Here is a 55,401-nt window from a genome sequence, read left to right as displayed (position 1 = left end):
TGACCATATTGGGGGTGATGCGCCACTTCGCGCAGATCCGCGTCAGCACCAGCGCCCATTCGGGCCAGAGGTACTTTGTGAGGACGTCGGTCACGCCCTTGTAGGCGCCGAAATAGCTGGCCCTCTCGATCGCCCGCACCGATTGCGGCGTCAGCGTCATCAGGAAGGGCGTCTCGCGCTTGCGCAGTTGCTTGTTCTCGATGGTCGGCCCGTTCTCGTAGGCGACGACCGTCAGCCCGGCCTCATCCGACAACGGCGTGCCGGCGGCCATGGCCTCGGCGATTCGTGCGGTCTGTGCCGCGTCGGCAGCATGGGCGAGTGCGGGCACGCCGCCGAGCGTCAGCACCATGCCCGGCTGGGTGATGATGTGGCGAAACCATGCCGGATCCCAGGCGTGGGCGGCATTCGAAAGGATCGCCGGTCCGGCAGGCGCTTCGGCGACAGGCGAAAGCTTGGAGGCGCGCGCGATGCGGCCCACCCGTTCGCCCATCGTCAGGCCCCAGAGCTTGACGGAGTTCATGCCGATGGTGACGACCGACAGGGCAGAAGGCGTGCTGTTCATGCGCGGCCCCGTAGTCCAGCCCGCACGCACTGGCAATTCGGAACGCACCAGCGTGGCAGCCATGCAACAAGCGCCACAGAACTGTAACTTTAATGTGTCATGCGATGTTTCTTGATGATTTTGCCCTCGGGTGTCCCTACATACGCGCCCGTGCACGGAACCATTTACGAATTCGAAACCCTGCCGTTATTCGGTAAGACGTCCCGGCCGGACCAGACCGGCCCGATGCGCAGCGCCCGCCGTGGGCGCGCCGTCCCGCTCGTCGGCATTGTTCGCAATCCGCGCAGCCACCGCAACAAGGGCGTGGCCGCCGAAATGGCGGATTGCTCCAACATTCTCACTGAAACGCCCCGCACCCGCGAGGAACTGTTTCACACGCTGGGCGAGTTCGCACGCCGCGGCATCGACTATCTCGTGGTCGACGGCGGCGACGGCACGGTGCGCGACGTCCTGTCCTGCGGCGCCGAAGTCTTCGGCGACGACTGGCCCTCGCTGATCGTTCTGCCCAAGGGCAAGACCAATGCCCTCACCGTGGACCTGGGCCTGCCCAACCACTGGTCGCTGGCCGAAGCGCTGGCCGCCGCGCACGAAGGCTACACCGTCACACGCCGCCCGCTGCGCATCAGTTCGCTGGAAAACCCCGGTGAAGGGCGTTGCATTCAGGGCTTCATTCTCGGCACCGGGGCGTTCTCGATCGCCACCGAAGCCGGGCAGGAAGCGCACCGCCGCGGGGCCTTCAACAGCTTCGCCGTGGGTCTGACCGTGCTGTGGGGTATTCTGCAGACGCTGTTCGGCCGCTCGGGCAACCCGTGGCGCAAGTGCACCCCCACGCGCATCATCGACCGCCACACCGGCCGCTCGCTGCCGCATCCCGGTCCTGGCCGGGCCGACGAACGCTTTCTGACCGTGGCCACCACGTTCGAGAAGTTCCCGCTGGGCGCCCGGCCCTTTGGCCGCAACCCTGCACCGGGCCTCAAGATGGCCGTGATCGACTGGCCGGTGCGCTGGGTCATCGCGCTGCTTCCAGCCGTGCTGTTCGGGCTTTATGGCCGCTTCCTGACGCGCAAGGGCGCACAGCGCTTCTATGCCAGCGAGCTGGAACTCGACATCGGCGGTCCGTTCATTCTCGACGGGGAAGCTTTCCCGGCCGGACGTTACGTTCTCGACGAAGGCCCGCAGCTGACTTTCGTCGTCCCCTGATTTCGACCGGGAGCGCTTGATTTCCCGGCGCCCCTGCGGGAGCATGGTGGCATGAGCGAAGACCGCGACGTTTCCGAAACGCTCGAAACGCGGATAATAGCGGCGCTGAACCGCCCCGTGGAAGCGGAAGTGCGCGCTTTCGCCGAAATGCTGGCACCGGTCGATGCCCTCGGGGTGCTGTTCTACGGATCCAACCTGCGCACCGGATCGCTTGAAGGCGTGCTCGACTTCTATGTGCTGACGCAAGGGCCTCAGGACGAGAAGATCTGGCCGCGCGTGAGCTATCACGAGCGGCCAATCGGAGGCGCGACGTTGCGCGCCAAGGTCGCGACAATGTCGCTCGAGACGTTCCGCACGGCAGCGGCAGGGCAACTGCTCGACACCACCATCTGGGCCCGCTTCGTCCAGCCGAGCGCCCTCGCCTGGGAACGCGACGCAGAGGCAGGGACAAAGATTGCCGAAGCCGTGGCGCAGGCGGCGGAAACCGCGGCGCGCCTTGCCGTCGCGCTCGGCCCGGCTGCCGGAACACCTGAAGATTACTGGCGCGCCCTGTTCCGCGCGACTTATGCCGCGGAATTCCGTGTCGAAAAGGCCGGCCGCGAGGACTCGATCCTTTCCGCCAACCGCGAGCATTTCGACGGACTGCTCCCGCTGGCGCTGATGGCGCAGGGGATCGGTTTCGCACGCGGGGCGGGCAGCACGATCCGTCCGGAAATGGCGCCGGCGCAACGGGCCGGACTGCTGGCATGGTGGAAACGGCGCCAGCGGCTGGGCAAGCCCTACAATGTCCTGCGCCTGCTCAAGGCCTCGACCACGTTCGACGGCGCCGCGCGTTATGCAGCGTGGAAGATCGAGCGCCACACCGGCGTACCCGTCGCTGTCACGCCCTGGCGCGAACGCCATCCGGTTCTCGCCGCACCGGGCGTGCTCTGGCATGTCTGGCGCCAGCGCAAGGCGGGAGACCGCGCGGCGTGAAGCCGGCCGCTCTCGTTCTGGCCGGATCGCGCCCCGGCCCTCCCGATCCGGTCGCAGCCTCCGAAGGGGTCTGGCACAAGGCGCTCGTCGAGATCGAGGGGCAGACCATGCTGGCACGCGTCGTCGATGCCCTGCGCACAGCCGGGATAGACCGTATCGCGGTCCTCGCATCGGACCCGAAGGTGATGGACCACGCCCGCGAACTCGGGTGCGAGGTCCTGCTCGCTGCCGCCGGTCCCAGCGCCAGCGTCGCCATCGGTCTGGAAAAACTGGGCGCGCCGCTGCTCGTGACGACCAGCGACCATGCCTTGCTGCGCCCCGAATGGGTGCGCGATTTCATCGCCGACACACCGCCGGAAACCGACGTCGCCGTCCTGCTCGCGCGCCGCGAGGCCATCGAGACGGCGATGCCGGACAGCAAGCGCACATACCTGCGCTTCGCCGACGGGCAGTGGTCGGGCTGCAACCTGTTCCTGCTCGCCAGCGAACAGGCGGGCAAGGCGATCGATACGTGGAAAATGGTCGAAGCCGACCGCAAGCGCCCCTGGCGCATCGCGGCCCGTCTGGGCCTCGGCATGCTGGTGAGTTATGCGATTGGCCGCCTGACGCTGGCCGAGGCCATTGCGGGGCTGGGGCGCAGGATCGGCGTGAACGCGAGCCTGGTTGCCGCACGCGACGGCCTCGCTGCCGTCGATGTCGACAAACCGAAGGACCTGGCCGACGCCCGGGCCATCATCGCGGCGCGGGCACCGGCACAGGCGCCGGTTACATGTACTTCATCTCCACCCGGATCGACTTGACGCTCTTGCCTACCGGCACACCCACCTTGCTGTAGCTGGGTTTGCCGAGGTTGAAGATGTTGATCGACGGGTTGTTCGACATCGCACCGCCATCGGACATGATGTCGGTATCGCCGTTGCCGTTGAGATCGTGGCGCACCGCAACGCCGTACGTCCCCGGAGCCGGAACCGGCAGGCAGAACGTCATTGTCCCGGCCTTGGCAGGCACATCGATACGTGAGAGCCACTTTCCCTTCTTGAGCCATTCGCCCGACGTGGCGCGATAGGTCTGGATGCGCAGATTGCCCTGCGACGCCTTGATCCCCTCGACCGTGACCATGACCGCCGGGCCCGACCCGGACGAGCACCGGCTCATGTCGTTGCGGATCTCGTTACGGTATTGCGCGATGGCCGGGGCGGACACGGAAAACCCCATTGCGCCGGCGATAGCCAGACCGGCGAGAATGGCCTTCCTGGAACCGACCCCGGTCCTGGTGAGAAACTTCGTCTTGATCATCTACTTTCCGTAAGTCCGTAAAAGCTGTTTGGAGCGTCCCCCCTTATGGTTACAGGAACACCCTTTTCTTGGTTTGCGACAATGCCCTGCCAGCCGTGAATGACGACTGAATTTCGCGTTGCCCATGATGCATGGACCGGGTTCTGGCACCGACATGCATCGATCCGGGACGATTTAGGCCCTCTTCTTGCACTTTTGACCATATCGCGTGTGGAAAACGGCCATTCGACCGCTTGTCGGCACAAGAGCCCCTGCCCTATTCTTTCGCGTCAAGGAGTTTCGTTTTCCACCCATGACTGTTCCCCTGATTTCACCGTCGATCCTGTCTGCCGATTTCGCACGTCTGGGCGAAGAAGTGCGCGCCGTGGACGAGGCGGGTGCCGACTGGATCCACGTGGATGTAATGGACGGTCATTTCGTCCCCAACATCACTATCGGCCCGGCTGTCGTGAAGGCCCTGCGGCCCCACTCGTCGAAGCCGTTCGACGTGCACCTGATGATCTCGCCGGTGGACAGCTATCTCGAAGCCTTCGCCGAAGCGGGCGCAGACATCATCACTGTCCACCCCGAGGCCGGGCCGCACGTCCACCGCACGGTGCAGACGATCAAGAACCTGGGAAAGAAAGCGGGCATCTCGCTCAACCCGGCCACCCCGGCCAAGATGCTCGACTACCTGGTCGACGAGATCGATCTGGTGCTGGTGATGAGCGTCAATCCGGGTTTCGGCGGGCAGAGCTTCATCTCCAGCCAGCTTCGCAAGATCGAGGCGGTGCGCAAGATGATCGAGAAGTCCGGCCGCGACATTCGGCTCGAAGTCGACGGCGGGGTGGATGCCAAGACGGCGCCGCTCTGCGTTTCCGCCGGTGCCGATGTGCTCGTTGCCGGATCGGCGACGTTCCGTGGCGGCCCCGGTCGCTATGCCGAAAACATCAAGACGCTGAAGGGCCTGGGGTAAGCAGTGGCCGTAAAAACCCGCCAGCGGCCGACGACCAGGAACCCGGAAGACATCCGGGCGATTCCCTTGTCGACGGCGGTCGAGGAGGGTCTATTGGAAGACAGCGCAAACGAACCTGAAGCGGAGCGCGAAACGGAAGCTCCGGCAGCAATCAACGGCGCGCCTGCCGACCGTATCGAAACCGGTCGCGAACTGGCGCTGGCGGACTTCTCTCCGCCCGCTCTCGGCATGGGCGAACGTCTGATCCGCATGGCCTATCGCATGGGCGTGCCGGGCTCGGTACTGAGCTCGCCGATGGGCAAAAAGGCCCGGACCCGGCTGCTGGCCACCGTCAACAATACTATCCCGGGCAATCGCGTGGCCGGTACCGCCATTCGCGCCGGGCACTTCCTTGTTCACGGGGCCAAGACGCCGATTGCGCAGGTGGACTATGCCGGTGCGGCCCGCGTCACGCCGCCGCTCGAAAAGGTCGTGCACTCCTTTTCCTGGTTAACCGACCTGGAAGCATGCGGTCCGCGCGAACAGGGCGCGCCGGTGGCCGAACGCATTCTGTCGTCGTGGCTTCAGGCCAATCCAAATCCACCGGCCAAGCCCGGAAAGGGCCCTGCCTGGAATGTTGGCAATACCGGTATGCGCCTGATGAACTGGCTGGTGCACGCGCCGCTGATCCTGTCCGGCGAAAAGGCGTTCCGCTTGCGCACGCTGGCGCACATCGCCGAGACCGCGCGTTGGCTGGACCGTCAGGTCATCCGCGCCGAGGACGGACTTGCCGAAGTCGCGGGCTGGTGCGGCATCGTTGCCGCCGGCCTGCTCCTTCCCGACGGAAGGCCGCGCCGGCTCTATGGCGAGGCTGGCTTGATCAAGGCGCTGGGCGAGCTTATCGGTGATGACGGCGGCGTGCTCTCACGCAGTCCGCTTGCGCAGATGGAAGCCCTCGCCATGCTGGTGCGACTGCGCAATTGCTACCACGCCACGCGTCGCGATGCGTCGAGCGCCATGGAGCGCGTCGTGGAAATGCTGGTGCCGCCACTGCTGGCGCTGACCCACGGCGACGGTTCGCTCGGCTCGTGGCAGGGCGGCTGGGCCGTCGATGGCGAGGAGGTCGGCGATCTCGTTCGGGCCAGCGGCGTGCGCACCCGCCCGCTACGCGATGTGCGCCAGTGGGGCTACCAGCGCATCGTCGCTAACAAGAGCGTGCTCCAGTTCGACACTGCACCGCCGCCGATGGTGCAACATGCCTGCTTCGGCTGCGCCTCCACGCTCGCTTTCGAAATGTCGCACGCCGGCCAGCGCCTGATCGTCAATTGCGGCGGCGCAGCCAGTGGCGGCGGGCTCGTCCCCGTCCGGCTGGAGCAGGGCCTGCGGGCTACCGCTGCCCATTCCACGCTCACGCTCGACGATGCCAATTCCACCGCCATCCTCATCAACGGCGGCATCGGTTCGGGCGTCACCCAGGTCGATGTCGACCGCAAGACGCTGCCGCAGGACAACGGCACCACGGCGACACGGCTGGAAGCCAGCCACAACGGCTATGCCGCTCGCTACGCCCTTACCCACCAACGCATTCTGATCCTGCGCGACGACGGGACGGAACTGCGCGGGGAAGACCTGCTCCTGCCCTCGGGTCGCAAAGGCAAGCGCGGGAAAGTGGGCTTCGCCATCCGTTTCCACCTCGGTCCCGACGTTGAAGTCTCGCTCACGCCCGACGGACAGGGCGCGGGGCTGGCCTTGCCGGACGGGTCCTACTGGCAGTTCCGCAGCGGTGCAGGCACCGTGGAGCTGGAAGACTCGCTTTGGGTCGATGGTCAGGGCCGCCCGCAGGCGACGCAGCAGCTGGTCATTCAGGGTCTTGTGTCGCGTGGCGGCGGTAACTTCGGCTGGCTCATCAAGAAAATGAGCTGATCGCTCCCTCGCGTTATCCCCGCCAGCACCTTGCCCCCGCCTCCCACCGGGCTTAAGGGCGCGGCAAAAGATAGCTCGCGAAGGAAGTTCTCATGACCGATTCCGTCCAGATCCGCCGTGCCCTGCTCTCGGTGTCCGACAAGACTGGTCTGGCGGAACTCGGCAAGGCGCTCGCCGACCGCGGCGTGGAGCTGGTTTCGACCGGCGGCACAGCCAAGGCTCTCCGCGACGCCGGCCTCACGGTGAAGGACATCTCCGACCTGACCGGCTTCCCCGAAATGATGGACGGGCGCGTGAAGACGCTGCACCCCAAGGTCCACGGCGGCCTGCTGGCGGTGCGCGACAACCCCGAACACGCCAAGGCCATGGCCGACCACGAAATCGGCGCGATCGACCTCGTCGTGGTCAATCTCTATCCCTTCGAGGCGACCGTCGCCAAGGGCGCGGATCGCGACACCATCATCGAGAACATCGACATCGGCGGCCCCTCGATGGTCCGCTCGGCGGCCAAGAACCACGCCTATGTCACCATCGTTACCGACCCGGCCGATTACGAGGGCCTGCTGGTCGAGCTGGAAGCGACCGACGGCTCCACCACACTGGGCTTCCGCAAGCTGATGGCCGCGCGGGCCTTCGCCCAGACCGCTGCCTACGATTCGATGATCTCGCAGTGGTTCGCCTTCGCCGATCAGGGCCAGCAGTTCCCCGAGATGCTCGCCGTCAACGGCCGGCTCGTCAACGAACTGCGCTATGGCGAGAACCCGCACCAGAAGGCCGCGGTCTACACGCCCGTCGGCCCCTACACCAAGGGACTGGCGCAGGCCGAGCAGGTGCAGGGCAAGGAACTGTCCTACAACAACTACAACGATGCCGACGCAGCCTTCGAACTCGCGGCGGAATTCCGCGGACAGAAGCCCGCCGTCGTCATCGTCAAGCACGCCAATCCCTGCGGCGTCGCGCAGGGCGACAGCCTGCTCGAAGCCTGGCAGGGCGCGCTCGCCTGTGACGATGTCTCGGCCTTCGGCGGCATCGTTGCCGTCAACCAGACGCTCGACGGCCCCACGGCCGAAGCGATCTGCAAGATCTTCACCGAAGTGGTCGTCGCCCCCGACGCCGACGAAGCGGCACGCGAATTCTTCGCCAGGAAGAAGAACCTGCGTCTGCTGCTGACGGGCGGCCTGCCCGACCCGCGCCGCCCCGGTCTGACCGTGAAGCCGATCACCGGCGGTCTGCTGGTTCAGGGCCGCGACAACGGCGCCATCGGCTTCGACGATCTCAAGGTCGTGACCAAGCGCGCGCCGACCGATCGCGAACTGCAGGACTGCCTTTTCGCATGGACCGTAGCCCGCCATGTGAAGTCCAATGCCATCGTCTATGCCAAGGACGGCGTCACCGCGGGCATCGGCGCCGGCCAGATGAACCGCCGCGATTCCTCGCGCATTGCCGCGATGAAGGCTGCCGAGGCCGCCGAGAAGTTCGGTTGGGACAAGGCCCGCACGGTCGGCAGCGCCGTCGCATCGGACGCCTTCTTCCCCTTTGCCGACGGACTTCTCGCCGCAGCAGAAGCCGGTGCCACGGCCGTTATCCAGCCCGGCGGTTCGATCCGCGACGAGGAAGTGATCGCCGCAGCCGACGAAGCGGGCCTCGCCATGGTCTTCACCGGGATGCGTCACTTCCGCCACTGATTCGTTCCGTCGCCTGAATGCGGCTTGTCGCACTCGCCCCACTGTTCATCGCACAATGGGGCGAAGTGCCCGCACATTCACTCGACCGAAAGGACATTTCCGGAAAGTGGACCTTACGCAATAAGGCGATAACTCGATTTTCCGGACTGAATCCATGGGACTTTTCAAGGCTGACTTCTACCGCTTCTTCGCTCTCGGCTTCGCCGGTGGAGCTTTGCTGGTAATGGCTACGCTGGGTCTTGGCGGCAGCGGCACGCTGACCGACAACATCGTCCCACCGGCTCAGGCAGAGACCGCGCACTGATCCGCCGCTGATTGCACCCGGCGCCCGCAAGCGCCATATGGGTGCCATGTCCGGCCATCATGTCCATCACGAACACAGCGGTGACAGCCTCGTAAAAGCTGCGCATTCGGCCCTCGTCAACGCCGGCGAGCAGTGGACCGAAATGCGCGCAGACGTCTTTGCCGCCCTTGCCGAGCGCGAATGCCCGGCCTCCGCCTACGACCTTGCAGAGAGCGTTTCCGCCCTGCGCGGCAAGCGGGTCGCGCCCAACAGCGTCTATCGCATCCTCGATCTCTTCGTGCGCACCAATCTTGCGCGCCGGGTCGAAAGCGCCAATGCCTATCTGGCCAACAGCCATCCCGGCTGCCGGCACGACTGCATCTTCCTGATCTGCGACAGTTGCGGGAAGGCCGTGCACATCGACGACGACCGGCTGACCGGAGCGCTGATCGGCGCCGCGCGGGATGCCGGTTTCGCGGATGTCCGCCCGGTTGTCGAACTGCGCGGCACCTGTGCCGATTGCACCTGAAAACCCGCGCAAAATCCGCCAGACATGACATCTGCTGTCAATCGACATGACCGTCACAAGTGTGTAAGGCCGATGGGATGAATGCCACCCCGGCCACACCTTTGCTCGACACGGTTTCCCTTCCCAAGGACCTTCGCAAGCTGAAACCCGGCGATATGCGCCAAGTCGCTGACGAATTGCGCGCGGAAATGATTTCCGCCGTGGGCCAGACCGGCGGCCATCTCGGCTCGGGCCTCGGCGTGGTCGAACTGACCGTGGCGATCCACTACGTCTTCAACACGCCCGACGACCGTCTGGTCTGGGACGTGGGCCACCAGGCCTATCCGCACAAGATCCTGACCGGCCGGCGCGACCGCATCCGCACCCTGCGTCAGGGCGGCGGCCTCTCCGGCTTCACCAAGCGCAGCGAGAGCGAATACGATCCGTTCGGCGCGGCACATAGCTCCACCTCGATTTCCGCCGCGCTGGGCTTTGCCATCGCCAACAAGCTGAAGAACCAGCCGGGCCGTGGCATCGCCGTAATCGGCGACGGCGCGATGAGCGCGGGCATGGCCTACGAGGCGATGAACAACGCGCGCGAGGCGGGCAATCGTCTCGTGGTGATCCTCAACGACAACGACATGTCGATCGCGCCGCCCGTTGGCGGGCTGTCGGCCTATCTCGCACAGCTGGTCTCGTCGCGACCCTTCCTGTCGCTGCGCGATATCGCCAAGCGGATTTCGCGCCGCCTGCCCGATGCCCTGCACAAGGCGGCCAAGAAGACCGACGAATATGCCCGCGGCATGGCCATGGGCGGCACGCTGTTCGAGGAACTGGGCTTCTATTACGTCGGCCCTGTCGACGGTCACAACCTCGACCAGCTGATCCCGGTCCTTGAAAACGTGCGTGATGCCGCCGAGGGGCCATGCCTGATCCATGTCGTCACGCAAAAGGGCAAGGGCTACGCGCCCGCCGAAAACGCTGCCGACAAGTATCACGGCGTGCAGAAGTTCAACGTCGTCACCGGCGAGCAGGTCAAGGCACCCGCAGGCGGCCCGCCGAGCTACACCTCGGTCTTCGCCAAGGCGCTGATCGCCGAAGCCGAGCAGGACGACCGCGTCTGCGCGATCACTGCGGCCATGCCCTCGGGCACCGGGCTCGACAAGTTCGCGTCGAGCTTCCCGAACCGCGCCTTCGACGTCGGCATTGCCGAGCAGCACGCGGTGACCTTCGCCGCCGGCCTTGCCGCACAGGGCATGCGCCCGTTCTGCGCGATCTATTCCACTTTCCTGCAGCGCGCTTTCGATCAGGTCGTCCACGACGTGGCGATCCAGAATCTGCCGGTCCGCTTCGCCATCGACCGCGCCGGGCTGGTCGGTGCCGACGGCGCGACGCACGCTGGCTCGTTCGACATCACTTATCTGGCGACGCTGCCCAACATGGTCGTCATGGCCGCCGCCGACGAGGCGGAACTGGTGCACATGACGCACACCGCCACGCATTACGACGCGGGCCCCATCGCCTTCCGCTATCCGCGCGGCAACGGCACCGGCGTACCGCTGCCCGAAAAGCCCGAGCTGCTCGAAATCGGCAAGGGCAGGATCGTGCGCGAAGGCAGCAAGGTGGCGATCCTCTCGCTTGGCACCCGCCTCGCCGAAGCCCTCAAGGCTGCCGACACGCTCGATGCCAAGGGCCTTTCGGCCACGGTCGCCGACCTGCGCTTCGCCAAGCCGCTCGACAGCGCCCTGATCCGCAAGCTGATGCTCAGCCATGATGTCGTGGTGACGGTCGAGGAAGGCTCCATCGGCGGTCTCGGCGCCCACGTCCTGACCATGGCGAGCGACGAGGGCCTGACCGATGCGGGCCTCAAGATCCGCACGCTGCGCCTCCCGGACGTGTTCCAGGATCAGGACAAGCCCGATGCGCAATACGACGAGGCCGGGCTCAACGCCCCGCAGATTGTCGACACCGTGTTGAAGGCCCTGCGCCACAACAGCACCGGCGTGGAAGAAGCGCGGGCCTGAGCCCCCTCCGCGTGCGCACGCTGATCTATGCAACCTTGTGCGTTGGTGCCCTGTACTTGTGCGGGGTAGGCCTGCTTTTCCTGTTCCAACGCACGCTGATCTACCCTGCGCCGCAGGGGCCGCAGCCCGTGCCTGCCGGTTTCGAAGGCGTTTTACTGACGACTGCAGACAAGTTGACTATAAAGGCGGCTTGGCGGCCAGCTGCGCCGGAAAAGCCGACAATCGTCTTCTTTCACGGCAATGGAGACAGTCTGCCAGGTGCTGCAGAGGCGACAAAATGGCTCGCCAAAGCTGGATACGGCATACTGCTGGCCGACTATCGCGGCTATGGCGAAAACCCCGGCGAGCCGACCGAAGCCGGGTTGATGCGCGATGGCCGCGCCGCCCTCGCTTTCGTTCGGCAGCAGGGCATCGAACCGGAGCGGCTTGTCTTTATGGGGGCTTCGCTGGGCACCGGCATCGCAACCCAGCTGGCTACCGAACAGAGCCCCGCTGCGCTGGTCCTTGTCTCCCCCTACACGCGCTTACCCGACGTGGCCGCAGCCGTCTTCCCTTGGGCACCAACCAACCGGCTGATGCTCGATTGCTTCGACAGCATCGACAAGATAGACGAAATCCGTGCGCCGGTGCTCGTCCTGCATGCGCGCAACGACAAGGTCATTCCCTATAAGCAGGGTGTGGCACTGGCCGAAGCTTCCCCCGAAAGCACGCTGCTCAGTTTCGACGAAGAAGGGCACCAATTGCAGTTCACGGCCCCTGCACAAACAGCCACAATCGCCTGGCTCGAAGCCAGAGGACTGTAGCCATCCGTCACCGGCTCACCGAGCCGATAGTGCCTACCAGTCGTAAGCCTTGGGCAGATAAGTCCGGTCCAGATCCTTGTAGCGGTCGCGCAGGCGGGTCTGGTGGTTTTCGAGCGGCTGCTTGACGCCGTCGATCCACACGTCTTGCGGCACCGAGGAGAGTTCAAGCGGATCGCCGTCCCACAGCACCACGTCGCCCACCGCGCCCGGCGCCAGCACACCGGCCTTGCCCGCAAAGCCGCTGATCTCGGCCGGGACCGAGCTGATCGCGGCGAAGGCCTCACCCCAGGTCAGGCCTGCAGCGCCCGGCAGCCTGGTGAGCGCCACGAGATTGCCGGCCTGCTGCGCGGCATAGCGCGGCTGGTTGCCGCCGGTGAACATGCCGATGGCGACCTTCACGCCCGCCTTCTTCATGCGCCCGACATTGGACTGCGTGGCCGCGAGCATTTCGAACTCGGCCGGCAGATCGCGCAGCGGCATGGTTATGACCGGAACGTGCGCCGCGGCGATTTCCGGCGCGACCAGCCAGCCTTCCGCTGCCCCGACGAGCACGAGGTTCAGCTTGGGAAACTCGCTCTTGAGCGCGAGCACAGCGCGGATGTCCGCAGCACGCTCGACCCCGACGTAGAGCGGCTCGCTGCCATCGAGGACCTTGACGAGAGCCATGGCGTCGGGCCGAGTGAGCATGGCGTCGCTCTGGCGCGCGGACCCGGCGGGGAGCGCCGCCAGCTCCTTCGCCTCGCGTAGAGCATTACGCAGCACGACATGCGCGGCAACGCGGCTGCCACCCGCGAGCCTTGCCCCCGCCTCGCCCAGCTCGACGAACTGGAAGGCGCGCGGCTTCATCACCAGTGCGGCATCATCGGCGAGATCGATCACCGCACCTTGCCCGGCAAAGATCGAGTTGCCGTTGAAAGCGGCCACGCTTGCGCGGGTCACACCGCCTGCACGGCTGATGGCGATGTGCTGGCTTGCCGGATTGAGCGCCGGCGTCACATCCAGCGCAGCATTGAACGGCGAACCGTCGGCTTCGGTGTCGTTGCTTTCCGACACCGCTTCCACGTCCCACAGGCCGAGATCGGTGACCGCCGAGAACAGGCCCGGCGTCACCCACTTGCCGGTCCCGTCGACAGTCGGAACACCGGCCGGTAGCGAAACACCTGCACCCGCGGCAACGACCTTGCCGCCCTGCACGAGGACAGTGGCATTCTCGATAGGCGCGCTGCCGTCGCCGGTCGCGACAGTGGCGTTGGTAATGGCGAGGTCCTGCGCCTGTGCAGCAAAGGGCAGGGCGAGGGCCGCCAGCGCGGCGGCGAATTGGGCGCGGCGGCTCATTTCACGTCTCCTTCGCCGGGCTGGCCAAGTTCGAAGTCGCTCACCGGGCGCAGCTTGGGATTGTCGGCATCGAACAGCATGGCACCGTCGATCCAGACCTTTTCGGGGCGGGTGTAGACCGAGAGCGGATCGCCGTTCCACAGCACCACGTCGGCCATCTTGCCCTTCTCCAGGCTGCCGGTTTCATCGGCGATGCCCATGGCCTTGGCGGGGTTGTAGGTGATCCAGCCGATCACCTGCGCATCGGAAATGTCGATGCCGATGCGCTTGCCGGCAGCCTGCGCCTTGGCCGCTTCCTGATTGAGCCGCTGGATGCCGTTCTCGTCGTCCGAATGGATGATGACGCAGGCCCCTGCCTTGGCGATCAGCGCGGCATTCTCGGGAATGCCGTCGTAGGCTTCCATCTTGAAACCGTACCAGTCCGCCCAGACCGCCGAACAGATGTCGTTCTGGCGCAGCAGATCGCCGATCTTGTAGCTTTCGACCGCGTGGTGGAAGGCGGAGACTTTATAGCCCATCTCCTTGGCCATATCGATCACCAGCGCCATCTCGTCGGCACGGTAGCAGTGGTTCTGGATCAGGATCTCGCCGTCGAGCACGCCAACGAGCGTTTCCTTGCCGAGATCGCGATCCGCGTCGGCATCGTCCTTGTAGGCCTTGGCATCGAGCCAGGTCTGGCGGTTGACCGCGAAGTTGCCCATGCGGGTGGAGGGCTTCTGCCCCCGGCTGCCATAGACGCGCTTGGGGTTCTCGCCGCAGGCCATCTTCAGCGAATAGGGCGCGTTCGGAAACTTCATGCCCTGCACCGTGAGACTGGGCACGTTCTTGAGCGTGACCGAGCGGCCGCCCATGAGGTTCGCCGAACCGGGCAGGATCATCAGGCTGGTAATGCCGCCATTGGCCAGCGCGCGGGTGAAGCCCGGGTCCTGCGGCCAGACCGAATGCTCGGCCCAGACATCGGGGGTGGTCGGGCTTGTCGCCTCGTTGCCGTCCGAGTGAGCCCCGACGCTGGGAGTGGGATAGTCGCCGAGGTGCGAGTGGGCGTCGATCACGCCGGGCGTGACGAACTTGCCGCGCGCGTCGATCCGGTCGTAGCCCTCGGGCACGGCCATGTCGGCCCCGCCGATGCCCACCAGCCTGCCATCTGCGAACAGCACCGTGCCGTTGTCGATTCGACCACCGCGCCCGTCATAGACGGTAGCGCCGACAAGCGCCGTGGGGCGCCCGGGATAAGGCTTGTAGGTGGACGGATAAGGCCGCTCGGCGGTCTCCTCGTCCTTCTTGTCCTTGCTCTTCGCATCGGCGGTTTGCGCGCTCAGCGACAGCGCCAGCCCCGCTACGAGGCTTGCAGACCACCGCCGTATCCCTGGCAGTACCCTCATCACGATTTCCCCTGCTGGCCGCCGGCCCAACCCGGCGGCGCTTGCCCAGTCCTGTGTAATCAGCTCGATTTCAGCGTCGGATGCATGCCCGCTTCCTGCGCTTCCAGGCCCACTTCGCCCTCGCCTTCGAGATCGCGATCCTCGAGCGTGTCGAGGTGCATCCAGCGCTTGACGATGGGCGAGAGCAGCAGGACGACGACCGCGATGCCGATCGTGACCCAGCCGATCTTGGTATAGATCTGCAGCGTCAGGTCCTTGCTCATCTCGCCGCCTTCGCCGCCGGTCGCTTCACCGATCTTGCCGGCCACGAAGTTGCCGACCGCGGTCATGTAGAACCAGGCGCCCATGATGAAGCTGCCGAGATGCAGCGGCGCAAGGCGGGTCATGGCCGAGAGGCCGACGGGCGAGAGGCACAGCTCACCGGTGGTGTGCAGCAGGTAGATCAGGAAGACGAAGACGACCGAGGTCATCACTGCCGGATCGCCGGTGCCCGCACCCCATACGAAGACGAGGAAGCCGAGGCCGACCTGGACCAGCGCGAAGCCGAACTTGGCGGGAGCCGACGGCTCCCAGCCGCGCTTGCCAAGGAACTGCCACAGGCCCGCGAAAACCGGGCCGAACAGCACGATGTAGATCGGGTTGATCGACTGGAACAGGCTGGTGGGCACACCGCCGCGGTCCACGAACTTGTCGGTATAGAGGCTGAGCGAGCCGCCCGCCTGTTCGAACAGGCCCCAGAACACCGGGTTCAGCGCGATCAGGAAGAGGATCGCGAAGATGCGCTCACGCGGCTCCTTGGGCAGCTTGAAGGCCTCGTAGAGGGTGTAGGCCAGCATGGCGATACCGGTGACGATCAGCAGCGACTGGATCACGTCGACATACTGGATCAGGAACCAGATGACCGCGACCGAACCGGCACCGACGGCATAGAGTGCCGTCTCGCTCTTCTTCGCCAGCGGCACCGGCGGCTCGCCGTTTCCGCGCAGCGCGGGTTTGCCCGCAACGAAAATGAGCAGGCCGAGCACCATGCCGATCCCGGCGAGGCCGAAGCCCCAGGACCAGCCGATCGTCTCGCCCAGATAGCCCACGAGGATCGTACCGAGCGCGGCGCCCGTGTTCACGCCCATGTAGAAGATCGTGTAGGCCGCATCGCGCCGGTTATCGCGCATCGAATAGAGCTGGCCGACGATCACCGAAATGTTCGCCTTCAGGAAGCCGGAGCCGACGATGATCAGCGCCAGCGCGAACCAGAACACGTTGATCGCCGGGTCGGCCTGCTTGACGGCGGGATCGGTGACGTTCTGCAGGCCTTCGTAGGCCATGAACAGGTGGCCGAGCGCGAGGACGAGGCCGCCGAACAGCACCGCTTTGCGCTGCCCCAGCCAGCGATCGGCCAGATAGCCGCCCAGCACCGGGGTAATGTACACCAGACTGGTATAGGCGCCGTAGATCAGGCTCGAATCGCTGTCACTGAACAGCCAGAATTTGGTGAGATAGAGGATCAGCAGCGCCCGCATGCCGTAGTAGGAGAAGCGCTCCCACATCTCGGCATAGAACAGAACGAAGAGCCCCCGTGGGTGACCGACGAATTCCTCGCTCTTGCGGGTGGCGATCAAGCCACCGATTGCGAGTACGATAAACAGGGCCACGGCGGCGATTGCCGCGATCCAGTCACCCTCTGTCCAGCTTGCGATGTCCTTCATGCGACGTCTTGTTGTCCTTTGTCATCCCGTAGGAAGGTCCTGAAGGGTGGGCAGGTTAGCAACCAAAACCGGCCTGTAAATGGGGTGCTGTGTATCGCACGCCCCCGCAGCGGGGCGTATTCTGGCCGATTCGCGCTATATTCCCATGAGGCATTGCGCGAATGGGGGCAGAATGGCATTTTCATGACCATTCACAGGCGCGACTTGCGTAATTTTATGATTCGCTAGGGTTTTGCCGATTTTTTCGCGGGGGATTGCAGAATGATCAGGTCCGAGCTGCTGCAGGCACTGGGCAAGGATAATCCCGAGTTGCGTGCCGAGGATGTCGAGCGCGCGGTCGATACCTTCTTCGAGGAAATCACCCAGCGTCTGGCGGACGGCGGCCGTGTCGAGCTGCGCGGCTTCGGCGCCTTCTCCACCCGCCACCGCGAAGGCCGCAAGGGCCGCAACCCGCGCACCGGCGAAGCGGTCGACGTTCCCGAAAAGCGCGTGCCCTATTTCAAGCCGGGCAAGGAAATGCGCGCCCGGCTCAACACCGACTGAATCCCTTCAGCAATTTAAGCATGGCAGCCCATTGCCGGGCCTCGCGTGATCTGCCAGACCGCGCCGGCCTTGCCGTGCGGGCGTGGCGGAATGGTAGACGCCGGGGACTTAAAATCCCCTGAGCTTTGCTCGTGCGGGTTCGAGTCCCGCCGCCCGCACCATCTCTACTGTAATTGAAAAAGCTCACGTTCGTGTCGAACGGACTGAAGGGTTCCAGATCAGGCCGGCCGGAACTTCATCGCCGCGCCGTTCATGCAGTAGCGCTTGCCGGTCGGAGGCGGTCCGTCATCGAAAACATGGCCGAGATGGCCGCCGCAGCGCGCGCAGCGCACTTCGGTGCGCGGGTAGCCGAGCTTGTAGTCGGTCGAGGTGCCGATCGCGCCGGGCAGCGGTTTCCAGAAACTCGGCCAGCCGGTGCCGCTCTTGTATTTGGTTTTAGACGAATAGAGCGGATGGCCGTCGGCCGCGCACACGAAAGTGCCGGCCCGCTTCTCGTCGTTGAGTGGCGAGGAAAAGGGGCGCTCGGTGCCCGCTTCGCGCAGGATGCGGAACTGCCGCGGGGTGAGCCGCTTGCGCCATTCCTCCTTGGTGAAGTGCACCGGATAAGTCTTCGCCTCGGCATCACCGCTGCCGCAGGCTGACAGGACCGGCAGGGCCGCACCGGCTCCCAGCCAGACCAGCATCTGACGGCGCGTGGCGGCATGGGGCATATTGGCTCTCCTTGATCTTCCCTCGGGACTATACCCTAACGTCCCCCGCCTCGGGGAGATCCCGTCAGAAACAATTCGGACGAACAGCCGAAAAGGTTACACGCCCGCTGCAGACTGTCCGGCGACATCGGCGGAACGCACCTTGCGGCGGCCGCGCAACCCCTTCCTTTTCGGGCGTGCCGGGCCCGATTTCATCACCCGCTTGCGGAACAGGGCCGAGCCCGCGCGCACCAGCACGGCAACGCACAGCACCTGCCAAGCGAGCGCTGCCGCATGGGGCCACAAGGCCGGATCCTGCGCCGCCCTAGCCAGCATGGCGAAGGGCGAGGAGAACGGGAAGACGACCGAGAACAGCTCGATCGCGCTGCCCGGCTGGGTCATCGCGAAGGTCGCCAGGAAGAAGACCATGAGCTGCATCATCGTCACCGGCATCGAAAGCGTCTGCACTTCGCGCACGGTCGTCGCCATCGAGCCGATCGAAAGGAATACCGCGCCGAGCAGCAGGTAGGCCATCGCGAAGTAAGTCACGCCCAGCCCGATCAGCAGGGGCCAGCCGACGGCGGGCGTCGGCAGCTGCGGGATAGCCGATCCGGCGCCGAGATAGATCAGTGCACCGACGCCGCCCCAAACCGAGATGCCGACAAGCGACACCGCAAGCATCGCGAAGAGCTTGCCGTAGAACACCGAGTCCATCGGCACCGCCGCCGCGAGTACCTCGATGATCTTGTTGCCCTTCTCTTCCACGAGGTTGGAAAGAACCATGCCGGCGAGCATCATCGTCAGCAGGAACAGCAGCATTTGCGCGGCCTGCGCCGTCTTGAGGCGCCCGGCCCGCTGGCTGGCATTGCTCGTCGCCGTGGCGTGGAAGCTCACTTCCGGCCAGGGCTGCAATTCGCCCGCCCGGGCCTGCGCGGCGACCATTGCCACAGCACCGCTCCATCCGTGGATCTGCCCGCCCGGCCCGGTGAGCACCGGTGCGGAGGGCGTGCCCGAAAGGACCGCGGCAATGTTGGCCTGACGCCCCGCGAAGGCATCGGCGGGATCGTAGGCTTCGCCCGGCTCGAGACGGCGCACCACCGTGAATTTGGGCAGGCCATTGCCCAGCCGGTCCGCGAGGGCATCGCGGGCCTGCAGCATGGCATCTGCATCGGCGCTTTCCATGACAATGCCGACTTCGGGCTGCGCCGCCGTCTGGTCGACGCGATTGCCGATGCTGCCGGCCAGTCCGCCGACGATCACCGGGAACAGCGGACCGAGCAGGAAGAAGAAGAACGTGCGCGAAAACAGGATCGCCACGAAGTCGCGCCGGGCAATCACCCAGGCAGCGGCGAGAACGGAAAGGCGGCCCTGGTTCATGGCTTGGATGCTCCGGCGTTGTCCGCAGGTGCTTCGACCAGCTCAGCACGATCGGAGAAGCGTGCGGGCATATCCTTGTCCCACTCATCCTGAGCTTGTCGAAGGATCGGCCTCGGGTCACAGGTCATCGGCGCATCTCCTCGGGCGATTCCTCTTCCAGCGCGCGCGCCGCGGCCTCGCCGGCAATGGCGACGAACGCATCGTGGAGCCCCGCGCGTTCGATGGAGAGTGAGAGAATCCCGGCCTCGCCTTCGATCAGCGCGCGCAGCAGCGGCTCGATGCCGGTTTCGGGGAGCGGGAAGTACCAGAACGCGCCGCCGTCGCTCTTGCCGTCGCGGCGCAGATCGGCGGGCAGCGCGGCGCGCCACGGGCCGTCGCCGCTACGGGTTTCGAGCCGGACCTGCGCCGGAATGCGGTCGCGCGCGACATCGACCGGCCCCGCGAACGGGACCTTGCCGCCCGCAATGATCGCCACATCGTCGCACAGCCGCTCGGCATGGGCGATGACGTGGGTGGAGAAAATCACGGTGGTGCCGTCCTCTGCGAGCCCGCGCATCATGCGTTCGAGCTTGCCCTGGTTGATGGCATCGAGACCCGAAAAGGGCTCGTCGAACACGACCAGGCGCGGCTTGTGCACCAGCGTGCCGAGGATCTGCACCTGCTGCGCCATGCCCTTGGAAAGCTGGCGGATCTGGCGGTCGGCGGCATAGCCGAGACCGTGCTGCTCCAGCAGTTCGCGCCCGCGGCGGCGGCCTTCCTTGAGCGGGAGCCCGCGCAGCGCACCGACGAAAGCAATGGCATCGACGGCCTTCATCGCCGGATAGAGCCCGCGCTCCTCGGGCAGATAGCCGATGGTATGCGCCACGTCGTGCGGGCGATCCGCGCCGAGCACGCGGCGATAGCCCTCGTCGGGATCGATAATGCCCAGCAGCATGCGCAGTGTCGTCGTCTTGCCCGCGCCGTTGGGGCCGAGAATGCCGTAAACCGCGCCTTCGGGGACGGAGAGGTCGACGCCGTCGACCGCGGTGAAGCCGTCGAACCGCTTGATAAGCCCGCGTGCCTCGATCGCCAGGGGGCGGGGAGAGGCTGATCCGTTGCCGTGCATCGGCCAATCTCCTACTTCTGCCTTCATGACGTCCCCCAGTCCTATCTCGCGCGGCACTAGTGGCGCAGGTCCGGTTAAGACCACGCTAAACGCCTTCGCACAGGATATCGAGGCCCGCGCGCGCGAACTCGGCTTCTGCGCGTTCGGCGTGGCTTCGGCCGAAGGGGATGCGGAGCGCGAGGCCCGGCTGGACAGCTGGCTGCAGGACGGCATGCACGGGACGATGGGCTGGATGGAAGAGCGCGCCCATCATCGCCGCTCGCCGCAAGGGCTTTGGAGTGAAGCGCGCAGCGTGATTGCGCTGGGCATGAGCTACGCACCGTCGCACGATCCTCTGAACCTTGCCGACGTGCCCGATCACGGACGCATTTCCATCTACGCGCAAGGAGCGGACTATCACGACACCGTGAAGAAGGCGCTCAAGCACCTCGCGCGCTGGATCGTCGCCGAGGCGGAGAAGCGCGGGCTTGGCGAGGCCGGGGTCAAGGTCTTTACCGATACCGCCCCGGTCATGGAAAAGCCGCTGGGCGCCGCGGCCGGGCTCGGCTGGCAGGGCAAGCACACCAACATGGTAAGCCGCGATCACGGCTCATGGCTGTTTCTGGGCGAAATCTACACAACGCTCGATCTGCCGGTTTCTGATATGGGCCGCGACCGCTGCGGATCATGCCGCGCCTGTCAGGACGTCTGCCCGACTGATGCCTTTCCCGAACCCTACAAGCTCGATGCCCGCCGCTGCGTGAGCTACCTCACCATCGAGCACAAGGGCCCGGTGCCCGAGGACCTGCGCGAGGGACTGGGCAACCGCATCTACGGCTGCGACGACTGTCTCGCGGTGTGCCCGTGGAACAAGTTCGCCGAAACCGCGCATACCATGAAAGCTTTCCTGCCCCGCGCCGAGCTGACCGCCCCGCCCCTGGCAGACCTGCTCACGCTCGACGATGCGGGCTTTCGCAAGCTGTTCTCAGGCAGCCCGATCAAGCGCATCGGCCGCAACCGCTTCGTGCGCAACTGCCTCTATGCGGCGGGCAATAGCGGACTACGCGCTCTGCTGGAGCAAGTCGATCCGTTGCTGGAGGATGCAGACCCGGTCGTGGCGGAAGCTGCCGCATGGGCTACAGCCAAACTAGTGGACTGACTGTTCCCCACCGTTCGTGTCGAGCGAACGGAAAGCCGGAAAGCCTCCCTGTAGGCCCTGCCAACAGGGAGAATGGTAAAGCCTTAGAGCAGCTCTTTCAGCGGCACGTCCTTGTCCGCCAGCTTCCCGAGGTCGGGCGAAGCGCCCGCTTCGACCAGCTTGCGGCCCTGAACGTAGTCCTTCACGGCATTCACGCAGTCGAGCGCAACGACCTTGCCCTGCTTCAGATAGACCACCGAGAAAGCACGCTCGTCCGGGTTGCCGCGAATCACGGTCTTGTCGAAGCCCATGTTGATGCCGGCCGTCTGCAGCCGCAGGTCGTACTGGTTGGACCAGAACCACGGGAAGGCATGGTAGGGCTTCTCGTCGCCGCACAGCGCCTTGGCGACGCATGTCGCCATGTCGTTGGCGTTCTGCACCGATTCGACGCGCATCACGTTGCCGCCGGCATATTCGCAGGCGAAGGCCGCGCAGTCGCCGATGGCGTAGATATCCGGCAGCGAGGTGCGGCAGTATTCATCCACGTCTACACCGTTGGCGCCCGATGCGCCTGCCGAGATCAGCGGACCCACGGCGGGCACGATGCCGATACCGACGATTACTGCCTCGGCCGGGATCACTTCCCCGCCCGCCAGCTTCACGCCGGTGACCTTGTGTCCGTCGCCCTCGAGGCATTCGACCATGACTTCGGTGCGCAGATCGACGCCGTGGTCGCGGTGTTCCTTCTGGTAGAACTCGGAAAGCTCTTCGCCCGCGACACGGGCCAGCACGCGCGGCAGCGCTTCGAGCAGGGTGACGTTGAGACCCATCTTCGACAGCACCGCTGCTGCCTCGAGGCCGATGTAGCCACCGCCGACAACGACGATGTTCTTCGTGCCGTCGTCGACTTCCGCCATGAGCGTGTCGCAATCCTCGCGGGTACGCACGGCATGGACACCGGCCAGATCCGCGCCCGAGCACGACAGGCGGCGGGGATCGCCGCCGGTGGCCCAGATCAGCTTGCCGTAGCCGAAGGTCTCGCCATCTGAGAGCGTGAGTTCATGCGCCTTGGGATCGACCTTGGTGACTTCGGTGCCGAGCTTGAACTCGACTTCCTTCTCGGCCCAGAACGTCGGCGGGCGGATGTACAACCGGTCGAACGTCTTCCCGCGCGCGAAATACTCCTTGGAGAGCGGCGGGCGCTCATACGGATATTCCGGCTCGCGGCCGATGACAGTGATGGTTCCTTCGAAGCCGTTCTGGCGAAGCGCGATGGCGCACTGCGCCCCGCCATGCCCTGCTCCCACGATGACGACGTCTGCTTTGCTCATGGCCGCTCCCGATCGAGTAATTTTCGCTTGCGGTCAATGCCCCCGGCACAATTGTCTTTCCCTGATCAGGATCAAACTGTCAGGCCAATGCGTCCATGGTCAATTCCAGCGAGCGCTGCTGGGCGGCCGGGTCAAAAGTGGCAACGCTGACGACGAGTTCGTCCGCCTGCGTGCGCTCGACGAAGGCTTCGATTTCCGTGCGCACGGTCTGCGACGTGCCGATCGCGCTGACCGAACGGACCTGCCCGAGCATGTCGCGCGCGGCCTGCGGAAGCGTCTCGCGATAACCGCGCACCGGGGGCTTCAACTTGCCGGGCGTGCCGCGGCGCAGGGCGACAAAGCTCTGGTCGGTGGAGGAGGCCTGATACCACGCCTCTTCGTCGGTATCGGCGGCCAGGACGTTGATCGCGGCCATGAAGTGCGGCCGGTCGAGGACTTCGGAAGGCTTGAACTTCTCGCGATAGATCGCGGCCGCCTGATCGAGCAGCGCGGGCGCGAAGTGCGAGGCGAAGGCGTAAGGCAGGCCGAGCATCGCGGCGAGCTGCGCGCCGAACAGGCTCGATCCGAGAATCCACATGTCGACGTCCGCGCCCGAAGCCTGCGGCGAGGCGACGCCGCCCACCGCCTGCCCGGCAAAGCGCGCCTGCAGTTCGACCACGTCCTGCGGAAAGTGGTCTGCAGCGCCGACAATGTCCTTGCGCAGGGCATTGGCGAGCCGCCCGTCCGCGCCGGCGGCCCGGCCCAGCCCGAGATCGACGCGACCGGGAAACAGCGCGGCCAGCGTGCCGAACTGCTCGGCGATCACGTAAGGATTGTGGTTGGGCAGCATGATTCCGCCCGAGCCGATGCGGATCGTGCTGGTCGCATTGCCCAAATGGGCCAGCACGACCGAGGTCGCGCCGCCGGCAATGCCGTCCATGCCGTGGTGTTCGGCCACCCAGTAGCGCTTGTATCCGGCGCGTTCGGCGACCTGCGCGGTCTGCGTCGTGATCGCCAGCGCGTCGGCGACAGTACCGCCTTCGCGCACCGTGACGAGATCGAGGACCGAGAGAGGAATCATGGTTTCGCGGTACTTTCGGGTCCGAGTTGGGAGATATACTGCTTGGCCGTTGTCGCCGCGGGGCTGTCGGGCGCCATTTCCAGCACCGAGCGCCAGGAGTGACGCGCCGCACCATCATTGCCCGCGAGCACCGCGATCACCCCGGCCTCAAGCCCGATTTCAGGATCGCGCGGGGAAAGCTGCGCGGCTTTCTCGATCTGTGCCTGCGCCTCGATCAACTTGTTCTGGCGGCGCGAGAGCGTGGCCGAGAGCAGCCAGGCCTGCGCATTGTCGGGCTCGGCCTCGCGGGCCTGCGCCAGAGCCGCAGCGGCTTCGTCGGGCTGCTTCACGGCCACGAGGGCACGGGCCCGGTCGAGCGCGATCGAGGCGGTGAGTTCGGTGTCGCCGGCCTGTTTGGCCTCGTTCGCGGCAGGGGCCAGCAGGCCCAGCGCCTGTCCCGGTTCGCCCTCGGCAAGCGCGGCATTGCCCGCCATGGCTCCGAGGCGCGCACGACTGGCATGGTCGTCTTCCCCGGCCGCATCGCGCGCGGTGACGAAAGCCTCACGCGCCTGATCCCAGCGGCCGAGATCGCTCAGGGCCACTCCGAGGCACAGTCCGGCGCGCACGCGTTCGCGCCCGATGGCATCCGCCATGGCATCGCGCGCCAATTGCGCGGACCGCTCCGGATCCTTGTCGACCGAGTTCAGGCACCCAACCGCCGAGCGCGAGGAAGGCAATGCGACTTCCATCGCTTCCTGCTCGCGCCGCTTGCGGTCGGCGTCAGCCTTCTTCTCGACGATCTCGCGCGGCAGGGCGGAGGCGTAGGGATTATCGAGGTCGAAGGGCGCGGCCTGCGCCAGCAGCAAGGGAAGCAAGAATGTAAGCGGCATGAAGCGACTCCGGTCAGGCTTCCGCCGTACCGCGAGGCAGGATCATCTCGGCTACCGTTCGCAACAGCAGCGCTATGTCGGAGTCGCGGGAAAGGCGGTGATCGCCGTCCTTGATCAGCGTGACCTGCACGTCGGCTGAACGGAGCTTCTCGGCCAGCTGCAGCGAAATCTCCCATGGCACGTCGGGATCGCGCTGACCGTGCAGCAGACGCACCGGACAATCGAGCGCGATTTCGCCTTCGAGCAGCAGATTCGCCTGCCCGTCCGCCCAGAAGAGGGGATGCGTCGGCGTCGGTTCGGGGCCGTAAGGGTTGTCCTCGTAGATCGTCTCGCCGTCGGCCAGCAGCGCCTTGTCCATCTGGGGGATGCCCCATTCGGTGAAGTCCGGCGCAGGCGCGATGCCGATCAGGCCCTTGAGCTTGTCGCCCAGCGCAAGCCCTGCCAGCAGCATCAGCCAGCCGCCCATCGACGAGCCGATCAGCACGGCGCCCTTGATGCTCAGCGCCTCGATCAGCGCGAGGATTTCTTCCTTCCAGCGCGTCAGGCTGCCGTCTGCGAAGTCGCCGCCGCTTTGGCCGCATCCGGAATAGTCGAGCAGCAGGCAGGCGACGCCCGTGGCCTGCGCCATCTCGAACACCGCCGTCGCCTTGCCGCCGGCCATGTCTGACATGTAGCCGGGCAGGAACACGAGCGCGGGGCCCTGGCCGGGCGTGAAACGGTAAGCGATCTCTCGCCCGTCGGGCATGGCGTGAATGCGTGTCTGGGTCATGGCCGCGATAGTGGGGACCGCGAGCGGCAAGGACAACCCGGCATGGGCACGGCACGAAGCCTTTCACAAAGATAATGCGATCTTAAACAGCGGCGGCTACAGGAAGCCGATCATGAGCGCTCAGGTCATCCGCTTCCCCACTCCGCCCTCGCCGCTTGCGCAGCGACTCGAATGGTTCGGAACCGAACGCTCTGTGCTGCTGGCGATCTGGGCGCTCTATTTCGCCCTGCGCGTCGCCGTCCTGATGATCGACGTCGCGCCGACGTCGGATGCGGAATGGTACTACATCCGCGCCGTCAGCCTCGCCGCGGGTAACGGCTATCTCGACAATACCGGCGCGCCGACCGCGTTCTGGCCTCCGGGCTGGCCGATCGCGCTGTCGCTGGTGTTCTCGCAGTTCGGCGCCTCGACCGTCGTCCTAGGCCTGTTCAATCTCGTGAGCGCGATGCTGATCGGGGGGCTGACGCTGGCGCTGGGGCGCCGGCTGTTCGGATCGGAAGCAGCGGCGCGTGCCGGCCTGCTGCTGCTGGCGATCTATCCCAACGCCATCGGTTACGTGCCGCTGGCGCTCACCGAAGTGTTCTACACGATGCTGCTGATGGCCGGGTGCTGGGCCATCGTCACGCGCACCAACCGCTGGCAACTGGTCGGTGCCGGGCTGATCTTCGGCTTCGCCACGCTGGTGAAAGCGCAGACCGTGGTGGTGATCCCGCTGCTCTTCGCCATCGAATGGCTGCGCCAGCGGAACATCTGGCAGCGTTTTCCGCGCCTGTTCGGCGAAGGGCTGCTGGTGCTGGGCGTCGCCATTCTGACCGTGCTGCCGTGGAGCGTCCGCAACCACGCGCAGCTCGATCACTGGGTGCTGATCTCGACCAACGGCGGCTACACACTGCTGACCGGCAACCACGACACCGCGACCGGCGATTACACCCCGGATGCGCTGGTGGTGAAGCACCTGATGGCTCGCCCCGGCCTCGATGAAGTCAGCCGCGACGCCGAAGCCAAGCGGCTCGGCCTCGAATGGATCGAGCAGAATCCCGGCAAGTTCCTCGCGCTCGCCCCGAAAAAGCTGATGCGCCTGTGGCTGCCGGATGGCGAGGCCGAATGGGCCTACCAGGGCGGCGCGCCGGGCTATGAGCGCTTCGAAGCGGTGTACCGCGCCATGCGCTACGCCAACCAGGCCTATTACGCCGTGCTGATGCTGGCCTTCGCCGCCGCTTTTTTCGTTATGCTGATGAAGCGGCACCGCGACGGGCAGCGCTGGATCGGCTGGTGGCTCCTGCCCTATGGCATCGCGCTCTATCCGACACTGATCTGCGTGGTCTTTTCCGGTCAGTCGCGCTTTCACTATCCGGTCATGCCCTTCGTGTGCATCACCGCCGGTTGGCTTTTCGTCCACCTGCTGAATCGCCGCGCGGACCGCGCCGGCTGATCGTCGCCGGGAACGCGAATGCCCCCGGCACGTTCCCGATGCATGGCTTCGAAAAAGGACCGCGCCCGGCGCCTGATCGCCGACCATGGCACTACGTATGCCGAGGAGATCGGCATCGCCCTGCATCGCAACGAACCGATGCCGCTGTTTCAGTGGCTGGTCGCCTGCCTGCTGTTCAGCGCCAGGATCAGCGCACGGCAGGCCATCGAGGCGGCACGCGCACTCAACGAGGCGGGGCTGACCACGGTCGACCACATGTGCGACGCAAGCTGGGAAGAGCGCGTGAAAGTGCTGAACGAACACGGCTATGCCCGCTTCGACGAAAGCACATCGACCAAGCTTGCAAAGACCAGCGCGCTGCTCAAGGAACGATACCGTGGCGACTTGCGCAAGCTGCGCGAGGCAGCCGACGGCGATGGCGCCCGCATCTTCGATCTGCTGCAGGAGTTCAATGGCATCGGCCCGCTCGGCGCCGAGATCTTCGCGCGCGAGGCGCAAGCGGTCTGGGATGAATGGCAGCCCTTTGCCGATCGGAAGGCGCTCGACGTCGCACGCGAAATCGGCTTGGGAGACGATGCCGAAGAGCTTGCCGATCTGGTCGGCCCGTCCGATCTCCCGGCCCTTCTCACCGCACTCGTGCGGGCGGACCTGGCTGGCTGTGAGCACGAATACGCGAGGGCCCGGCAGATCAGTTGAGAAGCGGGACGGTCGACTTCACGAAAACGTGGATGCTGCCCGAAGGGGACTGCGTGACCTCAACCTGCTGCGGCTGCGGCTCCACATCCTGCAGCAGATGGGCCACTCCGAGCACGGCGGCCAGTCCGCAAATACCCGCGATCCACACGGCGAGCGGCTTTCCGGCGATATCGAGGCGGCGCTTGGGCCCGTTCATTGCGATTCCTCCCACAGGAAGATGTCTTCGATCGCCATACCGAACAACGCGGCGATCCGGAAGGCGAGAGGCAGAGAGGGGTCGTATTTGCCCGTCTCCACGGCGTTGACGCTCTGACGCGAAACCTCGAGCCGGGTCGCCAGATCCTGCTGGCTCCACCCGCGCTCGGCACGCAGCACGCGAAGCCGGTTTTTCACGCACACCCCGCATCGCCGAGTGTCAGCTTGTTCCACAGCCCGCCAAAACCAAGGCCGAAACACCAGATCGGAAAAACCCAGAAAAGCGGCAGTTCCGGCACCGTGGTAAACATCTCGAGGATGCCCCAGACACTGCAGATCGCCAGCGTAAGCGCCGTGGCGAACATGGCCTTGCGCACTTCGAGCATGCGCAGGTACTCATCCTGTATCTCTATGTAGAGCCGGGCAATCGCCCAGATCATTCCCAGCACCGCAAGGCCGGGCAGCAGGGCAATTGCCACATTGGCGACACTCAGCGGCGCATCCCTGTCTAGCAGACGGTTCGCCGCGAAGGTGGCTGCAAGATAGAGCCCCCCGCTACCGAACAACCGGCAAAAGTACCGACGCTGAACCGCACCGCCTTTCAGACCCATGCCCATTTTCAGCAGCGGCCCTTGCGAACGCGAACCGCAGCCATGGCCGGCAGCGAAAAAATTGCGGCAAAAGTTGCCCAGTCAGGCAGGACTTCAAGAACATTGAGCAGCGCTACGGCAAGAACGGCCAGCGCCCAGAGAATGGCGGTGGTGCGTGACATGATGAAAAGCTCCCTTCATTTTGTGTAAAGGTCGCTTGCCATAATTTATCGGTTTGTGTCAAACATACCTTACATTACGTCACGTACCCTTGCCACAAAAGCGATAGCGGATGACATTTCCGCGAGCCGTCGCTAAATCGACCGCATGACGCAGCAGCGCACCACGACTACCACCACCACTACCCGGCACGCCCGGGCACGGTTGGTCGCGGCCTGAACGCGCAGCCACCGTCGCCCGGGGTTCGGGCGGCTGGCGTCACCTCCCGAACGGACAAAATTAGCTGACGCCGAAGCTTCACCCGCGCGCGCGCCTGTGCCATGGCCCGCCCAAGGTCCAATAAGGCTTGAAACGGCCCGATTGCCAGAAACGGAAAGACGAGTTTCGATGTCCGAGATGTTCAAGATCAGCCTGCCCGACGGTTCGGTTCGCGAAATGCCCGAAGGCTCGACCCCGGCGGATGTCGCCGCCGCGATCGGCCCCGGCCTCGCCAAGGCCGCGCTTGCCGCGAAAGTCGATGGCGAGATGGTCGATCTCAGCCGGCCCTTCACGGGCGATGCCGAACTGGCGCTGGTCACCGGGCGCGACGAGGAAGAAGCGCTCGAACTCGCCCGCCACGACTTTGCCCACGTGCTCGCCGAAGCGGTGCAGGCGCTCTGGCCCGGCACGCAGATCACCTTCGGCCCGGCGACTGACGACGGGTTCTACTACGACGTGATGGCCCCCGCCTCGCGCGAGCCTTTCGGCATGGACGATCTTCCCGCCATCGAGGAAAAGATGCGCGAGATCATCAAGGCCGACAAGCCGCTGCGGCGCGAAGTCTGGACCCGCGAGGACCTGATCGCCAAGTGGAAGGCGGACGGCGAGCAGTTCAAGGCCGAATGGGCCGCCGAACTGCCCGGTGACGAGGACCTGACGGTATACTGGTCGGGCGAGGACTGGCTCGACATGTGCCGCGGCCCGCACCTGCCCAGCACCGGCAAGCTCGATCCGCAGGCCTTCAAGCTTATGCGCGTCGCGGGTGCCTACTGGCGCGGCGACCAGAAGAACGCACAGCTCACGCGCATCTACGGCACCGGCTGGCTCAACAAGAAGCAGCTCAACGCGCACCTCACGCGCCTCGAGGAAGCCGCCAAGCGCGACCACCGCAAGCTGGCGGGCGAGATGGACCTGTTCCACCTCCAGCCCGAAGCGCACGGTTCGGTGTTCTGGCACCCCAAGGGCTATGTGATCTGGCGCGAGCTGGAAACCTACATGCGCCGCGCCATCGACGGCGCCGGCTACCGCGAGGTGAAGACCCCGCAGGTCATGGACGCGCGCCAGTGGGAGCAGTCGGGCCACTGGGGCAAGTACCGCGAGAACATGTTCGTCATCCCCGACGAAGTGCCGAATACCGAGGACGAAGGCCCGCTGGTTTCGGACGATGCCGACTGGATGGCATTGAAGCCGATGAACTGCCCGGCGCACGTGCTGATCTTCCGCCAGGGCATCAAGTCCTACCGCGAACTGCCGCTGCGCCTCTACGAGAACGGCTGCTGCCACCGCAACGAGCCGCACGGCGCGCTGCACGGCCTCATGCGCGTGCGCCAGTTCACGCAGGACGACGCGCATATCTTCTGCCGCGAAGACCAGATCGTCGACGAGGTCCAGGCCTTCTGCGAACTGGCGAACCGCGTCTACAAGGACTTCGGCTTCAGCTATTCGATCAAGCTGGCGCTGCGCCCCGACAACCGCATCGGCAGCGACGAGCTGTGGGACAAGGCCGAGCAGGAACTGCGCGATGCCGTGGAGCGCGCCGGCCTCGCCTCCGACGAATACGGCTGGGAGGAACTGCCCGGCGAAGGCGCCTTCTATGCGCCCAAGCTGGAATGGCACCTCACCGATGCGATCGGCCGCACCTGGCAGGTCGGCACGATCCAATCCGACCGCATGCTGCCCGAGCGGCTCGATGCCAGCTACATCGGCGAGGACGGCGAGAAGCACCGTCCGGTCATGCTGCACCGCGCGATCTTCGGCTCCTACGAACGGTTCATCGGCATCCTGATCGAGCACTTCGCCGGCAAGCTCCCGGTGTGGCTCGCCCCGGTGCAGGCGGTTGTCGCGACGATTGTTTCCGATGCGGACGGCTATGCGCAGGACGTGACCGCGAAGCTGAAAGCGGCGGGCGTGCGCGTCGAGACCGATCTGCGCAACGAGAAGATCAACTACAAGGTGCGCGAACATTCGCTCAAGAAGATCCCGCACCTGCTGGTCGTCGGCAAGCGCGAGGCCGAGGAAGGCACTGTCGCCATCCGCACCCTGGGCGCCGAGCACCAGAAGGTGATGAGCCTCGACGAAGCGATCGCCATGCTCAGCGACGAAGCCACTGCACCGGACCTGCGCTGACCACTCGTTTCGTCATTGCGAGCGCAGCGAAGCAATCCAGGGCGGCGCCACTAAGCTCTAGATTGCCGCGCCCCTTTGGGGCTCGCAATGACGAGGACAAGTTTGAATTGAAGGCAACGCGCATATGATCAAACGCGAACTCATCGATACGGCCTGGGTCCCCGGGGGCGAGAAGCTCGAGCTGTTCAAGCACGACAGGGACTACATGATCGTGCTCGGCCACAACGAGCTGATGTCCACCCGCAAGTGGGGTTCGGAAGAGGCGCTGGCGACGATGGCGCTCGAGCGGATCGGCAAGCCGAGGCGGCCGACGATGCTGATCGGCGGCTACGGCATGGGCTTCACGCTGCGCGCGGCGCTCAAAGCGCTGCCCGAAAATGCCGAAGTCACTGTCGTCGAACTCGTGCCCGAGATCATCGAATGGGCGCGCGGGCCAATGGCGGAGCTTGCCGCCGGCTGTCTCGACGATCCGCGCGTCCGGCTGGTGATGGCCGACGTCGCGACTTTCATCGACGCAGCGCAGGGCGACTACGATGCCATCCTGCTCGACGTCGACAATGGCCCCGACGGTCTGGTGCGCGAGGATAACAACGTCCTCTATTCCAAGACCGGCCTGCGCGCCGCCAAGCGCGCGCTCACGCCCGACGGCGTTCTGGCGATATGGTCGGCGGGGCCCGACCCGGCATTCACCCGCCGGCTGGAACGCGCCGACTTCAGCGTCGACGAAGTGAAGGTCGCCTCGCGCAGCAACGGCAAGGGGCCCAAGCACGTGATCTGGTTCGCTACCAAGAAGTAGCAGCGCGCGGCGTCCGGCAATTGGCAGGACCCCGGCCATGGCCTAGAACGCGCGCATGTCGGATTGCGGATGCGGACCAACGGCGGTCGAAACACAGGCGCAGCGGCGGACGCTGTGGATCGCGCTTTGGCTCAATGCCGCGATGTTCTTTGTGGAAACGACGGCGGGACTGTTTGCCCATTCGACCGGACTCGTCGCCGATGGCCTGGACATGCTCACCGACGCCACCGCCTATGCCATTGCGCTCGCCTCCATCGGCCGCAGCGGACGGTTCAAGTCCAATGCCGCGACGCTGAGCGGAACGCTGCTCCTGCTCGTCGGTCTCGGCCTGCTGGTCGACGTGGTGCGGCGGATGCTCTGGGGCGGCGAGCCGGAGGGCGGCTGGATGATCGTCATTGCCGGGGTCGCGCTGGCCGTGAACGTCTACGTGCTCCGGCTGCTCAGCCGGCAACGGCGCGATGAAGTCCACCTCAAGGCGGCATGGATCTTCACCCGCGCGGATGTCGTCGCCAATGCAGCGGTGATCCTGGCGGGCCTGGCCGTTCTGCTCACCAGCCTGCGCTATTTCGACCTTGTCGTCGGCGGCGCGATCGCGCTTTACGTCGTGAAGGAAGCGCTTGAGATTCTTCGCGAGGCGCGCATCAGCCGCGCGGTCGACTAGACGCCTTCAGAAAACCTGACGAGCAAAAAAAATGGGGCGGCCCGTCACGAGGCGGGGCCGCCCGAAAGTTGGGGAGAAGCGGTTCACACCAAGGCCGAAACATCGGCGGCGGTGCAAGACCGGCAAGCAACCTTTTCTCTCAGGTGTGCCTCCGCAACATTGATCGCTGTCAATAGATGCAAACGGGTTCATTTTTCGCGGACCATTTTCGTTGGCGCGAGTGGACTTGATTCAAATCAAAGCTAGCAGCCCCTTCGACTCGGTATCAAGTCAACAACACTGTTGATTAAGACCTGAGGATGGCTGCAATGACGATCTACAACCCGACCAAATGTCCCCCCGCCTCCGAGATCGACATCCCGGCGCTGCATGAAAAGTACCTTCAGGAGCGCGATCGCCGCATCAAGAAGGACCACAACGAGCAGTACATTCCGGCGAGCGGCAAGTGGAAGGATGCCTACGAAACCGATCCTTATACGCCCGTCGCCCCGCGTGATCCGATCACCGGGGAAACCGATGTGGTGATCCTGGGCGCGGGCTATTGCGGCATGATGGTCGCCGCGCAGCTCAAGAAGGCCGGCATCGACAATTTCTACAATGTCGACCACGGCGGCGGCTTCGGCGGCACCTGGTACTGGAACCGCTATCCCGGCCTGCAGTGCGACAACGACTCTCTGGTCTACATGCCGCTGCTCGAAGAAACCGGCTACATGCCCTCGAAGAAGTTCTGCGAAGGCTACGAGATCCACGATCACTGCCAGATGATCGCCGATACCTTCGGCCTGCGCGACAATGCGCTGTTTCATACGATGATCCAGTCGCTCAAGTGGGATCCGGAGCTCAACCGCTGGCACGTCGGCACCAACCGCGGCGACGACATCAAGGCGCGCTTCGTGGTCATGGCCATGGGCCCGCTCAACAAGCCGAAGCTTCCCGGCATCCCCGGCATCGACAAGTTCAAGGGCAAGATCTTCCACACCGCACGCTGGGACTATGACTACACCGGCGGCGGCTGGCGCGACACCAACCTCGACAAGCTGGGCGACAAGAAGGTGGCGATCATCGGCACCGGCGCGACCGCGATCCAGGTCGTCCCGCACCTCGCCCGCCACGCCAAGCACACCTACGTCGTGCAGCGCACGCCTTCGACGATCGATGCCCGCAACAACCGGCCGATCGATCCCGAATGGTTCAAGAGCCAGAAACCGGGCTGGCAGGAAGAGCGCGTGCGCAACTTCCACCGTTTCGTGTTCGACATGCCCGAGCGCGGCGAGCCCGACATGATCCAGGACATCTGGACCGAAGTCACCCGCAATGTCTGCGCCGAGCGGGAAGCCGAGGGCTGGCCCGACATGACGCCGGAGGAATTCGCCGCGAAGCGCGAGGTGATGGACTACCGGGTGATGGAACGCCTGCGCAACCGCGTTTCGGAACTGGTCCAGGACCCCGAGACCGCCGAAGCGCTCAAGCCCTACTACCGCTACCAGTGCAAGCGGCCGGCCTCGAACGACGAGTTCTACCAGTGCTTCAATCAGGACAACGTAGACCTGATCGACGTTGCCGAAACGCGCGGTCTGGAAGAGACCACCGAGAACGGCTTCATGTACAAGGGCAAGGAATACGAGTGCGACTGCATCATCCTCGCCTCGGGCTATGAAGTCACCAGCGACCTCGACCGCCGCTGGGGCATCGACACCATCGAAGGTGAAAACGGCCTGTCGATCTACGATTACTGGCGCGAGGGTTTCCAGACCTTCCAGGGCATGACGGCGCACAACTTCCCGAACATGTTCTTCACCGGCTTCACGCAGGCCTCGTTCAACGCCAGCAACTCGAAAACCTTCATCGATCAGGGCTTCCACATCGGCTACATCGCCAGCGAAGCGCTCAAGCGCGGCGCTGTGCGGGTCGAACCGAGCCAGGAAGCGCAGAACGCCTACATCACGCACCTGCGGTCGATCGCCGTCGACAACTCTGAGTTCGTCACCGAGTGCACGCCCTCCTATTTCAACAACGAGGGCGACGACACCAAGAAGCGCCACATCTTCGGCGAGCCGTGGGGCGAGGGTTACTACCCGTTCTGCGAGATGCTGGCCAAGTGGCGCGATGCCGGCAAGCTTGAAGGGCTCGTGCTGACACAGCCCGAAACGCTCGAACCGGCGGAATGATCGATCGGGGCGGGAGCTGACCAAGAGCCGCCCCGCCCCGCTCTTTCCTGGAGGATGTCATGAACAAGCCCGAGACACTGGTCAGCGACGACCTTTCCGAAGCCCTCACCTATCCGGCCGAAGCCTTCATCAGCCACGAATATGCCGAGGCCGAGCCCGAACGCCTGTGGTCGAAAGTCTGGCAGCAGGCCGGCCGCGTCGAGGAGCTGAAGGAAGTCGGCGACTACATCACCTACAACATCTGCCACGATTCGATCCTGATCGTGCGAGACACCCCGACCACACTGAAAGCATACCACAACGTCTGCCCGCACCGTGGCCGGCGCCTCGTCGGCAACAACACCGGCGGCGGCCCGAAGACGGTGGCACAGGATACCGGCGCGCACAGCGCAAAAGGCAACACGCTCAAATTCGGCTGCAACTACCACGCCTGGACATTCGGGATGGACGGGCAGGCCATATACATTCCCGACAGCGAGGACTGGAACGGCGCGCTCGGCACGCCGGGCGCCTTTTCGGCCTGCACCAGCCTCACGCTCGTGCAGGTCGATACCTGGGGCGGCTGGATCTGGATCAACATGGATCTCGAAGCCGGCCCCTTGCGCGAATACCTCGAGCCGATCGCGACGCTGATCGACCCGTTCGAATTCGAGCACATGCGCTACCGCTTCCGCTTCTGGGGCATTTTCGACTGCAACTGGAAAGTCGCGCTCGAAGCCTTCCTCGAGCCTTACCACGTGCAGGGCACGCACCCGCAGCTCATCAAGTACGGGGACTTCTACTCGTTCTCCAAGGCCTTCGGCCTCCACGGCCAGACCGGTTTCGATTCCAAGACGCACCGCGACGAGCAGACCACCGTGGAAACCAGTGTCCACCGCGCAGCGGGCGACGGCGATCCGCGCCACACGATCGCGCAGATGCAGCTCGAATACTGGGAAACGATCGGCGCCAGCACCAGCGAAACGCTGGTGAAGACCGCCCAGCGCCTCCCCGAGGAGCTGCCCGAAGGCACGCCTGCGGCCGAAGTCCACAAGTACTGGCTCGATACGGCCAAGCGGATCGATGCCGAACGCGGCGTGATCTGGCCGGAGATCAGCAACGAACAGATGGCCGCAGCAGGGCTCGCGCTCTCGATCTTCCCCAACATGAACTTCATCCCCGGTCCGACCTTCGCGCTCGCCTACCGGGTGCGCCCCTACGGGACCGATCCCGACAAATGCATTTTCGAGGCGGTGGCGCTCGACCGCTTCCCCGAAGGCAAGGAGCCGGCGACCGAGTGGACCTATGTCGAGCAGGACCTCGACAAGTGGCCCTATGTCATCGCGCAGGACATCTCGAACATGGTCGAGGTGCAGCGCGGCTACAAATCGCGCGGCTTCCGCGGCAACCTTCCCAACCCCTGGCAGGAACGCAAGGTGACGAACCTGCACCGCGGGTTGGCAAAGTACATGGGTACGGGTGATCTGAAGCCGCTGCGCTAGACGGTCAGGCCGCGCTGGGAAGCCCACCCCCGCCCCCCCTGCGGGCGGGGAGTATCAGCGCATTGCCGCACGGCAGCGCGAGTTCGGCCCTCCCGCAAGCGGGAGGGCAGCGAGACTTGGCAGCCTGCTGCCTAGTCACAGCAGGGTGGGCTCCCATACACAATCCAAGGTTAAACCCCGCCTCCCGCGACCGTCCTACGGACGGATGGACAAGAGCAAATTCAAACCGACCCCGATCCTGCGCGAACGTCGGCGCAACAAGTGCGCGCGCTTTGCTCTCACCGATTCGCGCGGGGAGGCCATCGAGGTCATGGTGCGCGACATCTCGTCCAAAGGCTTGAGCGCGGCCGCCATCGGCACGGCGCCTGCCGTCAACGAAGTCGTACGCGCCCATCTTGAGGACGGGCGCGAGGTCTGGGGGCTCGTCCGCTGGGCCGAGGGCAACCTGTTCGGCGTCGAGTTCGACACCCGCAGCTGATGGTCAAACCGCTGAACTGAAGCGCCGCAGCGAATCCTTGCGATAGGGATCGAACCACGCAGCGATCGAGCGCGCATAGGGCAGACCGCCCGGTGGGATCACCAGATCCTCGTCGTCGACCTGACAGAGCCCGGCATCGAGGTAGGGCTGCAGCAGCGGGTAAGCCTCGTTCCAAAGATCACTTTCGACCCGTGCACGACCACGGCACAGCAGCGCCTCGATCACCTCTCCGCGCCGCCGGTCCTCCGCCGTGCGCACGATACCGCGCTCGGCAGTGAGCCGATTCTGCGACAGCATCATGCGATAGCGGCCCGCGTTCTTCTCGTTCTGGACGAGAAGGCCGGGAAAGCTGCTGATCGCCGATGCGCCCAGGCCGATCAGGACCGGCGCCTGATCCTCGGTAAAACCTTGGAAATTGCGCCGCAGCGTCCCGCTCAGCGTAGCCTGTGCAAGCGCGTCGCCGGGCCTTGCAAAGTGGTCGAAACCGACGGGCACATAGCCCTGATCGACCAGATATTCGTAGCCGAGCGCCGCCATGCGGAAACGGGTTTCGGCATCGGGCAAGGCGCTGTCGTCGATCTTCCTCTGCCGCGCGATCAGGTGCGGAACATGGGCATAGCCGAACAGCGCAATGCGGTCCGCACCCAGCGCCACTGCCCGTTCCAGCGAATCGCGCAGATTCGCCTCGGTCTGGCTAGGCAGCCCGTACATGAGATCAAAATTCAGCGACTGTACCCCGGCGCTGCGCAGCATCGCGGTCGATTCCTCGATCATATGCGCGGGCTGGACGCGGCCGATGGCCTCCTGCAAGCCGTCGTCGAAAGTCTGCACGCCAAGGCTCGCGCGCGAGATTCCCACGGCACCGATCACCGCGGCCCAGTCGGCGCCGAGCGTGCGCGGGTCGAGTTCGATCGAGATGACCGGGCGCTTGCCTTCGGACTGGATACCGAACTCGAGCGTCAGCGCATCGACGATCCGCACGAAGTCGATCGGCGAGATGCCGTTGGGGCTGCCGCCACCGAAGGCGATGCGGGTGACCTTGGCCGCCTTGGGCAGACGCTCTGCCACCAGCGCGATCTCCTGATGCAGGGCATCGAGATAGCTGGTGACCCGGTCGGTGCGATTGGCGACGCTGGTGTTGCAGCCGCAATACCAGCAGATCTTCTCGCAGAACGGGATGTGCACATAGAGCGAGATCTCGCCGTTCTCGCCTTCGAGCGCTGTCGCCAGTTCCTTCGCGCCAACGCCTTCACCAAACTCCGCCGCAGTGGGGAAGCTGGTGTAGCGCGGTACGGGAACCGCCAGAAGTTCAGGGTGATAGGTCCACATGAAAAGCCTGATCGCTTAGGCGATGCGAAAGTTCATTGCGATCGATCAAGCCGCTTGCGCGAAGATCCGGATTGGCAGCCCTTGGCGCAGCATGGCCCCTGCACCGGCCCCGGCGGGGCATTGGTCGGGGCTACCGGAATGGTCACCAGCGCGCCGCCGCACAGCGGAGCGACGATGCTGCGGGCCTCTGCCGCCAGCGGGCCGATCATCGCCGGCAGCAGGGCGAGCGTGCCCAGCAGCGCCAGTTCCTGCTTCACGGCTTTTGCTCCTCGTCCTCTTCCTCGATGAGGATGCGGTTGGCCGCGCCGTCGAGATCCTCGAACTGGCCGCTCTTCATCGCCCAGAAGAACGCGCCCAGCCCCACCAGGCCCATCAGCAGCGCCAGAGGTATCAGGAAGCCCAGAATGCTCACGCGGCGTCCTCACGGCCCGCAGCACGCGCCAGTCGCAGCGAATTGCCCACGACCACCAGCGAACTCGCCGACATGGCGACGGCGGCAATGAGCGGCGTCACGAAACCGAAGATCGCCAGCGGCACGGCGAACACGTTGTAGATCGCCGCCATCGCGAAGTTCTGCCGCACGATGCCCATCGTCGCACGCGCCACGCGAATCGCGAGCGCCACCGGCATGAAGCGTTCGCCCACGAAAACCGCATCTGCCGCCTGCTGGCTCACGTCGCTGGCACCGCCGGGCGCAATCGAGACATGCGCGCCTGCCAGCGCCGGGCCGTCGTTGAGCCCGTCGCCGACCATCAGCACCTTGTGGCCCTCGTCCGCCCGGGCCCCGAGCATGTCGAGCTTGTCGGCTGGCTTCATGCCTCCTGTCGCGGGAATGCCCAGCGTGTCAGCCACCGCCTCGACCGCTTCCACCCGGTCGCCCGAGGCAATACCGCAGGCAATCCCTTGCGCATCGAGCACGGCGATCGTTTCACGGATGTCGGGACGCAGCGGATCGGCGAAGGCCATCCGGGTGCGCTCGCCACCGATCAGCAGGTCCACGGCGAGCCCCGCCGTCTCGATCTCTGGCCGGATGAGAGCAACGTCCTGTCCTTCGAGTCGCGCGGTCATGCCCATACCCGCCGTCTCGGCCAGATCGTCGAGCTGGGCGGGTTCGGCGCCGGCTTCCCGCAGGGCCTGGGCAAGACCCCGGCTAAGCGGATGACGGCTACCCTGCGCCAGAGCCAGAGCGACCGACCGTGCACGCGAATCGAGCGGCGTGAGATCGGCGGGACGCGGCTCACCCAGCGTCAGTGTGCCGGTCTTGTCGAACAGCGCCTCGTCGACTTCGGCCAGCCGTTCGAGCGCCGAGCCGTCCTTGATCAGCAGCCCGCGCTTCATCAGCGCGCCCGACGCCACGACCTGAGCGGCCGGAACGGCAAGACCCAACGCGCAGGGGCAAGTGATGATCAGCACGGCGACAGCAATCGTGAGCGACTGATAGATGCCGGCGCCCGCCAGCATCCAGCCGCAGAAGCTCAGGAACGCGAGGCTGTGAACTGCGGGCGCATAGATGCGCGAGGCCTTGTCGGCGATGCGCACGTAGCGCGAGCGGGACTGTCCCGCCTCGTCCATGAGACGGGCAATGTCGGCCAGTGCCGTATCCTGCGCCGCGGCGGTCACCTTGACCCGCACCGGATTGCCGAGGTTGATCATGCCCGCGTGGATGGTGTCCCCCACTCCGGCAGGCCGGGGGTCGCTTTCGCCGGTGAGCATCGAGGAGTCGACGGTGGTGCGGCCTTCCACGATCTCGCCATCGGCCGCCAGCGCTTCGCCCGCAGCGACGAGCATGACCATTCCCGGAGCCAGCCGCTCGGCCTCGAAATACTGCGTCGAACCGTCGGGCTGGACGACATGGGCGCCACGCCCCATCCGCCCCAGCAGCGAGGCGATGCCCGAGCGCGCGCGGCTGCGCATCATCGCATCGAGCACGCGTCCGGCGAGCAGGAAGAACAGCAGCATAACGGCGCCGTCGAAATAGGCATGCACACCGCCGACGATCGTCTCGTAGAGGCTGAGGCCGGTCGCCAGCAGCACGCCGATCGAGATCGGCACGTCCATGTTGGTACGGCGATAGCGCAGCGCCATCAGCGCGGAAGAGAAGAACGGACGCCCGGCATAGACGATCACCGGAATGGCGATCAGCGCGCTGATCCAGTGGAACATCTCGCGCGTGACGGCATCGGCCCCGGCCCAGACGCTGACCGAGAGCAGCATGATGTTCATCATGCCGAAGCCGGCGACGGCCAGAGCGCGGAGCAGCCGTTTGGTTTCGGCATCGTCGCGGCCGAGCGGGTTTTCGGCGGCGCGTTCGGCCTCGAAACCCAGCTTGCGCAGTTCGTCGATAATCGCGTCTTCGGTCAGTTCGGGTGCATGGCTGACCGCCACCCGCTTGGCCGAAAAATTGACGCGCGCAGCAGCCACCCCCGGAACCGCGGAAAGGCCGCGCTCGACCTTGCCGATGCACCCGGCACAGCGCATGCCGGGGACGGTGAAACGACTATCGATACAAGTGTCGGACGTCTTCAGATCGGGATTCGGTGCATTCATGGCACCGGCTGCCCCATCACCTCGACGCCCTCGACCTGGTCTTCACCACGCCATGTGTGCCCGCCCGCCTCGACATCGAAACGCAGGATCCAGCGGCCTTCGGGCAATGGCTGGTCGCTGACATAGGCGCCGGTGGCGTCTTCCTGGAACTTCAGCAGGGTATCGGGCTTGCGGCCAAGCGGATGGCGCGCTTCGGCCATGACGGTCGGATAGCCCGGCACACCATCGAGACTGGCGGCGATGCGCCCGTCATCGCGGCGCGAGACCGCGACCTTCCAGCCGAGATCCTCTTCCTTCTCCGCCTCGTCCAGCCAGCGGTTGAAGTGCTGGCTGGCCACGTAAGAGTTCTCGACGACGATACCGCCGAAAGTCGAGGACGCGAGGCTCGCCATCAGGAAATTGACCGCGAAGACGACCCCGAAGCCGCTCACGAGGATGGCCGTCATGTGCCATCCGGTGAAGGGCTTGCGGCGGGGGGCGTTGCTGCTGCTCATGATCAACCTTCCGGACTATCGAAGCGGACTTCGGCCTCGTCGGATTCGCGGGCATCCCCTTCAGCCTGAAGCGTGAAGGTGAATTCCGGCTCGACGCTGTCCGCCGGGGCGACGACATAGATGCGGACGCCCTGCGTCTCATCCGCCGGCACCGTACGGGTCAGGCTGCGGCTCGCCTGGTCGCGGCCCATGTCCTCGGACCACATGACCGCGCCGGGAATGCCCTTGATGCCGATTTCCATCTGGCGCGGGCGCCCTTCCATGTTGCGCAGGCGCAGCGTGTAGGCATTGCGAACCGAACCGTCGCTCATCAGAATATAGGGCGGGTTGCGGTCCTTCGCCACCGTCAGGTCGGTGTGGACGCGGGTGCCCAGCAGGAAGAGCATGGCAAGACCGATGCCTGACCAGACCGTGAAATAGAGGATCGTGCGCGGACGCCAGATCAGCTTGAGATGACGCGTCGGCGGCTGCCCGGCCTTCTCCTGCTCGGCATCCTCCAGCGTGGCATAGTCTATCAGGCCGCGCGGACGGCCGGTTTCAGCCATGACCCGGTCGCAGGCGTCGATGCACAGCGCGCAGGTAATACAGCCGATCTGCGGCCCCTCGCGGATGTCGATACCCGTCGGGCAGACCGCGACGCACTGGTTGCAGTCGATGCAGTCGCCGAACTGGCCGGGGTTCTTTTCCGCCTTCTTGAGGCTGCCGCGCGGCTCACCGCGCCAGTCCTTGTAGGTGACCAGCAGGCTCTTTTCATCGAGCATGGCGGTCTGGATGCGCGGCCAGGGGCACATGTAGATACAAACCTGCTCGCGCATGAAGCCGCCGAGCACGAAGGTGGTCATCGTCAGCACGAACACGGTGCCGTAGGCGACCGGTGCCGCCGTGCCGGACCAGAATTCCTGGTGCAGCGTGGGCGCATCGGCGAAGTAGAAGATCCAGGCACCGCCGGTCGCGAAGCTGATCAGCAGATAGACCGTCCACTTGGCGAGGCGCCGGGCGATCTTGGAGGGGCCCCACGGGGCCTTGTAGAGACGGAAGCGCGCGTTGCGGTCACCGTCGAAGAAGCGATCGACATGCTGGAACAGGTCGGTCCAGACCGTCTGCGGGCAGGCATAGCCGCACCAGGCACGGCCGACCGCGCTGGTCACAAGGAACAGGCCGATGCCCGCCATGATCAGCAGACCGGCCACGAAATAGAACTCCTGCGGCCAGATCTCGATGCTGAACATGTAGAAGCGGCGGTGGGCGAGATCGACCAGAACCGCCTGATCCGGCGCGTAGGGGCCGCGATCCCAGCGGATCCACGGCGTGATCCAGTAGATCGCGAGGCAGATCACCATGATGCCCCACTTGAGACGGCGAAACTTGCCGTCGATGCGCCGGTTGAAGACCGGTTCGCGCTTGGCATAGAGGCCCAGCGGCTGGTCCTCGGTCTTGATCGGTTCAGGCTTGTTCATGTCGGTTATCCGCCCGAGTATTCAGGGGGGCTGAGCGGCCCGGGATATTGCGACCCGCGGGTATCAACCGCGGCCTATTCGGCCGCGGTTTCTGTTGCTGCAGCCTCCGATTGGTCTTCGCTCTGCGCCGGCGTTGCCACTGTGGCAAAGTCCTCGCCGCCGCCCAGAGAGTGGACGTAGGCCGCGAGCATCTTGATCGTCACCGGATCGAGGCGTTCGCCCCAGGCCGGCATCACGCCGTGGCGCGGATTGCCGATCTGCTGGCTGACCGCTTCGCGGTTACCGGCATAGAGCCAGATCGCATCGGCGAGGTTCGGTGCACCGAACTGACGGTCCCCCGTACCCTGCGCGCCATGGCAGACGGCGCAGTTGGCTTCGAAGATCGCCGCGCCGCGCTGCGAAGCGGGGCTTGCCTTTTCCTTGCCGGACAGGCTCAGCACATAGCTGGTGACGTCCTGGATCTGCGCCGGTGTGAGCAGGCCGTCCTTGCCGAAGGCCGGCATCAGGCTCACCCGCGTATCGGCATCGCCGGGCTGGCGAATGCCGTGGATCAGCGTCTGCTCGATCGTGGCCAGATCGCCGCCCCACAGCCAGTCGTCGTCGTTGAGGTTCGGATAGCCGCTGGAGCCCGCCGCGCCGGCGCCGTGGCACTGGACGCAGTTGACCTTGAAGGCTGCCGCACCGCCAGCAACCGCGGCGCGCATCAGCGCCGGCTTGCCGGGAAGCTTCTCGATCGGGGTGATCGCAAGATCGGCCACGATCTTGGCGCGTTCCTGCTGCTGGGCCTCGAGATCCTTCTCGAGCTGCCCGCGGCTGGTCCAGCCGAGCATGCCTTCGGTCGCGCTATGGACCATCGGCCAGGCCGGGTAGGCAATGCAGTAGCCGATCGCGAATACGATACAGGCATAGAAGCTCCAGAGCCACCAGCGCGGCAATGGCGTGTTGAGTTCCTCGATCCCGTCCCACTCGTGGCCGACGGTTTCGGTGTTCGTGGCTTCATCGATGCGCCTGCCGGCCCCTGCCGGCTTGTTGTCAGCATTAGCCATCGTTCTCGTCCTTGAAGATCAGGTTCGCCGCTTCCGAATTCCGCTCGCGCGCGCCGGGCCGGAACGGCCAGGCGATCAGCACGACGAAGATCAGCAGCATCACCAGCAGGCCGTAGCTGTCGGCGAGGTGCCGCAGCATGTCGTAAGTGGAGTGCATGCTCATCGGCCATGCTCCGATGCGAACTCTTCCTGGGCGGCCGCGCTGTTCACGTCGACCAGGGTTCCGAGCATCTGGAGGTAGGCCACGAGGGCGTCCATCTCGGTCAGGCGCGAGGGATCGCCGTCGAAATCGCGGATCTGCGCCTTGGGATAGCGCTCCTCGAGGTCAGCGGCGTCGGCATCGGGATCGGCCTGGGCCTTGAGGTCCGAAAGGGCCATCTCGATGTCCTTGTCGGTGTAAGGCACACCGACCCGGCGCAGCGCCGTGAGGTTGGCGGCAGGGTCGGGAACGGTGAGATCGGTCTCGGCCAGGAAGCCGTACTTGGGCATCACGCTTTCAGGCACCACCGACTGCGGGTTGCGAAGGTGCTGCACGTGCCACTCGTCCGAGTAGCGGTTGCCCACGCGCGCCAGATCGGGTCCGGTGCGCTTGGACCCCCACTGGAACGGGTGGTCGTACATGGATTCCGCAGCCAGGCTGTAGTGGCCGTAGCGCTCCGTCTCGTCGCGGAAGGGGCGGATCATCTGGCTGTGACAGACGTAGCACCCTTCGCGGACGTAGATGTCGCGGCCCGCCTGCTCCAGCGGCGTGTAGGGCCGCATGCCGTGGACTTTCTCGATCGTGTTATCGATCCAGAACAGCGGCGCGATTTCCACGATACCGCCGATGGCAACCGTGATGAAGGCACCGACGGCAAGCAGCGTGACGTTTTTCTCGAGCTTCTTGTGGCGCTCAACGATGGAAGTCATTTCTCTATTCCCTTTCGTCGCGCTTATTCGGCAGGAGCAAGGATCGGCCGGTCGGCTGCGGGATCGTAGGCGGCGTCATGCATCGGCGCTTCTCTGCGAAGCTTGCCAGCAATCGTCTGCCAGACATTGATCACCATCAGCACGGCACCGGTCAGGTAGAGCAACCCGCCGAAGGCGCGCAGCGCGAACATCGGGTGGAGCGCGGCGACGGTATCGGCGAAGGTGTTCACCAGGTAGCCGTCCGGCCCGTATTCGCGCCACATCAGACCCTGGGTGATACCGGCGACCCACATGCTGGCCGCGTAGAAGACGATACCGATCGTCGCGAGCCAGAAGTGCCAGTTGACCATGCGCAGCGAGTAGAGCCGTTCGCGGTTCCACAGGCGCGGCGTCAGGAAGTAGATGGCACCGAAAGTGATCATGCCGTTCCAGCCCAGCGCGCCCGAGTGGACGTGACCGATGGTCCAGTCGGTGTAATGCGACAGCGAGTTGACACTCTTGATCGACATCATCGGGCCTTCGAAGGTGCTCATGCCGTAGAAGGCAATCGACATGATCATCATGCGGATGATCGGATCGGTGCGGACCTTGTCCCAGGCGCCGTTGAGCGTCATGAGGCCGTTGATCATGCCGCCCCAGCTCGGCATCCACAGCATGATCGAGAAGACCATGCCCAGCGTCTGCGCCCAGTCGGGCAGCGCGGTGTAGTGCAGGTGGTGCGGACCCGCCCAGATGTAGAGGAAGATCAGCGCCCAGAAGTGGATGATCGACAGGCGATAGCTGTAGATCGGGCGTTCGGCCTGCTTCGGCACGAAGTAGTACATCATCGCCAGGAAGCCGGCGGTCAGGAAGAAACCCACCGCGTTGTGGCCGTACCACCACTGCACCAGCGCGCCCTGCACGCCGGCGAACAGCGGATAGCTTTTCGAACCGACGAGGCTGACCGGCATGTCGAGGTTGTTGACGACATGCAGCATCGCGATGGTCAGAATGAACGCGAGGAAGAACCAGTTCGCAACGTAGATGTGCGGTTCATGGCGCTTCACGATCGTGCCGACGAAAACCAGCAGGTAGCAGACCCAGACGATCGTAAGCCACCAGTCGACGTACCATTCCGGCTCGGCGTATTCCTTGGACTGGGTGATGCCGAGCAGGTAGCCGGTCGCGGCGAGCACGATGAACAGCTGGTAGCCCCAGAACACGAAGCGGGCCATGCCCGGGAACGCGAGGCGCGCGCGGCAGGTGCGTTGCACGATGTAGAAGCTGGACGCGATCAGGGCGTTACCGCCGAAAGCGAAGATCACCGCCGACGTATGCAACGGACGCAAGCGGCTGAAATTGAGGTACGGTTCCAGATTGAGGACCGGCCAGGTGAGCTGCAGGGCGATGAAAAGCCCCGCCGCGAAACCGGCGATACCCCAGAACACCGTCGCGATGACACCCCAGCGGACCGGATCGTCGTCGTAGGTGCTCTGGTCGGGCATCTTGAGAATGCCGCGGGCGATGGCCGAATAATCGGCGCCGCCGACCGTGAACCACACGCCGATCATAGCCGCCAGCGCGACAATGCCCATGTGGATCGCGAAACCCCCATCAGCCGCGAGCGCGACCCCGATGACGGCAAGGAAAAGCACGGCAAGCCAAATGCCTGCCCGCGCGAGGACCGTTACCATATGTCTTCTCTTTCGAGATTATTGCTGAACCTGTTGCCGCCTTGGAGAGTAACATGGCTCCCCGCATTGATAACGATCAAAAAGGTCCGGCCGCTCAAAAAACCAGTAATTTCCGCCAATTTGCGCGGAATCAAATCAACTTGCGTCCGCGTGGAGGAAAGGCGTTCAGGCAGCCGCTCAAGAGGGGGGATCGCACGGTGCGGCCCCGGCGGCGATGAAAGAAGAGACTATGCGCAAGATCATGATGCTCGCCGCGCTCGGTGCGGCTACCGCGATCACCACCCCGGCTCTCGCCGGCAGCCCCGACGGGAAGCTCCAGGTCAAGGTGCTGGGCACCGCGGTTCTTCCCGATGGTGGTATCGACAAGATCAAGTACATCGATCCGGGCCTCGCCGGCACGCTTTCGGGCATGGGCGTGGTCGATGTGGACACCAAGGCCAATGACAACGTCGTGCCGACGCTCGCCGTCGAGTACTTCTTCAGCAACAGCATCTCGGTCGAGACGATCTGCTGCTTCACCCAGCATCACGTGAATGGCGATGCCGACCTGAGCGGCACAAACCTCGTCAATCACGTGCTGATCCTGCCCGCCACCGTGACCGCCAAGTTCCACCTCGACACCGGCGGCCCGATCAAGCCCTATGTCGGCGCTGGCCCGTCGCTCTTCATCGTCTTCGACGAAAAGCCGGGCTCGACCGCCCAGGCTCTGGGCGTGGACAAGGTGAAGATGTCGAACTCGCTGGGCCTTGCCCTGCAGGGCGGCGTGGACATCGCTCTGGGCGACAGCGGCTTCGGTCTCTCGCTCGATGCCAAGAAGTACTTCATCAAGCCAACCGCCAAGTTCTACGCAGCCGGCACCAAGGTTCTCGAAACCAAGCACGACCTCGATCCGTGGGTGCTGAGCGCAGGCGTGTCCTACCGCTTCTGATCCCGAAAGAGATCATTGGACAACACGAAGGGGAGCCCGCGCGGCTCCCCTTCTTCGTTTGCGGTCGGACTTCCGCCCCCGGTGCCAGTCACAGGTGCCGGAAGTTTACGGTCGCATTGAGAACGAACACGATCGTGCCGGCGAGCAGCGACGCCGCCACGCGGGAGATCAGGAAAGACACGCCGAAGACTTCGGTCAGCAGGGCGAAACCGCCAAGAATCACGCCGAGACCGAACAGCGCATTGCCGAAGAATATCACGTAGCCGCTCACCAGGCCGCGTTCGGATCCGCGGAATATCCAGATTCGCGCCAGCACATAGTGCAGGGCATTGGCGACGATGAACCCGGCAACGACGGCCATGTATCGCTCGACCGCGAAATGCTCGACCAGAAGCCAGATAAGAAAAAGATCGAGTAAAAAGGAAATTGTCGAGACGAAAGCATTGCGGATGTACAAAGAACACGCGCGACGCCCAAGAAACCGCTCACGAACAGTTCTTATCGGGTGCGGACGCAGGAGCGATGACAAACGGTGGGAAGGCGCATTGCCAGTTGGACGCATGTCAGGGCAACAACCGGATGCGGACATTGTTTCTCGATAGGGGACATTGCCGGGCATAAAGGCCCCGGCGATGATCATTGTCATTGAACCTTTTACGTTACCGTGCACTTATTGGTGCCATGACCGGAGAATTTCCGCTGCCAGCGCGCCCACGCCTCGTGGGCGTTGCCAATTTCGCCGTGGGCGGCCTGAACAAGTTGGCGCTCGTTCCCGAATTACCCCTCGATCTCGACGACCTGTGCGACGCGGCACGGCGGCAGACCGGGCTTGACGATTTCGGCGACCCCTGGTTCCTGCGCCCGCTGGAAGTGCTGATCGAGGCAATTCGCGAAGAGGCTTCGCTCAACGCGCTCGGCCGCTTTGCAGCGACAGGCCAGTTCATGAAAGTCCTGCGCGAACGGCTGTGGACGCAGCACTGGTTCGACACGCACGAGGAAATTCTCGCCGAACCGCTCGCGCCGCCGGTGATCGTGGTCGGCCCCATGCGCTCGGGCACTACCCGTCTTCACCGTCTTCTCGCAGCCGACGAGCGCTTCGAGCACATGCGCTTCTTCGAGACGGTCTGCCCGGTCCCCGAACCCGGCTTCCGGCCCGGCGGCAGGGATCGGCGCCCGCGGCAGGCGGGTCGCCTGCTGTCGACGGTGCACAAGCTCAACCCCCGCACCGCCGTCATTCATCCCACCGGCCCCTTCGAGCCCGAAGAGGAACTCGGCCTGCTGGTGCAATCGGCCTGGGGCATGAAGCACGAGGCGCAGTGGCGAATCCCCACCTATGGCCGCTGGGCCGAGGAAGAGGATGCCACGCCGGCCTATAGCCACCTCTCGCGGTTGCTGCTGCTCGTACACTGGGCGCGGGGCCGGAACGTGCCGCGCAAGCCCTGGGTGCTGAAGACTCCGCAGCACATGCTGGACCTACCGGCGCTGCTGCGCGTCTTCCCCGAAGCCAAGTTGATCTTCATCCACCGCGATCCTGCGAAAGTCGTGGGCAGCAGCTGCTCGCTGGTGTGGAACCAGATGACTATCCATTCGGACGAGGCCGATCCGCACTGGATCGGCGAGCATTGGCTGGACAAGACCAGCCTGCAGATCGACCGGATGCAGGCGGCCCGCAGCCGAATTCATCCGAACCAGCGGATCGATGTGCTCTACCGCGACATGGACGCGGACTGGGAAGGCGTGATGCGGCGGGTCTACCGCTTTCTCGACATGGATATCGGCCCCGCCCTGCCCGCAATGCAACGCTATGTCCGCAATGCGAAAAGCCAGCATCGCTGGCAGCGCCACCGCTACGACCTGACCAGCTTCGGACTGGACCAGAAGACCGTGCGCGGCCGGTTCGAGCGCTATGCCAGCGCCTTCGACCTGCATCCCAAGCCGGCGCGTCCGGAGATCGTGCCGGTCATGCAGCAAGGCGCACGCCAGGCCCTCGCCTGATACCGCCGGGCCCGCAGCAATGCAGCCCGGTAAATTATACGGGAGAGGTCAGCCGGCTTCGGCGACCAGCGCCTGGTAATCGAGAATAGTTACGTCACGGCGCGAAGGCAGATCGATCACGCCTTCGTTCTTGAGGCGGGTGAACTGACGGCTGACCGTTTCGATCGTGAGCCCCAGCACATCGGCGATCTGCTGCCGCGAAAACGGCAGCACGAGATGACGCTGATTGGGCTTGTCGGCATCCACCTTGCATCCCGAGCCCGTCAGCCTCTCGGACATCTCGATCAGGAAGCTCGCCATTTTCTCGGAGGCGGACTTGCGGCCGAGCAGCAGCATCCAGCGCCGTGTGCGATCGAGTTCGCCCAGCGTGCGTTCAAGCAGCTTGTGCTCCAGCTTGGGATGCTCGCGCGAGAAGGCATCGAAATCGCGACGCGAAAACACACAGACTTTGGCATCGGTCAGCGCGGTGACGCCATGCCCCGACTTGCCGCCGAAAGGACGCCCGATGAAGTCGGACGGATAGACCACCCCGACGATCTGTTCGCGACCGTCCTCGGTGTTGGTGGAAAGCTTTAGGACGCCCTCAATGACATTGGCGACGAGCACTGAATCCTCGCCTTCCCAGATCAGCGATTCGCCCGAGGTGATATTGCGCGTGCGCCCGATCGCATTGAGAGCTTCGAGCTCTTTCGAGTCGAGGGCGGCACAGATCGCTCGATTGCGAACGACACAAAGGTCACAACTGGACATAGATCATGGGTACCAACGCCGCCACTTGGGCTCAAGTGGGTTGCGTTAGCTCAAAACGAGGGGGGTGAAAAGCACCCCCCTCGCGATGAATGTCCAGACCAGACGGTCGGTTAGAACCCGAAATCCAGGATCGGCCCGTCGAAGTTGCCACCGAGCTTGCGGTTTGCCTCGGCCAATTTGGCGGATGGCTCGCCGGCGATGTAGCCGTCGATCAGCCGCTGATAGTTGCTGATAAGCCCTTCGACATCCTTCGAAAGGCGCATGAATTCGAAGCCTTCCGAGTGCAGGCCCTTCTGCTGGATCGGAATGTTTGAATAGTCCTGCCGCGGAATCATCGGGAAGTCCTGGCTGTCGAAAGGCAGCACGGTGGGCTCCATCGGCGGCTCCGGCTCCTCGCCTTCAGGGAAGTGCGTGAGCGACCAGATTTCGAACATGCAGCTTTCCGGGCCGGTCGGACGGATGCGGTAGGACGCATAGCTCGTGAAGAACGGCAGCAGGAAGTAGTGCGGGAAAAGATATTCCACCGCATTGACCGGATCTGACACCGCGACGGCGTTGAGATCGGGAACGTTCTCGCCGCGCTCCTTGAGTTTGCGGGTGACGGCCGCCTGCACCATTCCGAACCACATCGGCACGGCCTCGGCGACAGTGCCCGGCAGCTGGACATCGGGATTGTCCGGACCGAGCTGTTCGGCAATCTCGATTTCCTTGGCGTGGACCATCCCTGCCATGCCCGAACCGAGCAGCTTCAGATTCTCGATCTGCGCGCGGATGTTGTCCTCGACCGACTGATCGGGATCGATCGGCAGACCGATGCCGCCGGTGTCGTTGCCGTAACGGGCGTTGTAGAGCCCCGGCACCGAGCGCTGGAGCTGCGGGTGCGTCATCATCACGTGGTAGCCTTCCATGAAGGCCTCCATCGCGATCTTCCAGTTTGCCGGCAGTTCGGTGGCGAACCACCATTCGGACCGCACGTTCGACATGCCGTGCGCATCGAGACGATCGAGCACCGGGCCCAGGCATTCCTTGAGCGAAGGTGCGTTCTCATCGTGGTTGATGAAGGCGCAACCGCCCCAGGTCTCGCAGCGCACCGGCTTCAACGCGAGTTCGGAAGGGTCGAGCAGATCGTCCGAGAACAGGTCCTTGCCGTAAACGAAGGTGTTCTCGCCATCCATGTTCCAGCGCCACCCGTGGAAGGGGCAGATGAAACCGGCCTTGGCGCAGTTGCCATGCGCGTTGCCCGAACCACCGGCGATGGGAACGCCGCGGTGGCGGCAATGATTCTGGAAGGCTTTGACGCCGTCCTTGGTGCGCACGACCAGCACCGACTTGCCGACATTGGAGTACTCGACCCAGTCGCCGACGTTGGGCATGGTCTCGAGGCGGCACGCCATCTGCCAGACGTGCGGCCAGAGGTGCTCGCACTCGGCCTGGTAGAAGGTCTCGTCGTAATAGCGCTTGGCAGGAATGAGCTCGGGACGCGTGATCGGGTAGGGATTCCCGGCCAGCGGCATCCCTGCGGAATTGATATCGGCCATGGGAAGGCATCCTGTCCTGTTGTTTCTGACTGGAGCGCAGTTTGCCGGACGCTAGGCAACGTAAGCTTTGATCAAACGCAAATCGCGGGCCCAAGCATGACCGGCTGCCGCGCGACCGCACCCGCGATGGTCAGACCGCCCCGATTCATGCGGGCAGGCGCACCTTGCATTGCCGCTGCAGGCAGTGGCTTGCCCCGAAGATCGCCGTAGCCCGTCCGGAAAGCGGAGAGGACGGACACAGTGACCCTATGATGCACGCATGGCTGTTCACCGGCGCCAACGCGCCTCTCGAACGCATCGAGCGGGACATTCCCCGGGGCGAAGGCAACAATCTCCTCATCGCCGTGCGCGGCTCGGGGCTGTGCCACAGCGACGTCGGCCGCATGGACGGAACGCTCACGCCTTACATGCCCCAGAAACCGCCGATCATTCTCGGCCACGAGATTTCCGGAGAGAGCCTTTCGGTTGGCCCCGAAGTTCGCGCCCCATAACTGGTCGGATCGTCCTGTCTGGATCAGACCCAGGCGCTGTTCGCGTAGCGCCGGTAGCACTCGCAGGACTGGTCGGCGAGGCGCGTACGGTCGACGATCGTCAGAATGCCGCGTGCCTGATCGATGGCCCCCGCGCCGTTGAGGCGTCCGCAGGCATCGCTGATCGTCGCAAGGCGCAGGCCAAAGATGTTCGCGAGCGTTCGCTGGGTCAGTTCGAACTGGCTGCCGCAGGTGCGGTCTTCGGCGCGCAGCAACCAGGTCGCCACCCGCTGGCTCGCCGAATGGACGCTGGCACAAGCCACGGCCTGCATGAGATCGTGCATGAGCCGCACGCAGTAACGGCGCATGATGTGGCGCGCGTCGGGAAAGTGGTCCAGCGCCGCTTCGAGATCGGTGACCGTCAGCCACGAGGCCTGACCGGAAATTGCCACTGTCGCGTAATAGGAAGACACATCCTTGCCGAGCATGCACTCGACACCGACAAGGCCTTCGCGCCCGACCGAAGCGCTCTCAACGCTGCGCCCGTCCTGCAGAATACCCTGCATCGAGACGATCCCGCTGTGCGGAAAGATCACATGAATGAGCGGCGCGCCGGGCTCATGCAGCACTTCGCCTGACATGACGGGCTTCTTCAGCAGCCGACTGGCCAGAAATGCCTGCGCGTCGGACGGCAATGCAGCAAGTACTGTGTTGTCGAGATGCTCTGAAGGCTGTGTCGTCATCGTTGTTCCACGACCTCAGGCGAAGTCATCGCATCTCGCCAAGGCATTGCCTTGATTAACTTGATCTTCACCATCGATATATACGATACCGTACTTAAGACGATACGCCTCCACTTGTTCCGAAGATAAAATCTCTAGGATGAACATACGTTTATCAGAGGGGGAGGCCAAAGGGGAGACGCGGAACGCGGGCACCGCCCGTCGTGCCCGAGCCGTGAAAGGGCCATGGGTTCGCGTGCTCCAGCAAATGGTGGCGGAGTTCGAATGAAGCTGGAACGCGAAGACGAATTTCCCGGGCGGAGCTGCCGTGCGCCATCGCTGCAGACGCAGGATCCTGCAGTCTCTGCCGCTCTGGCGAGGGCCGGCATTCCCGAATTGCGAGCCTATCGCAATGCGCTCGATTGCGCCGCGATTGTCGCCACAACCGATCTTCGCGGGCGGATCACCGACGTCAATCCGCAGTTCTGCAGCATCAGCGAATACCGCCGCGAGGAACTCGTCGGCGCGTCTCACCGGATCGTCAACAGCGGCTATCACGACGCGGCTTTCTTCCGCGACCTCTGGGCGACAATTGCCTCCGGTCACGTCTGGCGCGGCGACATCAGGAATCGCACGAAGTCCGGTTCATACTACTGGGTCGATACGACCATTGCGCCGCTCAAGACGCCGTATGGGCGGCTTTTGGGTTATGTCTCCATCCGCTTCGACATCACCGATCGCAAGGTCACCGAAGCGCGGCTCCTGCAGGAGCTCGAACGCCGACAGACCGCCGAGGAACTCCTGCGAGACATCATGGAAGCCGTACCTTCCGGCATTATCACCTTCGATGGCGACGGTCGGTTCCAATTCAGCAACCGCGCGTTTCACGACCTGTTCGGACGTCGACAGACCGTTACCGGATCGGCGGAGACTGCGCGCGAACTGCTCGCGTCGTCTCAGGAGGCCGAGGCCCTGCCGTCGATGAAGGATCTGTGGCCGAACCGGCGCCGGACCGACGGGCCTCTGCCTACGCGCCCCTACGTCAAGCAGCTGGGCAGCGATCGTTGGGTACAGGTGCACAACCGGCGGTCGACTTCGGGCAACTTCGTCTCGGTACAGACCGACATTTCCGATCTCAAACGCGCAGAATTGCTCATCAAGCATCAGGCCGAGAAAGACGCGTTGACGGGGCTCTGCAATCGCCTCGTGCTCGTTGAGCGGCTCGAACAGCTGAATGCCCCCCGCGCCGACGAGACGATGCGTTGCGCGCTGCTGCTGATCGATCTCGACGACTTCAAGTCGATCAACGACCGTTTTGGCCACGACGGCGGCGACGATCTTCTTTGCGTCATGGGGCAGCGGCTGAAAGCGGCCGTACGGCGCGGCGACACCGTGGCCAGGCTCGGTGGTGACGAATTTGCGGTGCTGCTGCGCGACGTCAAGAACAGCCGCGAAGTCGCGACGATTGCCCAAGACCTGCTGGATGCGATCGGACAGCCCGTGGCCCTCGGCGCCCAGAGGATCGTCACGTCGGCCAGTATCGGCATTTCGATGTACCCGCGCGATGGCCGCAGCCCCAAGCAGTTGATGAAGAACGCCGACCTGGCGCTCTATCAGGCGAAGGCGGCCGGGCGGAATTGCCATTCAATCTACAGCCGTTCGATCCGGCGCGGCCGGCGGCGGCGCGAACGCCTCAAGGAGCACCTGCGAACCGCGATCGCGCGCGGTGATCTGCAGGTCGCCCTGCAGCCGCAAACCGACCTCAGACTGGGCACGCACGCCGGATTCGAAGCCCTCGTTCGCTGGCGTCTCGAGGGCAGCGAGGTATCCGCGTCGGAGCTCGTCTCGGTCGCCGAGGAATCGGGCCTGATCTGCGAACTGGGGTATCAGGTGCTTGAGAAAGCCCTTGGGGTGATGGCCAGAATGAAGCGCGACGGTCTTGCCCCCGGCCACGTAGCCTTCAACGCATCGAGTGCCCAGCTGCTACAGCCGGATTTCCCGCAACGCCTCATGGACATGGTGGACAGGCATGGGCTGTGCGGCAACGACATCGAGATCGAAGTCACGGAAAACGTGATGCTCGACCGGTCCGCCGATGTGATCGCCGCCATGCTGCGCGGTCTGCATGATCGCGGCGTCTCGGTCGCGCTCGACGACTTCGGAACGGGCTATGCCTCGCTCACCCACCTCAAGCAATTTCCCATCGACCGCCTGAAAATTGACCGTTCCTTCGTCCAGGGCATTCTCGACGAGAAGGATGACGGCATCATCGTGCGCACCATCATCTCTCTTGCGCATAGTCTGGGGTGCGAGGTCATCGCCGAGGGCGTGGAAGTGCCGGCGCAGTATCGCGAGCTCTCCAACCTGGGATGCGACTTCATCCAGGGTTATCTCTTGGCAAAGCCGATGATGGAAGAGGAAGCGCGCGGCTATCTGGCCGCGTTCAATCGCAGTTGGCCTGGATAGACGCTCCGGTCAGTCCGCGTGCGATGTCGCCATGCAGCGACCCGCCCCGTGGTAGTAGCAGCACTTTTCCTTGCCATAGATGTCGAGCAGCGACTTCAGCAGCAACTGCCACTGATCTTCCATGAGCACGATACGCTGCGTTTCGCCATTATCGGGATTGCGTGAATAGAGAATGATGTTGCCGTCGTCGAAACCGGCTATCTTCAATTCATGTCCCTGCCCTCGACTGTCGCCGATGTCTTGGGTGTGGAGAGGCATCTGGTCGTTCCCTGGCGATCTGCACCTTGCGTCAGGCTACTTGCAATTGATTCGGCCGGGGTATGGCACTTCAACGAACCCGGTAAAACAACTTATTAGCTTATTGCGATAGACCCGCAAACTTGGCATTGGTCAACACAGCGGGGCCGTGCCAAGACATGCTCGACAATGCATTGAAAAGGCTAAGAAATACTTCGCTTGGGCGGCTTGTTCTATTGTTCATTCAGGTATTGGTTGCGGGGGTAGGATTTGAACCTACGACCTTCAGGTTATGAGCCTGACGA

General features: G+C 64.6%; 55 protein-coding genes and 1 tRNA gene (1 of these 56 only partly in view). 25 read left to right on the top strand and 31 right to left on the bottom strand.

All coding sequences use genetic code 11. From position 1 onward, the window contains the following. Positions 1–562 carry the 5' portion of a CDP-alcohol phosphatidyltransferase family protein gene (locus IEX64_RS03565; protein ID WP_188818516.1) on the bottom strand. Its footprint begins 575 nt before the window's first position, so only the first 562 of its 1,137 coding nucleotides appear in the window; the start codon lies at positions 560–562; its stop codon lies off the left edge, out of view. Between the two features lie 150 nt (positions 563–712). On the opposite strand from IEX64_RS03565, the gene IEX64_RS03560 reads away from it, so the two are divergent. Genes IEX64_RS03560 through IEX64_RS03550 form a run of 3 tightly spaced genes read left to right on the top strand, consistent with a single transcriptional unit; the run spans position 713 to position 3,537 of the window. After that, on the top strand, positions 713–1,762 hold the full coding sequence (locus IEX64_RS03560; RefSeq protein WP_188818311.1) for a diacylglycerol kinase family protein: 1,050 nt from the start codon (positions 713–715) through the stop codon (positions 1,760–1,762). 51 nt (positions 1,763–1,813) lie between these two features. After that, positions 1,814–2,737: a hypothetical protein gene (locus IEX64_RS03555; RefSeq protein WP_188818310.1), complete on the top strand. Its 924-nt coding sequence runs from the start codon at positions 1,814–1,816 to the stop codon at positions 2,735–2,737. Continuing rightward, positions 2,734–3,537 carry a nucleotidyltransferase family protein gene (locus IEX64_RS03550; protein ID WP_188818309.1) on the top strand — a complete coding sequence of 268 codons (804 nt, stop codon included), beginning with the start codon at positions 2,734–2,736 and terminating at the stop codon, positions 3,535–3,537. Before IEX64_RS03555 ends, IEX64_RS03550 begins: the two co-directional genes overlap by 4 nt. On the opposite strand, the gene IEX64_RS03545 is transcribed toward IEX64_RS03550, so the two are convergent. After that, the gene (locus IEX64_RS03545; RefSeq protein ID WP_188818308.1) at positions 3,503–4,033 is read right to left on the bottom strand and encodes a DUF2141 domain-containing protein; all 531 of its coding nucleotides are present in this window, start codon (positions 4,031–4,033) and stop codon (positions 3,503–3,505) included. The genes IEX64_RS03550 and IEX64_RS03545 overlap by 35 nt on opposite strands. A 292-nt stretch (positions 4,034–4,325) precedes the next feature. Between IEX64_RS03545 and rpe the strand changes: the two genes are divergently transcribed. From rpe to IEX64_RS03510, 7 genes are all read left to right on the top strand, one after another. After that, positions 4,326–4,988 (top strand): ribulose-phosphate 3-epimerase, encoded by a 663-nt coding sequence (gene rpe, locus IEX64_RS03540; RefSeq protein WP_188818307.1) that lies wholly within the window; start codon positions 4,326–4,328, stop codon positions 4,986–4,988. Positions 4,989–5,138: 150 nt separating this feature from the next. Continuing rightward, positions 5,139–6,890 (top strand): heparinase II/III family protein, encoded by a 1,752-nt coding sequence (locus tag IEX64_RS03535; RefSeq protein ID WP_373290127.1) that lies wholly within the window; start codon positions 5,139–5,141, stop codon positions 6,888–6,890. Positions 6,891–6,982: 92 nt separating this feature from the next. Continuing rightward, positions 6,983–8,575: a bifunctional phosphoribosylaminoimidazolecarboxamide formyltransferase/IMP cyclohydrolase gene (gene purH / locus IEX64_RS03530; protein ID WP_188818305.1), complete on the top strand. Its 1,593-nt coding sequence runs from the start codon at positions 6,983–6,985 to the stop codon at positions 8,573–8,575. Between the two features lie 154 nt (positions 8,576–8,729). Further along, positions 8,730–8,879, top strand: a complete 150-nt coding sequence (locus IEX64_RS03525) for a hypothetical protein (protein ID WP_188818304.1) — start codon at positions 8,730–8,732, stop codon at positions 8,877–8,879. Positions 8,880–8,925: 46 nt separating this feature from the next. Then, a complete protein-coding gene (locus tag IEX64_RS03520) occupies positions 8,926–9,387 on the top strand; it encodes a Fur family transcriptional regulator (protein WP_188818515.1) in 462 nt (153 codons plus the stop codon). 77 nt (positions 9,388–9,464) lie between these two features. Further along, positions 9,465–11,390, top strand: coding sequence for a 1-deoxy-D-xylulose-5-phosphate synthase (dxs, locus tag IEX64_RS03515; RefSeq protein ID WP_188818303.1), 1,926 nt, complete (start codon positions 9,465–9,467; stop codon positions 11,388–11,390). Positions 11,391–11,401: 11 nt separating this feature from the next. Further along, positions 11,402–12,193, top strand: coding sequence for an alpha/beta hydrolase (locus tag IEX64_RS03510; protein WP_188818302.1), 792 nt, complete (start codon positions 11,402–11,404; stop codon positions 12,191–12,193). A gap of 33 nt (positions 12,194–12,226) precedes the next feature. On the opposite strand, the gene IEX64_RS03505 is transcribed toward IEX64_RS03510, so the two are convergent. The 3 genes from IEX64_RS03505 to IEX64_RS03495 are packed head-to-tail and all read right to left on the bottom strand — an operon-like array spanning position 12,227 to position 16,613. Then, a complete protein-coding gene (locus IEX64_RS03505; RefSeq protein ID WP_188818301.1) occupies positions 12,227–13,528 on the bottom strand; it encodes an amidohydrolase family protein in 1,302 nt (433 codons plus the stop codon). Beyond that, positions 13,525–14,910, bottom strand: a complete 1,386-nt coding sequence (locus tag IEX64_RS03500) for an amidohydrolase (protein ID WP_188818300.1) — start codon at positions 14,908–14,910, stop codon at positions 13,525–13,527. Before IEX64_RS03500 ends, IEX64_RS03505 begins: the two co-directional genes overlap by 4 nt. Before the next feature lie 59 nt (positions 14,911–14,969). Continuing rightward, the gene (locus IEX64_RS03495) at positions 14,970–16,613 is read right to left on the bottom strand and encodes a peptide MFS transporter (protein WP_188818299.1); all 1,644 of its coding nucleotides are present in this window, start codon (positions 16,611–16,613) and stop codon (positions 14,970–14,972) included. Positions 16,614–16,874: 261 nt separating this feature from the next. Between IEX64_RS03495 and IEX64_RS03490 the strand changes: the two genes are divergently transcribed. Together IEX64_RS03490 and IEX64_RS03485 are read left to right on the top strand one after the other, a co-directional pair. Next, a complete protein-coding gene (locus IEX64_RS03490) occupies positions 16,875–17,156 on the top strand; it encodes an integration host factor subunit beta (protein ID WP_188818298.1) in 282 nt (93 codons plus the stop codon). 76 nt (positions 17,157–17,232) lie between these two features. Next, positions 17,233–17,317 (top strand) — tRNA-Leu (locus tag IEX64_RS03485). A 57-nt stretch (positions 17,318–17,374) separates the two neighbouring features. On the opposite strand, the gene msrB is transcribed toward IEX64_RS03485, so the two are convergent. The 3 genes from msrB to IEX64_RS03470 form a co-directional block, all read right to left on the bottom strand. Then, a complete protein-coding gene (gene msrB, locus IEX64_RS03480) occupies positions 17,375–17,866 on the bottom strand; it encodes a peptide-methionine (R)-S-oxide reductase MsrB (protein WP_188818297.1) in 492 nt (163 codons plus the stop codon). A 96-nt stretch (positions 17,867–17,962) separates the two neighbouring features. Then, positions 17,963–19,222: an ABC transporter permease gene (locus IEX64_RS03475; protein ID WP_188818296.1), complete on the bottom strand. Its 1,260-nt coding sequence runs from the start codon at positions 19,220–19,222 to the stop codon at positions 17,963–17,965. Positions 19,223–19,346: 124 nt separating this feature from the next. Further along, positions 19,347–20,354, bottom strand: a complete 1,008-nt coding sequence (locus IEX64_RS03470; protein WP_188818295.1) for an ABC transporter ATP-binding protein — start codon at positions 20,352–20,354, stop codon at positions 19,347–19,349. Here IEX64_RS03470 and queG point away from each other — a divergent pair. Beyond that, positions 20,353–21,465: a tRNA epoxyqueuosine(34) reductase QueG gene (gene queG, locus IEX64_RS03465; protein WP_188818294.1), complete on the top strand. Its 1,113-nt coding sequence runs from the start codon at positions 20,353–20,355 to the stop codon at positions 21,463–21,465. The genes IEX64_RS03470 and queG overlap by 2 nt on opposite strands. A gap of 83 nt (positions 21,466–21,548) precedes the next feature. Here the strand turns inward: queG and IEX64_RS03460 are convergent, their stop codons facing one another. The 4 genes from IEX64_RS03460 to IEX64_RS03445 form a co-directional block, all read right to left on the bottom strand. Further along, the gene (locus IEX64_RS03460) at positions 21,549–22,775 is read right to left on the bottom strand and encodes an NAD(P)/FAD-dependent oxidoreductase (protein ID WP_188818293.1); all 1,227 of its coding nucleotides are present in this window, start codon (positions 22,773–22,775) and stop codon (positions 21,549–21,551) included. Between the two features lie 79 nt (positions 22,776–22,854). Next, the gene (locus IEX64_RS03455) at positions 22,855–23,835 is read right to left on the bottom strand and encodes an LLM class flavin-dependent oxidoreductase (RefSeq protein ID WP_188818292.1); all 981 of its coding nucleotides are present in this window, start codon (positions 23,833–23,835) and stop codon (positions 22,855–22,857) included. Next, complete coding sequence (locus tag IEX64_RS03450) at positions 23,832–24,704, bottom strand: tetratricopeptide repeat protein (protein WP_188818291.1); 873 nt, start codon at positions 24,702–24,704, stop codon at positions 23,832–23,834. Before IEX64_RS03450 ends, IEX64_RS03455 begins: the two co-directional genes overlap by 4 nt. Positions 24,705–24,717: 13 nt before the next feature. After that, positions 24,718–25,473 (bottom strand): alpha/beta hydrolase, encoded by a 756-nt coding sequence (locus tag IEX64_RS03445; RefSeq protein WP_188818290.1) that lies wholly within the window; start codon positions 25,471–25,473, stop codon positions 24,718–24,720. 112 nt (positions 25,474–25,585) lie between these two features. Between IEX64_RS03445 and IEX64_RS03440 the strand changes: the two genes are divergently transcribed. Together IEX64_RS03440 and IEX64_RS03435 are read left to right on the top strand one after the other, a co-directional pair. Beyond that, positions 25,586–26,905, top strand: a complete 1,320-nt coding sequence (locus IEX64_RS03440) for an ArnT family glycosyltransferase (protein ID WP_188818289.1) — start codon at positions 25,586–25,588, stop codon at positions 26,903–26,905. Between the two features lie 42 nt (positions 26,906–26,947). Next, the gene (locus tag IEX64_RS03435) at positions 26,948–27,601 is read left to right on the top strand and encodes a hypothetical protein (protein ID WP_188818288.1); all 654 of its coding nucleotides are present in this window, start codon (positions 26,948–26,950) and stop codon (positions 27,599–27,601) included. Here IEX64_RS03435 and IEX64_RS03430 read toward each other — a convergent pair. Genes IEX64_RS03430 through IEX64_RS03415 form a run of 4 tightly spaced genes read right to left on the bottom strand, consistent with a single transcriptional unit; the run spans position 27,594 to position 28,568 of the window. Continuing rightward, entirely contained in the window at positions 27,594–27,797 is a 204-nt protein-coding gene (locus tag IEX64_RS03430) for a hypothetical protein (RefSeq protein ID WP_188818287.1), read from the bottom strand. The two genes, IEX64_RS03435 and IEX64_RS03430, sit on opposite strands and share 8 nt — an antisense overlap. Further along, positions 27,794–27,994, bottom strand: coding sequence for a helix-turn-helix transcriptional regulator (locus tag IEX64_RS03425; protein WP_188818286.1), 201 nt, complete (start codon positions 27,992–27,994; stop codon positions 27,794–27,796). The genes IEX64_RS03430 and IEX64_RS03425 overlap by 4 nt, the downstream gene beginning before the upstream one ends. Then, positions 27,991–28,407 carry a hypothetical protein gene (locus IEX64_RS03420; RefSeq protein WP_188818285.1) on the bottom strand — a complete coding sequence of 139 codons (417 nt, stop codon included), beginning with the start codon at positions 28,405–28,407 and terminating at the stop codon, positions 27,991–27,993. Before IEX64_RS03420 ends, IEX64_RS03425 begins: the two co-directional genes overlap by 4 nt. Positions 28,408–28,415: 8 nt before the next feature. Further along, on the bottom strand, positions 28,416–28,568 hold the full coding sequence (locus IEX64_RS03415) for a hypothetical protein (protein WP_188818284.1): 153 nt from the start codon (positions 28,566–28,568) through the stop codon (positions 28,416–28,418). 385 nt (positions 28,569–28,953) lie between these two features. Between IEX64_RS03415 and thrS the strand changes: the two genes are divergently transcribed. From thrS to IEX64_RS03385, 6 genes are all read left to right on the top strand, one after another. Further along, positions 28,954–30,951: a threonine--tRNA ligase gene (gene thrS, locus IEX64_RS03410; RefSeq protein WP_188818283.1), complete on the top strand. Its 1,998-nt coding sequence runs from the start codon at positions 28,954–28,956 to the stop codon at positions 30,949–30,951. A 124-nt stretch (positions 30,952–31,075) separates the two neighbouring features. After that, positions 31,076–31,747 (top strand): spermine/spermidine synthase domain-containing protein, encoded by a 672-nt coding sequence (locus IEX64_RS03405; protein WP_188818282.1) that lies wholly within the window; start codon positions 31,076–31,078, stop codon positions 31,745–31,747. Positions 31,748–31,802: 55 nt separating this feature from the next. Next, positions 31,803–32,408, top strand: coding sequence for a cation diffusion facilitator family transporter (locus IEX64_RS03400; protein WP_188818281.1), 606 nt, complete (start codon positions 31,803–31,805; stop codon positions 32,406–32,408). Between the two features lie 308 nt (positions 32,409–32,716). Next, positions 32,717–34,576, top strand: a complete 1,860-nt coding sequence (locus tag IEX64_RS03395) for a flavin-containing monooxygenase (protein ID WP_188818280.1) — start codon at positions 32,717–32,719, stop codon at positions 34,574–34,576. 59 nt (positions 34,577–34,635) lie between these two features. Next, on the top strand, positions 34,636–36,057 hold the full coding sequence (locus IEX64_RS03390; RefSeq protein ID WP_188818279.1) for an aromatic ring-hydroxylating oxygenase subunit alpha: 1,422 nt from the start codon (positions 34,636–34,638) through the stop codon (positions 36,055–36,057). A gap of 205 nt (positions 36,058–36,262) precedes the next feature. After that, positions 36,263–36,535: a histidine kinase gene (locus IEX64_RS03385; RefSeq protein ID WP_188818278.1), complete on the top strand. Its 273-nt coding sequence runs from the start codon at positions 36,263–36,265 to the stop codon at positions 36,533–36,535. Positions 36,536–36,538: 3 nt separating this feature from the next. Here the strand turns inward: IEX64_RS03385 and hemN are convergent, their stop codons facing one another. From hemN to ccoN, 10 genes are all read right to left on the bottom strand, one after another. Then, positions 36,539–37,864, bottom strand: coding sequence for an oxygen-independent coproporphyrinogen III oxidase (hemN, locus tag IEX64_RS03380; RefSeq protein ID WP_188818277.1), 1,326 nt, complete (start codon positions 37,862–37,864; stop codon positions 36,539–36,541). A gap of 32 nt (positions 37,865–37,896) precedes the next feature. Continuing rightward, positions 37,897–38,121 (bottom strand): hypothetical protein, encoded by a 225-nt coding sequence (locus IEX64_RS03375; protein ID WP_188818276.1) that lies wholly within the window; start codon positions 38,119–38,121, stop codon positions 37,897–37,899. After that, positions 38,118–38,276: a cbb3-type cytochrome oxidase assembly protein CcoS gene (gene ccoS / locus IEX64_RS03370; protein WP_188818275.1), complete on the bottom strand. Its 159-nt coding sequence runs from the start codon at positions 38,274–38,276 to the stop codon at positions 38,118–38,120. Before ccoS ends, IEX64_RS03375 begins: the two co-directional genes overlap by 4 nt. After that, the gene (locus IEX64_RS03365; RefSeq protein ID WP_188818274.1) at positions 38,273–40,411 is read right to left on the bottom strand and encodes a heavy metal translocating P-type ATPase; all 2,139 of its coding nucleotides are present in this window, start codon (positions 40,409–40,411) and stop codon (positions 38,273–38,275) included. Before IEX64_RS03365 ends, ccoS begins: the two co-directional genes overlap by 4 nt. Then, positions 40,408–40,905 carry a FixH family protein gene (locus IEX64_RS03360; protein ID WP_188818273.1) on the bottom strand — a complete coding sequence of 166 codons (498 nt, stop codon included), beginning with the start codon at positions 40,903–40,905 and terminating at the stop codon, positions 40,408–40,410. The genes IEX64_RS03365 and IEX64_RS03360 overlap by 4 nt, the downstream gene beginning before the upstream one ends. Positions 40,906–40,907: 2 nt before the next feature. Then, positions 40,908–42,362 (bottom strand): cytochrome c oxidase accessory protein CcoG, encoded by a 1,455-nt coding sequence (gene ccoG / locus IEX64_RS03355; RefSeq protein ID WP_188818272.1) that lies wholly within the window; start codon positions 42,360–42,362, stop codon positions 40,908–40,910. 74 nt (positions 42,363–42,436) lie between these two features. After that, on the bottom strand, positions 42,437–43,408 hold the full coding sequence (gene ccoP, locus IEX64_RS03350; protein WP_188818271.1) for a cytochrome-c oxidase, cbb3-type subunit III: 972 nt from the start codon (positions 43,406–43,408) through the stop codon (positions 42,437–42,439). Continuing rightward, complete coding sequence (locus tag IEX64_RS03345) at positions 43,401–43,571, bottom strand: cbb3-type cytochrome c oxidase subunit 3 (RefSeq protein WP_188818270.1); 171 nt, start codon at positions 43,569–43,571, stop codon at positions 43,401–43,403. The genes ccoP and IEX64_RS03345 overlap by 8 nt, the downstream gene beginning before the upstream one ends. Next, positions 43,568–44,317, bottom strand: a complete 750-nt coding sequence (ccoO, locus tag IEX64_RS03340; protein ID WP_188818269.1) for a cytochrome-c oxidase, cbb3-type subunit II — start codon at positions 44,315–44,317, stop codon at positions 43,568–43,570. The genes IEX64_RS03345 and ccoO overlap by 4 nt, the downstream gene beginning before the upstream one ends. Positions 44,318–44,340: 23 nt before the next feature. Beyond that, positions 44,341–45,990 carry a cytochrome-c oxidase, cbb3-type subunit I gene (gene ccoN / locus IEX64_RS03335; RefSeq protein ID WP_188818268.1) on the bottom strand — a complete coding sequence of 550 codons (1,650 nt, stop codon included), beginning with the start codon at positions 45,988–45,990 and terminating at the stop codon, positions 44,341–44,343. 229 nt (positions 45,991–46,219) lie between these two features. Between ccoN and IEX64_RS03330 the strand changes: the two genes are divergently transcribed. Further along, the gene (locus IEX64_RS03330; protein ID WP_188818267.1) at positions 46,220–46,918 is read left to right on the top strand and encodes an OmpW/AlkL family protein; all 699 of its coding nucleotides are present in this window, start codon (positions 46,220–46,222) and stop codon (positions 46,916–46,918) included. Positions 46,919–47,006: 88 nt separating this feature from the next. Here IEX64_RS03330 and IEX64_RS03325 read toward each other — a convergent pair whose 3' ends face one another. After that, a complete protein-coding gene (locus IEX64_RS03325) occupies positions 47,007–47,564 on the bottom strand; it encodes a GtrA family protein (protein WP_229710048.1) in 558 nt (185 codons plus the stop codon). A gap of 35 nt (positions 47,565–47,599) precedes the next feature. On the opposite strand from IEX64_RS03325, the gene IEX64_RS03320 reads away from it, so the two are divergent. Continuing rightward, entirely contained in the window at positions 47,600–48,913 is a 1,314-nt protein-coding gene (locus IEX64_RS03320) for a sulfotransferase family protein (protein WP_188818265.1), read from the top strand. A 48-nt stretch (positions 48,914–48,961) separates the two neighbouring features. On the opposite strand, the gene IEX64_RS03315 is transcribed toward IEX64_RS03320, so the two are convergent. Further along, positions 48,962–49,663, bottom strand: coding sequence for a Crp/Fnr family transcriptional regulator (locus tag IEX64_RS03315; RefSeq protein WP_188818263.1), 702 nt, complete (start codon positions 49,661–49,663; stop codon positions 48,962–48,964). Between the two features lie 110 nt (positions 49,664–49,773). Beyond that, a complete protein-coding gene (locus IEX64_RS03310) occupies positions 49,774–51,201 on the bottom strand; it encodes an aromatic ring-hydroxylating oxygenase subunit alpha (RefSeq protein ID WP_373290123.1) in 1,428 nt (475 codons plus the stop codon). A 248-nt stretch (positions 51,202–51,449) separates the two neighbouring features. On the opposite strand from IEX64_RS03310, the gene IEX64_RS03305 reads away from it, so the two are divergent. Then, a complete protein-coding gene (locus tag IEX64_RS03305) occupies positions 51,450–51,692 on the top strand; it encodes an alcohol dehydrogenase catalytic domain-containing protein (RefSeq protein WP_188818261.1) in 243 nt (80 codons plus the stop codon). Between the two features lie 23 nt (positions 51,693–51,715). Here IEX64_RS03305 and IEX64_RS03300 read toward each other — a convergent pair whose 3' ends face one another. Continuing rightward, positions 51,716–52,414 (bottom strand): Crp/Fnr family transcriptional regulator, encoded by a 699-nt coding sequence (locus IEX64_RS03300; protein WP_188818259.1) that lies wholly within the window; start codon positions 52,412–52,414, stop codon positions 51,716–51,718. A 264-nt stretch (positions 52,415–52,678) separates the two neighbouring features. Between IEX64_RS03300 and IEX64_RS03295 the strand changes: the two genes are divergently transcribed. Continuing rightward, positions 52,679–54,859, top strand: a complete 2,181-nt coding sequence (locus IEX64_RS03295) for a putative bifunctional diguanylate cyclase/phosphodiesterase (protein ID WP_188818257.1) — start codon at positions 52,679–52,681, stop codon at positions 54,857–54,859. Positions 54,860–54,868: 9 nt separating this feature from the next. Here the strand turns inward: IEX64_RS03295 and IEX64_RS03290 are convergent, their stop codons facing one another. Continuing rightward, positions 54,869–55,117 (bottom strand): hypothetical protein, encoded by a 249-nt coding sequence (locus IEX64_RS03290; RefSeq protein ID WP_188818255.1) that lies wholly within the window; start codon positions 55,115–55,117, stop codon positions 54,869–54,871. Positions 55,118–55,401: the final 284 nt, after the last annotated feature.

Source organism: Novosphingobium indicum (genome assembly GCF_014645195.1).
Taxonomy (GTDB): Bacteria; Pseudomonadota; Alphaproteobacteria; order Sphingomonadales; family Sphingomonadaceae; genus Novosphingobium; species Novosphingobium indicum.
Note: the sequence above shows the minus strand (reverse complement) of the source record. Positions and strands in the feature narration are given on the sequence as shown.

Bases quoted from the DNA above. Each gene is read 5' to 3' on its own strand.
- IEX64_RS03405 (WP_188818282.1), top strand. From the start codon at position 31,076: ATGATCAAACGCGAACTCATCGATACGGCCTGGGTCCCCGGGGGCGAG.
- IEX64_RS03505 (WP_188818301.1), bottom strand. From the start codon at position 13,528: ATGAGCCGCCGCGCCCAATTCGCCGCCGCGCTGGCGGCCCTCGCCCTG.
- IEX64_RS03500 (WP_188818300.1), bottom strand. From the start codon at position 14,910: ATGAGGGTACTGCCAGGGATACGGCGGTGGTCTGCAAGCCTCGTAGCG.
- IEX64_RS03445 (WP_188818290.1), bottom strand. From the start codon at position 25,473: ATGACCCAGACACGCATTCACGCCATGCCCGACGGGCGAGAGATCGCT.
- IEX64_RS03300 (WP_188818259.1), bottom strand. From the start codon at position 52,414: ATGACGACACAGCCTTCAGAGCATCTCGACAACACAGTACTTGCTGCA.
- IEX64_RS03400 (WP_188818281.1), top strand. From the start codon at position 31,803: ATGTCGGATTGCGGATGCGGACCAACGGCGGTCGAAACACAGGCGCAG.
- IEX64_RS03305 (WP_188818261.1), top strand. From the start codon at position 51,450: ATGATGCACGCATGGCTGTTCACCGGCGCCAACGCGCCTCTCGAACGC.
- IEX64_RS03475 (WP_188818296.1), bottom strand. From the start codon at position 19,222: ATGAACCAGGGCCGCCTTTCCGTTCTCGCCGCTGCCTGGGTGATTGCC.
- IEX64_RS03545 (WP_188818308.1), bottom strand. From the start codon at position 4,033: ATGATCAAGACGAAGTTTCTCACCAGGACCGGGGTCGGTTCCAGGAAG.
- IEX64_RS03440 (WP_188818289.1), top strand. From the start codon at position 25,586: ATGAGCGCTCAGGTCATCCGCTTCCCCACTCCGCCCTCGCCGCTTGCG.
- IEX64_RS03470 (WP_188818295.1), bottom strand. From the start codon at position 20,354: ATGAAGGCAGAAGTAGGAGATTGGCCGATGCACGGCAACGGATCAGCC.
- IEX64_RS03395 (WP_188818280.1), top strand. From the start codon at position 32,717: ATGACGATCTACAACCCGACCAAATGTCCCCCCGCCTCCGAGATCGAC.
- IEX64_RS03360 (WP_188818273.1), bottom strand. From the start codon at position 40,905: ATGAGCAGCAGCAACGCCCCCCGCCGCAAGCCCTTCACCGGATGGCAC.
- IEX64_RS03295 (WP_188818257.1), top strand. From the start codon at position 52,679: ATGAAGCTGGAACGCGAAGACGAATTTCCCGGGCGGAGCTGCCGTGCG.
- IEX64_RS03520 (WP_188818515.1), top strand. From the start codon at position 8,926: ATGTCCGGCCATCATGTCCATCACGAACACAGCGGTGACAGCCTCGTA.
- IEX64_RS03325 (WP_229710048.1), bottom strand. From the start codon at position 47,564: ATGACAATGATCATCGCCGGGGCCTTTATGCCCGGCAATGTCCCCTAT.
- IEX64_RS03320 (WP_188818265.1), top strand. From the start codon at position 47,600: ATGACCGGAGAATTTCCGCTGCCAGCGCGCCCACGCCTCGTGGGCGTT.
- IEX64_RS03415 (WP_188818284.1), bottom strand. From the start codon at position 28,568: ATGTCACGCACCACCGCCATTCTCTGGGCGCTGGCCGTTCTTGCCGTA.
- thrS (WP_188818283.1), top strand. From the start codon at position 28,954: ATGTCCGAGATGTTCAAGATCAGCCTGCCCGACGGTTCGGTTCGCGAA.
- ccoG (WP_188818272.1), bottom strand. From the start codon at position 42,362: ATGAACAAGCCTGAACCGATCAAGACCGAGGACCAGCCGCTGGGCCTC.
- IEX64_RS03495 (WP_188818299.1), bottom strand. From the start codon at position 16,613: ATGAAGGACATCGCAAGCTGGACAGAGGGTGACTGGATCGCGGCAATC.
- queG (WP_188818294.1), top strand. From the start codon at position 20,353: ATGACGTCCCCCAGTCCTATCTCGCGCGGCACTAGTGGCGCAGGTCCG.
- IEX64_RS03290 (WP_188818255.1), bottom strand. From the start codon at position 55,117: ATGCCTCTCCACACCCAAGACATCGGCGACAGTCGAGGGCAGGGACAT.
- IEX64_RS03455 (WP_188818292.1), bottom strand. From the start codon at position 23,835: ATGATTCCTCTCTCGGTCCTCGATCTCGTCACGGTGCGCGAAGGCGGT.
- IEX64_RS03345 (WP_188818270.1), bottom strand. From the start codon at position 43,571: ATGAGCATGCACTCCACTTACGACATGCTGCGGCACCTCGCCGACAGC.
- IEX64_RS03330 (WP_188818267.1), top strand. From the start codon at position 46,220: ATGCGCAAGATCATGATGCTCGCCGCGCTCGGTGCGGCTACCGCGATC.
- IEX64_RS03430 (WP_188818287.1), bottom strand. From the start codon at position 27,797: ATGAACGGGCCCAAGCGCCGCCTCGATATCGCCGGAAAGCCGCTCGCC.
- ccoP (WP_188818271.1), bottom strand. From the start codon at position 43,408: ATGGCTAATGCTGACAACAAGCCGGCAGGGGCCGGCAGGCGCATCGAT.
- IEX64_RS03435 (WP_188818288.1), top strand. From the start codon at position 26,948: ATGGCTTCGAAAAAGGACCGCGCCCGGCGCCTGATCGCCGACCATGGC.
- IEX64_RS03365 (WP_188818274.1), bottom strand. From the start codon at position 40,411: ATGAATGCACCGAATCCCGATCTGAAGACGTCCGACACTTGTATCGAT.
- IEX64_RS03315 (WP_188818263.1), bottom strand. From the start codon at position 49,663: ATGTCCAGTTGTGACCTTTGTGTCGTTCGCAATCGAGCGATCTGTGCC.
- ccoO (WP_188818269.1), bottom strand. From the start codon at position 44,317: ATGACTTCCATCGTTGAGCGCCACAAGAAGCTCGAGAAAAACGTCACG.
- purH (WP_188818305.1), top strand. From the start codon at position 6,983: ATGACCGATTCCGTCCAGATCCGCCGTGCCCTGCTCTCGGTGTCCGAC.
- msrB (WP_188818297.1), bottom strand. From the start codon at position 17,866: ATGCCCCATGCCGCCACGCGCCGTCAGATGCTGGTCTGGCTGGGAGCC.
- dxs (WP_188818303.1), top strand. From the start codon at position 9,465: ATGAATGCCACCCCGGCCACACCTTTGCTCGACACGGTTTCCCTTCCC.
- IEX64_RS03490 (WP_188818298.1), top strand. From the start codon at position 16,875: ATGATCAGGTCCGAGCTGCTGCAGGCACTGGGCAAGGATAATCCCGAG.
- IEX64_RS03460 (WP_188818293.1), bottom strand. From the start codon at position 22,775: ATGAGCAAAGCAGACGTCGTCATCGTGGGAGCAGGGCATGGCGGGGCG.
- IEX64_RS03390 (WP_188818279.1), top strand. From the start codon at position 34,636: ATGAACAAGCCCGAGACACTGGTCAGCGACGACCTTTCCGAAGCCCTC.
- IEX64_RS03420 (WP_188818285.1), bottom strand. From the start codon at position 28,407: ATGGGTCTGAAAGGCGGTGCGGTTCAGCGTCGGTACTTTTGCCGGTTG.
- IEX64_RS03525 (WP_188818304.1), top strand. From the start codon at position 8,730: ATGGGACTTTTCAAGGCTGACTTCTACCGCTTCTTCGCTCTCGGCTTC.
- IEX64_RS03555 (WP_188818310.1), top strand. From the start codon at position 1,814: ATGAGCGAAGACCGCGACGTTTCCGAAACGCTCGAAACGCGGATAATA.
- ccoN (WP_188818268.1), bottom strand. From the start codon at position 45,990: ATGGTAACGGTCCTCGCGCGGGCAGGCATTTGGCTTGCCGTGCTTTTC.
- rpe (WP_188818307.1), top strand. From the start codon at position 4,326: ATGACTGTTCCCCTGATTTCACCGTCGATCCTGTCTGCCGATTTCGCA.
- IEX64_RS03450 (WP_188818291.1), bottom strand. From the start codon at position 24,704: ATGCCGCTTACATTCTTGCTTCCCTTGCTGCTGGCGCAGGCCGCGCCC.
- hemN (WP_188818277.1), bottom strand. From the start codon at position 37,864: ATGTGGACCTATCACCCTGAACTTCTGGCGGTTCCCGTACCGCGCTAC.
- IEX64_RS03385 (WP_188818278.1), top strand. From the start codon at position 36,263: ATGGACAAGAGCAAATTCAAACCGACCCCGATCCTGCGCGAACGTCGG.
- IEX64_RS03310 (WP_373290123.1), bottom strand. From the start codon at position 51,201: ATGGCCGATATCAATTCCGCAGGGATGCCGCTGGCCGGGAATCCCTAC.